This is a genomic window from [Clostridium] clostridioforme AGR2157 (assembly GCF_000424325.1).
GTDB classification, from domain to species: Bacteria; Bacillota; Clostridia; order Lachnospirales; family Lachnospiraceae; genus Enterocloster; species Enterocloster clostridioformis_A.
Map to the genome: position 1 here is coordinate 57672 of NZ_AUJR01000011.1, position 51523 is coordinate 109194.

The window sequence follows — 51523 nt, forward strand, 5'->3', positions numbered from 1 at the left end:
CTTTTTCCTAAGGCCAGGATTCTCAGGATGGATTTGGATACCACCTCCAAAAAAGGCGGTCATCAGGAGATACTTTCCTCCTTTGCCCGGGGAGAGGCGGATATACTCATAGGCACCCAGATGATTGTCAAGGGCCATGATTTTTCAAAGGTGACCCTGGTGGGGGCTCTGGCAGCGGATCTATCCCTCTATGCCTCGGATTACAGGTGCGGGGAACAGACTTTTGCCCTTTTGACCCAGGCAGCCGGGCGGGCGGGAAGAGGGCAGCTGGCTGGAAATGTGGTGATACAGACCTATCAGCCGGATCATTACAGCATACGCACGGCGGCCACCCAGGATTATGAGAGCTTTTACAGCCAGGAGATGGCCTACAGAAGACTGCTGGGATATCCTCCGGCAGTGGCCCTGCTGACCGTACAGATGGCGTGTCCGGCAGAAGGGACCCTGGCCCGTACAGCGGATCTGGCAGCAGGGTGGGTGCAGCAGTGGGCGGATCGCATGGAGCAGGAAAAAGTACAGGGATACAAGTCCTTCCGGCTCATAGGACCGGTCAATGCAGCGGTATACAAAGTTAATGATATTTATAGAAAAATTTTATATATAAAGCATGAAAATTATGATATACTGATACAGATTAGGAAAATGACGGAAGAGGGCCTGAAGGGGTTAGAAGGCCGTGATGGACTGACTGTGCAGTACGATTTAACATGATGAAGGAGATTGAAAAGAGATGGCAGTTCGGCAGATAAGAATTATGGGAGACGAAATTTTGACAAAGAAGTGTAAGCCCGTGAAGGCGATGAATGAGCGCACCATGGAGCTGATTGAAGATATGTTTGATACCATGTACCGGGCCAATGGCTGCGGCCTGGCCGCCCCCCAGGTGGGAGTGCTAAAGCAGATTGTAACCATTGATGTGGATGACGGGAACCAGTATGTCCTGATTAACCCTGAAATTACAGCCACCGACGGCAGCCAGACAGGCTACGAGGGATGCTTAAGCCTGCCGGGCAAGTCCGGCATCGTTACCCGCCCAAACTACGTAAAGGTGAAGGCGCTTAATGAAAATATGGAGCCCTATGAGCTGGAAGGCGAGGGGCTGCTGGCCAGGGCCATCTGTCATGAATGCGCCCACCTGGAAGGCCAGATGTATGTGGAGCTGGCGGAAGGTGAACTGGTGGATACAGCTGCCGACGAGGAAGAAATCACAGAATAGGAGTGTAATTTATGCGCATTGTATTTATGGGAACACCGGATTTCTCCGTGCCTGCGCTTAAGGCGCTGGTGGAAGCCGGTCATCAGGTAATTGCAGTGGTCACCCAGCCCGATAAGCCCAGGGGCAGGGGGAAGGAAGTCCAGATGACACCTGTGAAAATACAGGCCATGGAATACGGCATTCCGGTGTATCAGCCGGCGAAGGTGCGGGAAGCCTCCTTTGTGGAGGTCCTTCAGGGACTGGAGGCGGATGTATACGTGGTCATAGCCTTTGGCCAGCTTCTTCCGAAAGCAGTGCTGGAGCTTCCAAAGTACGGCTGCATCAACATCCATGCGTCCCTGCTTCCGAAGTACCGGGGCGCTGCACCCATTCAGTGGTGTGTCATAGACGGCGAAAGGGAGACAGGCATCACCACCATGATGATGGACGTGGGCCTGGATTCAGGGGACATGCTGGAAAAGGCGGTAATCCCCATAGAGGAAAAGGAGACAGGCGGCAGCCTGCATGACAAGCTTTCCCTGGCAGGCGGAGATTTGATTTTATCCACCCTTAAGAAGCTGGAGGAAGGCACGCTGGTTCGTACGCCACAGACAGATGAGGGCACCTGCTATGCCAGGATGCTGACAAAGTCCCTTGGGGACATTGACTGGAATCAGAGCGCGGTGTCCATAGAACGCCTGATTCGCGGATTAAATCCATGGCCCAGTGCATATACCCTGTGGAATGGGAAGACAATAAAGATATGGTCGGCAGATGTGATTACAGGCCGGGAGACGGCAGTTCTTCTGTCCGAATCAGGTGTTCCCTCAGAAACAGGGATTACTCCCGGCACTGTGGTGTGTTCGGATAAGCACGGCCTTGTGGTCTGCACTGGCGACGGCCTGCTGTCCATCAGGGAGCTTCAGATGGAAGGAAAGAAACGCATGGATACTCCAGCATTTCTCCGCGGATATCCCATCCCGGAGGGGGATGTGTTTGTAAAGAAAGAGAGTGATTGATGATGTTTTACCCTATGTTTTATTTTGACCCAACCTATGTGCTGATATTGATTGGCGTAGTCATATCCATGGCAGCCTCCGCCAAGCTTAACTCCACGTATCAGCGCTACAGCGCTGTCAGGAGCATGTGTGGCATGACGGGTGCGGATGCAGCCAAAAGGCTCCTTGCAAATCAGGGAATCTATGACGTGACCGTGCGCCGCGTACCGGGCAACCTGACAGACCATTACGACCCCAGGAGCAAGACCGTGAACCTGTCCGACGCAGTGTATAATTCCACATCCATTGCAGCCATCGGAGTGGCGGCGCACGAGTGCGGCCATGCCATGCAGGACGCCAATGATTATTCCCCCTTAAGGATACGTGCAGCCCTGGTGCCGGCGGCTAATCTGGGATCCCAGCTGTGCTGGCCTCTGATTATCATTGGACTTTTACTGGGAGGAAGCTCTGTCCTGTTGAATCTGGGCATCCTTCTGTTTTGCCTGGCAGTGCTGTTCCAGCTGGTGACCCTGCCTGTGGAGTATGATGCCTCCCACAGGGCAGTGACCCTTTTAGATTCCACCGGCATCCTGGCGGGACAGGAAGTGGGACAGACCAGAAAGGTACTGAACGCGGCAGCCCTTACCTACGTGGCGGCAGCGGCTGCTTCCATCCTTCAGCTTCTCCGCCTGCTGATATTATTCGGCAACCGCAGGAATGATTAAGGTGCCGGGTACAGAAGATTTTATGGGAATTCATATTCAGACAGGCCCTGAGAGGAGAAGATTCAGATGGCAAAGACCTTAGACAGAGGGCTGGAAAACCGGGAGATTGTCCTGGACATATTGACAGAGGTGCTGGAACAGGGGGCTTTTGTCCACCTTGTACTGAACCGGGCCCTGCAGAAGTACCAGTACCTGGGCAAGGCGGACCGTTCCTTCATCACACGCGCCGTGGAAGGAACACTGGAATACCTGATACAGATTGACGAGGTTATAAACCGGTATTCCAAAACAAGGATAAACAAGATGAAGCCGTTCATCCGCAGTCTTCTGCGGATGAGTGTGTATCAGATATTATATATGGACCGCGTGCCTGATTCCGCTGTCTGCAATGAGGCGGTGAAGCTGGCGGTGAAGCGTCATTTTTCCGGGCTTAAGGGTTTTGTGAACGGCGTGCTGCGGACCGTTTCCAGGGAAAAGGAGAATCTGACCTTTGACACTCCCTCCCTGCGATACAGTATTCCCCAATGGATGTACGCCATGTGGGAAAAGGAGTTTGGGAAAGAGAAGGCGGAGAAGATTGCCGCCTCTTTTCTTGAGGATAAGCCCGCCTGGGTCAGGTGCAACCTGCACCGGGCAGACAGGGAGAGTATCCTGGCCTCCCTTAAGGCACAGGGGACATTGGTTAGGGAGCTGCCTTTCATGGAGTCCATGATAGCCATTGACGGGTACGATTATCTGGAGGGGCTGGATGCTTTCAGGAAGGGCTGGATACAGGTGCAGGATGTGACCTCTGCCCTTGTGGGGGAGATTGCGTCCCCGGAGAAAGGCAGTTATATCATAGATGTGTGCGCTGCCCCCGGAGGAAAGAGCCTCCATCTGGCGGATAAGCTGGAGGGCACCGGGATGGTGGAGGCCAGAGACCTTACATACCAGAAGACAGCTTTGATTGAGGAAAATATGGCCCGCTGTAGCGTGACCAACATGAAGACCCTGGTGTGGGACGCCCTGGAACCGGATCCGGCAGCCATCAGAAAGGCGGACATTGTCATCGCGGACCTGCCCTGTTCCGGGCTGGGAATCATAGGGAGAAAACCGGACATCAAGTACAATATGACGCCTGAGAAGCTTGAGGAGCTGGCAGGGCTTCAGCGGGAGATTCTGTCTGTTGTCTGGCAGTATGTGAAGCCGGGCGGCCTTCTCTGTTACAGCACCTGTACCATTGACAGGCTGGAAAACCAGGACAATGCCGCCTGGTTAAGGGAGCAGTTCCCGCTTGTACCGGTAGATTTGACGGACCGGTTCGGCGGACTGCCCCAGGAGCCCTCATTAAAGGACGGATGGATTCAGTTCCTGCCGGGAGTGCATCCCTATGACGGATTTTTCATCAGCGTATTCAGACGTGCGGACGGTGAATCAGGCCCGGATGGGATTTAGAGCGTGTTTTGGAAGGAGTTTTTATGCTGGATTTATTGGACTGCAACGGAAAGAAAGATATAAAATCCATGACACTGGAAGAAGTGACAGCACAGATGGCGGCCCTGGGAGAGAAATCTTTCAGGGCAAAACAGCTTTATGACTGGATGCATGTGAAGCTGGCAGAAGGATTTGACGATATGAGCAGCCTGTCTAAGGATTTGAGGCAGAAGCTTAAGGAGAATTACAGCCTTACCTGTCTGAAGATGGTGGATGAGCGCATTTCCCAGGTGGACGGCACCAGGAAGTATTTGTTCGGCCTGGAGGACGGCCATGTGATTGAGAGCGTGTGGATGCAGTACCACCACGGCAATTCTGTTTGCATCTCCTCCCAGGTGGGCTGCCGCATGGGCTGCCGGTTCTGCGCTTCCACCCTGGAAGGCCTGGAACGGAACCTGCGTCCTTCAGAGATGCTGGAACAGATATACAGGATTCAGTCCATTACAGGGGAACGTGTTTCCAATGTGGTGGTCATGGGTTCAGGAGAGCCTATGGATAACTATGACAATGTCATCCGCTTCCTGCGGCTTATTTCCCATGACAAGGGACTGAATATCAGCCAGCGGAGTCTTACCATCTCCACCTGCGGAATTGTTCCGGGCATCCGGAAATTTGCACAGGAGGGCCTGGCAGTGACCCTGGCGCTTTCCCTTCATGCGCCCAATGACGAGGTGAGGAAAACCCTTATGCCCATAGCGGGCACCTATAAACTGCAGGATGTGCTGGAGGCCTGCCATTACTATTATGAGAAGACAGGCCGCCGTCTTACCTTTGAGTACAGCCTGGTGCGGGGGGTCAACGACAATCTGGATGAGGCCAGGGCTTTGGCAAAGCTTATAAAGGACCAGCACGGCCATGTGAACCTGATTCCGGTAAACCCCATCAAAGAGCGGGATTACGTCCAGTCCGGCCAGAAGGCCATACAGGATTTCAAAAATCTTCTTGAAAAAAACGGTATAAATGTTACTATTAGAAGAGAAATGGGCCGGGATATAGGCGGAGCCTGCGGCCAGCTGCGCAGAAGCTATAAGGAAGCTTCGGCGGCACCCCAATGCACGGAAGGAGAGGGATGACCATGGAAGCATATGCTTTGACAGACATTGGCCGGGTCAGGACCATGAATCAGGACTATATTTATTCCTCACCGGAAAAGGTGGGCTCCCTGCCCAACCTGTTTCTGGTGGCAGACGGCATGGGCGGCCACAGGGCCGGCGATTATGCCTCACGGTTCGCGGTGGAGAACCTGGTGATATACATAAACAGGGCAGGGGACGGCTCTCCTGTAATGCAGCTGAAAAAGGGCATCGAGGCAGTTAATGGGATGCTGTATGAAGAATCATTAAAAAGGGAAGAACTGAAAGGGATGGGATGCACCCTGGTGGCCGGCGTGGTGGAGGACAACATCCTCTATGTGGCCAATGTGGGCGACAGCCGTCTCTATCTCATAAACGGTGATTCCATACGGCAGGTCACCAGGGACCACTCCTATGTGGAAGAGATGGTGGCCATCGGACAGATGAGAAGGGGAAGCGCGGATTATAACAGGCGCAAGAACATCATCACCAGGGCCCTGGGAATCGGCAGGGAAGTGGAGCCGGATTTCTTTGAGGTGGATCTGGAGGACGGGGATTATATCCTGCTCTGTTCCGACGGTCTCAGCAACATGCTGGAGGACCAGTCCATGTATGAAATCATCACAGGAGAGGGAAACCTTAAGGAAAAGGCAGCCCTTCTTATAGAGGAAGCCAACCGTCAGGGAGGCATTGACAACATTGCGGTGGTACTTGTAAATCCGTCAGGAAGGGAGGCAGGCGTATGTTAACTCCCGGAACATATCTCCAGAACCGGTATGAGATTCTGGAACGGATTGGCTCAGGCGGCATGTCCGTGGTGTATAAGGCACGGTGCCATACTCTGGACCGCCTGGTTGCCATCAAGGTATTAAAAGAGGAATTTGCCTTTGACGAGAATTTTGTAAGCAAGTTTAAGATGGAGGCCCAGTCAGCGGCACGCCTGTCCCATCCCAATATCGTAAGTGTTTATGATGTTGTGGATGAGGATATGTACCATTATATTGTCATGGAGCTGATTGAGGGCATTACCCTTAAAAATTATATAGAGAACAAGGGCTATCTGGAGAGCAAGGAAGCCATTGGAATCGCGCTTCAGGTGGGACAGGGCATTGCGGCTGCCCATGAACAGCACATCATACACCGTGACATCAAGCCTCAGAACATGATTATATCCAGGGACGGCAAGGTGAAGGTGGCTGACTTTGGTATTGCCAGGGCCGTGTCTTCCCAGACCATGAACGCTACGGCAGTGGGCTCTGTCCATTATATTTCGCCGGAGCAGGCCAGGGGCGGCTACTGCGACGAGCGCAGCGACATTTATTCCTTTGGCATTACTATGTATGAGATGGTAACCGGGCGTGTGCCCTTTGAGGGGGATAACACGGTTACAGTGGCCCTGGCCCATCTGGAGGAACCGGTGACACCGCCCAGCCAGTACGTGCCGGACATGTCCCACGCACTGGAGCAGATTATATTAAAATGTACCCAAAAACGTCCGGACCGCCGCTATTCCTGCGTGACGGATGTGATTGAGGACCTGCGGGCTGCCCTGATGGACCCGGACGCAGACATTTATGCCCGCAAGGACGGGGAAGAGGATGAGTTTGGCAAGACCAGGCCCATCACAAGGGAAGAGCTGAACAGCATCCAGGAAGGCAGGAAGAACTATCCTGAGGAGACGCTTGAGGAACCGGAGGAGGAACAGCCGGAGCATCCGGACAGGAACCGGTCCAGGGAACAGCGCAAAAAAGAAGGACGCATCCATACCAGGAAAAGGAATGAGGGGGATGATGTAAGTACCCAGTTTGAGCGCATCATCACGGCCTTTGGCATCGTGGCAGCCATCATTATCGTGGCAGTGGTGCTGTTTGTATTTTCACGGCTCACCGGGCTTTTCAGGCAGAGCAGCAATAAGCCTGCCACAGAGACCGTTGCCATGACCACCGAAGGTTCCACCACCGTGGTGGATATCAACACGGAGGACCAGATAAATATGCCCAGCGTCCTGGGACTGCCCCAGGATATGGCCAGGGAAAAACTGAAGGAGAGCAGCCTGGTGATGGAGGTCACAGGCAGCGAGTATTCTGATAACTATACGGAAGGCCAGGTCATGGGCCAGGATATCCTGGCAGGCACTGTGGTGAAGAAGTGGAGTACCGTGGGAGTGACCATCAGCAAGGGCAGCGATAAGGTGGACTTAAATGCCATGGACCTGACCCAGATGACAGGCGAGGATGCCAGGCTTCTGCTGGAGAAGAAGGGGCTGGCTGTAGAGGTCAGGGAGGAGAACAGCGATACCGTCATAAAGGGCAATGTGATTCGTTTCAGCCCTCAGGTGGTGAAGGTGGGCGAGAGCGTCAGCCTCTATGTGAGCAAGGGCTCACAGAACGTGGCGGGCCGGGTTCCCAATCTTCAGGGACAGACTTCCACATCCGCGGACGCCCTTCTGGCAGGGGCAGGTCTCGTAACAGGCAATGTAACCGTGGAAGCCAGCGAGACGGTGGAGGAAGGCCTGATTATCAGTCAGTCAGAGCTTCCGGGAACCATACTTCCTCCAGGCACGGCAGTGGATTATGTGGTCAGCGGGGAGCCTGCACAGACCCAGGCATCAGATGAACGGTATTATATCGGTTCCATTGATGAGGCATGTTCCCTGAGCAACTATATAGGACCGGCCTCCCAGACCAGCAGCGTGCGTGTGCTGATTCGTCTGAACCAGACCAATAATGAGGGTGCTTCTGTTTATACGACCCTTATGAGTCCAAGGCTGGTTGTGGGCGCCCAGACCGTGCCCGTGGTATTCTCCAGAATCAAGGGAGCGTACGGCGTGGACAGCGGTATGGTGGAAGTGGTGGATGCAGATAATTTAACAGTAATCAAGTCCTATCCGGTGGCATTTTTTCCGGTAGGATAAGAGGAGTATATGACAGGTAAGATAATCAAAGGAATTGCAGGCTTTTATTATGTCAATGACGGCAGGAACCATGTGTACCAGTGCAAGGCAAAGGGCGTGTTCCGCAACCGTAAAATCAAACCCCTTGTAGGGGATAATGTGGAGTTCTCTGTTTTGGATGAGGAGGAGAAGGAAGGCAATATTGACGCCATCCTTCCCCGTTCCAATGTCCTCATACGTCCGGCTGTGGCAAATGTGGACCAGGCCCTGGTTGTGTTTGCCATCACCCATCCGGAACCCAATCTGAATCTTTTGGACCGCTTTCTGGTGATGATGGGAATTCAGGGCGTACCGGTCACCATCTGTTTTAACAAGATTGATCTGGGGGAGGCCGGGCTTGTGGATAAGTACCGCACCATCTATGAGAGGGCAGGGTATGAGGTCCACTTTGTCAGCACCTACGACGATACAGGAGTGGAAGGAGTGAGAAAATTTCTCAGAGGAAAAACCTCAGTGCTGGCAGGTCCGTCGGGCGTCGGAAAATCCGCACTGACTAACTGCATCCAGCCCCAGGCTGCCATGGAGACAGGGGATATCAGCCACAAGATTGAGAGGGGACGCCATACCACGCGTCATTCTGAATTGTTTTATGTGGAAGAGGATACCTACATGATGGATACACCGGGATTCAGTTCCATGTTTATTGATTGTCTGGAGTCCGGAGAATTGAAGGATTATTTCCCGGAGTTCGGGCCATATGAGGATGAGTGCAAATTCCTGGGATGCGTCCATGTGGGAGAGCGTGTCTGCGGTGTGAAGGAAGCCCTTAAACGGGGGGAGCTGAGCCGCAGCCGGTATGACAATTACATCCTCATGTATGAGGACCTGAAAAATAAAAGGAGGTACTAGATATGTATTACAAATTAGCGCCGTCTATTCTTGCGGCTGATTTTACCCGCCTGGGGGAACAGGTGAAGGAGGTGTACGGGGCAGGTGCCGAGTATCTCCATTTGGACGTGATGGACGGGGCCTTTGTGCCCAGCATCTCCTTCGGCATGCCGGTAATCAAGAGCCTGCGCCCATGCATCAGGGCTGTTTTTGACGTGCATATGATGGTGGAGGAGCCGGGACGCTATGTGGAGGATATGAGGGACTGCGGGGCGGATATCATAACAGTCCAGGCCGAGGCCTGCACTCATCTGGACCGTGTGGTAAACCAGATTAAGGAAGCTGGACTGAAGGCCGGCGTGGCCTTAAATCCCGCCACACCGGTGCGTTCCCTGGAGTGCATCCTTGGGCAGCTGGATATGGTGCTTATCATGACCGTGAATCCCGGTTTCGGAGGTCAGAAGTTTATCCCTTATACCCTTAACAAGGTACGCGAACTCAGGAACATGCTGAATGAGCAGGGACTAAAGACGGACATCCAGGTGGACGGCGGCGTAAACGCGGGAAATGTCCGGGAAATCATAGAGGCGGGCGCCAATATATTTGTGGCTGGTTCCGCTGTTTTTGGCCGGGACCCGTCTGCCAGAACCAGAGAATTCATGGATATTTTAAAGGAATATGAGAAATGAAGCGTTGTCTGATTATAACCGGCGGAAAACTGGACCTGTCCTTCGCCGGTTCTTTTTTGGGACAGGAAACATTTGATAAAATCATTGCGGTGGATGCGGGGCTGGAGGCCGTGAAGGCCCTGGGACTGGAACCGGATATGATAGTAGGTGATTTTGACACGGTGAAGCCGGAGGTGCTGGCATTTTACAGGAGGATGGAACACATTGTATGGGATGCCCGCCAGCCGGAAAAGGATGAGACAGACACGGAGCTGGCCCTCTTAAAGGCCCAGGCCACGGGATGCTCCGAGGTGGTGGTGCTGGGGGCCACCGGCGGACGCATGGACCATATGCTGGGAAATATCCATCTGCTGTTTCCCTGCCTGCAAAAGAGAATGGAGGCCTATATCCTAGACAGCCAGAACCGTATCTACCTCATTGACGGGGAACGGACGTTTAAGAGGAATGAGACCTGGGGAAAATATATTTCCTTCCTTCCGCTTACCGAGGAGGTCAGGGGCATTACCCTCACCGGCTTTAAGTATCCTCTCCATGAAATGGACATTGAGATAGGGACAAGTCTCTGCATCAGCAATGAGCTTGCGGAGGAGGAAGGTACCATTACCTTTACGGACGGGGTGCTCATTGTGGTGGAATCACACGACTGACAACTCTGATAGAAACATTTGTTTTTGATAAAACTGGACTGGCCAAAACTTCTCAAACTGGATATTTAAAACATTCCACCTTAGTGATACCATAGGTGACATGAATGAATGCAGTTGATGCAGAGAGAAATATACAATATGAGGAGAGAGTTTGTATGAAGACATCCAGTGCAGTGACAGCAGGCCATAGGGGCCTGGAGGACGGCCGTATCTACAAGTTGGCCCTGACCGGCCTGTTTGCGGCATTATCCTATGTGGTTTTTACATTTTTACAGATTAAGATTACCCTTCCCGGAGGCGACGCCACTTCCATCCATCTGGGCAACGCGGTCTGTGTCCTGGGAGCCCTGATATTAGGGGGCTTTTACGGCGGACTGGGCGGGGCCCTGGGAATGACAATTGGGGATTTATTTGACCCCATCTATGTGGTATACGCGCCAAAGACCTTCCTGCTAAAGCTCTGTATCGGCCTGATAACCGGTCTGGTGGCCCACAAAATCGGCAGAATCAATGAGAGCTCTGATAAGGGCCATGTGTTGTGCTTCGTGGTGGCGGCCTCTGTCTGCGGTCTGCTGTTCAACGTGATATTTGACCCGCTGGTGGGATATTATTACAAGCTGGCGATTCTGGGCAAACCGGCAGCAGAGCTGGTACTGGCCTGGAACGTTGCCTCCACCTCCATCAATGCTGTGACGTCTGCCATTGCGGCGGTGGCCATCTACATGCCCCTTCGCAGTACACTTATAAGGGCCGGGCTCTTTGACCGGCTCAGATGACAGGAGATTTGACATGAGTGTTTACCGACAGAAAAAGATTGCCATGATTAATGATTTATCCGGATACGGCCGCTGTTCCCTGACAGTGGCTATTCCCATTTTATCTGCCATGAGGGTCCAGTGCTGCCCCATACCCACCTCCATTTTATCCAACCACACAGGATTCCCTGTCTATTTCTTTGACGACTATACGGAGAAGATGGGGGAGTTCATTCACAAGTGGAAGGAGCTGGAGCTGACCTTTGACGGCATTGTCAGCGGTTTTTTGGGTTCCGAGGCACAAATTGAGATTGTGATGGATGTCATACGGCAGTTCGGGCAGGAATACACAAAGGTAATCATAGACCCCATTATGGGGGACCACGGGGAGACCTATGCCACCTATACACCTGCCATGTGCAGCCGCATGAAGGAGCTGGTATCCATGGGTGATATCGTAACTCCTAACCTGACAGAGGCGTGTATCCTGACCGGCCGGACCTACCGCAGGGATGGATGGAGCAGGAAAGAGCTGGGCAAGCTGGCCGGGGAAATCCAGGCCATGGGACCGGAATGCGTGGTCATTACAGGTGTGAACCAGGGCGGCTTCATCATGAATGTGGTGGCTGAGGGAGAGAGGATGGCTTTCCCCAGAACCAGGCGGGTGGGCCATGAGCGGCCGGGAACAGGGGATGTATTTTCCTCCGTTGTGTCGGCTGCTGCCGTAAGGGGATGGAGCCTGGACAGCGCTGTGCGTCTGGCTGCCTCATTTGTAAAGGTCTGCATCGCCAGGTCGGAGGAGCTTGACATCCCCATTGCCAATGGCGTGTGCTTTGAGGAACTGATGGATGTGCTGGTCCGCGCGGCGGACAGCAGACATGAGGCGGGAAAGCTGGCGGAACGCGCAGACAGTCCGGACAGTCAGGGCCGGCCGGGAAATGTTGAAAAACGTTGACAGCTTCAGCCTTAAATAGTATGATGTTAAGGCAATGTTAAAATATAGGATGCGATAGAGGCGCGGTAAGCATTAGTATCTGTGTGATAATGGATGCCATCCACAGGGTGGCGGACAGCGGGGATTTTTGTCCCGGAGGCCGGCAGGCCGGAGAACACAGGGAAAGGGATTACTGCCGAAACAGATTCTGTCTGCCGGCGGAATGTGTTGGGATGCAGTCAAACAGGCTGCATACTCTCACTTTTAAAGTGGTGGCGCTATTGGCTGGATTTTCTTAAGCAGATACATGATTATGGAAAGCAATGGCCTGGGGTCATTGCTTTTTCTGTACAGTGCCGGAACGTGTCTGACAGTGCCCCATGGGCCGCCATGGTATCGCGCTCCAGAACCAATAGGGGGAATTAAGAAAATGACAGAATTTTTAAACTGGTTAAACGGTGAAATCATATGGGGGCCTCCTCTGATTGCGCTCATCATCATTACGGGTATCTACGTGACGGTCCGATCCAGATTCTTCCAGGTATGCCACCTGGGGTACATCTTTAAGAGGACCCTTGGATGCATCCTGAGAAAGGACCATGCCACCGATGAAAACGACAAGGGACTTTTAAGCCCTTATGAAGCGATTGCAACGGCTGTAGGCGGTTCTGTGGGCTTTGGCAATATCGCCGGAGTGGCGACAGCCGTCACCACAGGCGGACCTGGAGCAGTGCTCTGGATGTGGCTGACAGCCTTCATGGGCATGCTGATTAAGCAGGTGGAGGTTACGCTGGCCGTGTATTACCGCCGTACGGACGAGGAGGGAAATCCATACGGAGGACCTACCTATTACATGGAGTACGGTCTTGGGGAGGAGCGCCACTGGGGTAAGAAATGGCTTCCTCTGGCCTTTGTGTTCGGCCTTGGCATATTCTCCACCTTCTTTATCAGCGCATCCAACTTTACCACGTCAGAAGTGCTGGCCCAGTCCTTTGGCATTCCCCAGGAACTGGCATCCCTGCTGCTGGTGGTGTTTATCTATGCCCTGATCTGGAGAGGCGTTAAGAATTTGAGCAAGATATTTGTGAAGCTGGTGCCGGTTATGAGTCTGGGGTACCTGATTTTCGGCCTGCTAATCATTGTGCTGAACATCGGCAACCTGATTCCCACCATTGGCTCCATCTTTACCCAGGCCTTTACGGGTACAGCTGCCATGGGCGGATTTGCCGGAGTCACGGTGTCCAAGGCCATTGCTACCGGAATGCAGAGAAGCGTTTATTCCAATGAGGCCGGCTGGGGTACAAGCCCCATGGTCCACGCCTCCAGCAAGACACGCCATCCCGTGGAGCAGGGACTCTGGGGCTCCTTTGAGGTATTTGTGGACACCTTCATTGTGTGTACCATTACGGCGCTCAGCGTGTTGATTACCGGTGAATGGACCTCCGGGGCAACCAATGCAGCCCTTGCCCTCAACGTGTTCCAGCACAATCTGGGATTTTTCGGCACCGTGTTTATGACGGCCGCCATGGTGATTTTCTCCGTAACCACTTCCGGAGGCTGGTATGTGTACTATGAGGCGACCCTGCGTCATTTGGCCATGAACCATCCCACGGTGAAGAAATGGCTGCTGCGCATGTTTAAGTATTTTTATGCCCTTCCTCCCTTTTTACTTACCCTTTACCTGATTCATGTAGGTGATTTGAGCATATGGACCCTGGTGGACATCACCAGCGGTATCCCAACTTTCATCAATGTGTTCGTCGTGCTTATCCTGTCAGGCACATATTTCAGGCTTCTGAAGGATTACAAGGCCCGCTATATGAATATCGGAACACTGGAAGATAGGGATATGCCGCTGTTCTATGAGGATAAAAAGAAGCTGGAGAAGGCGGAATAAGGAGAGGGACGACATGAGGACAATATACCTGAATGGAGCCGTATACACAGGGGAGCTTCCCCTGTGCCAGGCCTTTGTGGTGGAGGATGGAAGGTTCGTCTGCGCAGGCACCGACGAGGACGCCCTGGCCATGAAGGAATCAGGAGATGAAGTAAAGGACTTAAAGGGAAGGTTTGTGTGCGCGGGCTTTAATGATTCCCACATGCACCTTTTGAACTATGGAAATGCCTTACGCGCAGCGGATTTGTCACAGCACACCCAGTCCCTGGCCGGGATGAAGGAATATATGAAGGAATTTATCCGGGAACAATCCCCAAAGCCCGGCGCCTGGGTAAGGGGCAGGGGATGGAATCACGATTACTTTGAGGATGAAAAGCGGTTTCCCAACCGCCATGATCTGGATATGATATCTACAGATTACCCCATCTGCCTCACAAGAACCTGCGGCCATGCCTGTGTGGTGAATACCATGGCCCTTCATCTGGCAGGCATCACAGGAAACACGCCCCAGGTGGAAGGCGGGCTCTATGAGGTGGACGAAAGCGGGGAGCCCAACGGAGTATTCCGGGAAAATGCAATGGACCTGATCTACGGATGCCTGCCTGAGCCCGCCAAAGAGGACATAAAGGAAATGATACTGGCAGCGTCCAAGGCTCTCAACCGTTATGGAGTCACTTCATCCCAGACAGACGATTTGCTGGCTTTTAACAATGTGCCCTATGAACGGGTGCTGGAAGCATACCGGGAACTGGACGCAGAGGGAAGAATGACAGTCAGGGTTTATGAACAGTCCCAGTTTACGACTCTGGATGTGCTGAAGGGATTCGTGGAAAAAGGATATAACACGGGCTGGGGAAATCATTGGTTTAAGATTGGTCCGCTTAAAATGCTGGGAGACGGTTCCCTGGGAGCCAGGAGCGCCTATCTCAGCCAGCCCTATGCAGACGATGCCTCCACCCGGGGAATCCCCATTTTCACCAGACAGCAGTTCGAGGACATGGTGGGATATGCAAATTCCCAGGGAATGCAGGTGGCCATCCATGCCATAGGGGACGGAATTCTGGATGATATCCTGGCAGCCTACGAAAAGGCCCTTTCCCAGTGTCCCAGAAAGGACCACCGGCACGGCATTGTCCACTGCCAGATTACTAGGCCGGACCAGCTTGATAAATTTGCGAAACTGTCCCTGCACGCATACTTCCAGTCTATTTTCCTGGATTATGACATCCACATCGTGGAGGAACGAATCGGAAAGGAGAGGGCGGCGTCCAGCTATCATTTCAGGACCCTTTATGAAACCACCCATGCCTCCAACGGTTCCGACTGCCCGGTAGAGCTGCCGGATGTGATGAAGGGAATACAGTGCGCGGTCACCAGGACAACGGTGAAGGACCATGTGGGCCCATACCTTCCGGAACAGGCACTGGATATAAAGCAGGCCCTGGATTCCTTTACCGTGGAGGGCGCCCACGCATCCTTTGAGGAAGAAGTGAAGGGGCGGATTGCGCCAGGGATGCTGGCAGATTTTGTGATACTGGGGGCCAATCCCTTTGAGACCTTTCCTGAGGAGCTGGCCGGCATTCCGGTGGAAGCCACTTACGTGGCCGGCGTATGCCGGTACAGCAGGGAGGCGGAAGGAAAACAGCAGTAGGAAAACAGCAGCAGGAAAAACAGAAAAAGGGCTTTTATTTCCTGGTAAAATGTTATATACTCTTTAACAGTACAGGAATACCTGTCCAGAATTGGAAGGTATTATATCAAGGAAATCCAGGAGGAATACCATGTTAGATTTAAGATTCGTAAGAGAGAACCCGGACATTGTAAAGCAGAACATTAAGAATAAATTTCAGGACAGCAAGCTGCCGCTGGTGGACGAAGTGATTTCACTGGACACAGAGGCAAGGGCCACACAGAAGGAAGCCGATGATTTAAGGGCCAGCCGCAATAAGCTGTCCAAGCAGATTGGCATGCTGATGGGCCAGGGGAAGAAGGATGAGGCAGAGACCGTGAAGCAGGAGGTCAACGCCAATTCCGCGCGTCTGGCGGAGCTTGAGGAAAAGGAAGGACAGCTTTCTGAGAAGATTACCAAAATCATGATGACCATTCCCAACATCATCGACCCAACCGTGCCCATCGGCAGGGACGACAGTGAGAACGTGGAAGTGGAGCGGTTCGGTGAGCCCGTGGTGCCGGATTTTGAGATTCCTTACCACACAGATATTATGGAGCGGTTTAACGGCATTGATCTGGACGCGGCCAGAAGAGTGGCGGGAAACGGTTTCTATTACCTGATGGGCGATATTGCCAGACTTCATTCCGCAGTGATTTCCTATGCAAGGGATTTCATGATTAACCGCGGATTTACCTACTGTGTACCTCCTTTTATGATCCGCAGCAATGTGGTCACAGGCGTCATGAGCTTTGCCGAGATGGATGCCATGATGTATAAGATTGATGGAGAGGACCTGTACCTGATTGGTACCAGCGAGCACTCCATGATTGGTAAATTCATCGACACCATCACTCCGGAGCAGCAGCTTCCCCTTACTCTGACCAGCTATTCCCCCTGCTTCCGCAAGGAGAAGGGCGCCCACGGAATCGAGGAGAGAGGCGTTTACCGTATACATCAGTTTGAGAAGCAGGAGATGATTGTGGTCTGCAAGCCTGAGGAAAGCCCCATGTGGTATGACAAGCTGTGGCAGAACACCGTGGATCTGTTCCGCTCCTTAGATGTTCCTGTCCGCACTCTGGAGTGCTGCTCCGGCGATCTGGCTGACCTTAAGGTGAAGTCAGTGGACGTGGAGGCATGGTCCCCAAGACAGAAGAAGTATTTTGAGGTGGGAAGCTGCTCCAACCTGGGAGATGCCCAGGCCCGCCGTCTGAGAATCCGCGTACAGGGAGAGGACGGAGGAAAGTATCTGGCCCACACCCTGAACAATACCGTGGTGGCGCCTCCGCGTATGCTGATTGCTTTCCTGGAGAACAACCTTCAGGCGGACGGCAGTGTGAAGATACCGGAAGTGCTGCGTCCTTACATGGGCGGCATGGAAGTGATGGTTCCCAAGAACTGAACGTATGAAACAATGTATAAAATTGTATTTTAAGACATGCTCCAGGACGTAATGGAATGTTTCATGTGCCGGTCTGCATCTTGCGGTGCAGGCCGGTTTTTTAAAAAGAGAAAGGAGAAACCTATGATTACATTTAACCATTTTAATTTTAATGTACTGGATTTGGAGAAGAGCCTTGCTTTTTATAAAGAGGCGCTTAACCTGGAACCGGTGAGGGAGAAGAATGCTTCGGACGGCTCCTTCAAGCTGGTGTACCTGGGAGACGGAGTGACGGACTTTACCCTGGAGCTGACCTGGCTGCGGGACAGGAAGGAAGCCTATGACCTGGGAGAGTGCGAATTCCACCTGGCATTCCATGTGGATGATTTTGACGGCACCCATAAGCACCATGAGGAGATGGGCTGCATCTGCTACGAGAATCCGGGCATGGGAATTTATTTCATCAAGGACCCGGACGGTTACTGGCTGGAAATCGTGCCTGCTGATAAGTAGGGAATATATTAGGAAAGGCAGGTGTTTTTTTGAAAGAACTGGGTATACTGCTCATGGGAGTGTCGCTGATTTTCTTGTTTGTGATGGTGGTGGTGCTTGTCCTCTACATCCTGGCTTACTGGATGATATTCAGAAAGGCAGGGGAAGCCGGATGGAAGGCCCTGATACCAATTTACGGCACCTATACAGAGTATAAGCTTTTCTGGAATGACAGGATGTTTGTCCTGTGGATAATCATGGCATTGATTGCCGTGGCGTTCCGGTTCATGTCCGGTCCTGGCGCCATGGTGTCCCAACTGGCTTACTTCGGCGTTTCGGTCATGCATATTCTGATATCGGTTAAGATGTCCTATTCCTTTGGACATGGGGTTGGGTACGCGCTGGGGCTTATTTTCCTTCCCCCCATATTTTTGTTAATTCTGGCCTTTGATGACTCTGTCTACATAGGCCCGGAGGGAAAACAGGAAACAGACAGGAGAATGTATCTGTAGGGCGTGGTATGGAAGGATACGGTACATGCGCCGGGGAATGGATATGGATAAAAAAATAAAGGGGGCTGTCGGGAAATAGACAGCCCCCTCTTTCATGAATTTAAGGCAGCGCCCCATAATCATCCTATTTAAATTCGCTGTACTTCTCTTCGCAGTACTGGCAGCGGTAAACCTCTGCCTTCTCATCTGCCAGGTAGAAGATATGGGGAAGCTCCTGCTCAATGGATGTGATGCAGCGGGGGTTCTTGCACTGAATCACATTGGTGATTTTCTTGGGAAGCTTTAATGCGCGCTTTTCAGCAATCTTATCCCCGCGGATAATGTTCACCGTGATGTTGTGGTCAATGTAGCCCAATACCTTTAAGTCAACCGTATCCAGTCCGCCCTCGATTTTAATGATGTCCTTGCGTCCCATCTTGTTGCTGCGGGCGTTTTTGATGATGGCTACCTGGCATTCCAGCTTGTCCAGGCCCAGGTGATAGTAGATGTCCAGGCTCTTTCCTGCCTCAATGTGGTCCAGGACAATGCCTTCTTGTAATCCGCTGATGTTTAACATGGTTTCTGCACCTCCAGTAATCTCATGATTAATGCCATACGCACGTATACGCCGTACTGTGCCTGCTTGAAGTAGGCAGCCCTTGGGTCGTCATCCACTTCCACGGAGATTTCATTAACCCTGGGAAGAGGATGGAGCACATACATGTCTTCCTTGGCAAGTTTCATTTTCTTCTTATCCAAAATATAACAGTCTTTCAAACGGATGTAATCTTCCTCGTTGAAGAAGCGTTCCTTCTGCACACGTGTCATGTAGAGAATGTCTAACTGGCCCAGAGCGTCGTCCAGGTTGCCGACTTCCTCAAAGGGAACATTATTTGCAGTGAGCACGTCGTCGCGAATGTTGTCCGGGATGCGCAGCTCAGGCGGGGATATCAGTATGAACTTGACGTTGGGGTAGCGGACCATGGCGTTGATTAAGGAATGTACGGTACGGCCGAATTTCAGGTCTCCGCAGAAGCCGACGGTCAGGTTGTCCAGACGTCCCTTCATGGAACGGATGGTCATAAGATCAGTTAAGGTCTGGGTGGGATGCTGATGGCCTCCGTCTCCGGCGTTGATGACCGGAATCTGGGCCTTCTGGGCAGCTACGAATGCAGCGCCTTCCTTTGGATGCCTCATGGCACAGATGTCAGCATAACAGGAAATCATGCGGATGGTGTCGGCCACGCTTTCACCTTTTGCGGCAGAACTGGAATTGGCGGATGAAAAACCTAATACACTGCCGCCCAGATTCAGCATGGCAGCCTCAAAGCTTAAACGTGTCCGTGTACTTGGCTCATAGAAAAGGGTGGCCAGCTTCTTGCCGTCGCATACATGGGCGTATCCTGGAAGATTCTGTTCAATGTCCCTTGCAAGGGCCAGAAGGTCATCAATTTCTTCCACAGAGAAGTCTAAGGGATTCAATAAATGTCTCATGGGAGTCTCCTTTGCGCATTATATTGTAAAATATTGAATTTGGGAAATAGTTCACACTCTACCAGTGCGATAGCCGGACCAGCCAGATATGGCACTGATTTGTGCCTCGTCATATTCTTACATAGAATGCGGTATAAGTCAAGTAAAAATTACAGGCTTTTAAGAAAATGATTGCTTTTTATTTGCCGGGTCTTCCAAGGACCTGTGCAATGTAGGCGCTGGGAGTCATGCCTGTTTTTTTCTTGAACAGCTGGGAAAAATACTGGGGGTTATTTCCCAGTCCCACTTCCTGGGCCACGTCCTGTATCTTATCCAGACCCTTGGAGGCCAGCAGCTCCTTGGCTGTTTTAATCCGCATGTCCGCCAGGTAGGTGGAAAATTTGGTACCGGTCTCCTTCAGGAATTTTTTGCTGACATAGTCCACATTCATGAAGAGATAGTTTTTTGAAATATATTTAAGGGTCAGGTTGTCATCCTGCAGGTTCTGGCTCACATAGTCAAATATCTGCCGGGTCATGGTGCTTACGGTCTGCCCGCTGTCAGGCTCCCTCAGTATGTCCTCCACCCGTTCAATGGCAAGGTTTTTTAAGTCCGTTAAGCTCTGTTCATTTTCAATCCGGACCAGGAGTTCGGTCAGCCAGGCGGAGGAGAGGGAGGGACTGTTCAGGGTGAGCTTCATGAACAGGTTGCTGGCAATCTGTTTTAAAAAGGTGATGTCATTTATATCCTTTATGAGATCGGTCAGCTTCTGCACGGAATCCGGCTGCCGGTCCAGGATAGACTGGCACAGCTGCTCCAATTCATTGATATGGGTGTTGTAATTGCAGGTGTAGAGCAGATGAAAATTATTGATATAATAAATCATCCCATAACGCCTTATTTTCTTGAGAACCACAACCAGAAGCTGTTCCAGGTTGGAATACAGTGTGGATTCGGTTTCCAGGGTTACGGCCTGGCCCGGATAGTGCCTCTGGCAGATGAAACGCTCCAGATCCTGGTAGTTTGCGGCAAAGTCCTTAAAGAACAGAAGCAGTGTGTTATTGACGTATACGCCGTGGATGATGACGGAGGAAATATTTTCGCTGCAATACAGCCTTAAATCATCCAGAAACTCCTCCAGGTGCTCAAAGGGCAGAAAATACACATAGAACAGCCTGCAGACCGTGAATTTAAAGTCGATATAGGACTCATAGGAACGGATGATGTCCGGAAAATCTCGGTTCTGGCATATGCTGTCATTGATGATGCTGAAAATGACATTGTGATTCATGCTGTTGATTGCCATGAAGCGGTCGGATACAATCCGTTCCATGAGTTTCTGCTGGTAGCAGTCCTTCTTGCACTGCTCGATACAGTCAATGATCTGCAGTTCATTACAGGGCTTTAGAAGATAGTATTTAACCCCGTTTTTCATGGCTTCCTTGGCATACTCAAATTCCCCGTAGCCGGAGAGGATGATGAACTGTACGTTCAGGTCCGTGCCGGAAATCCTGCGAATCAGTTCCAGGCCGTCCATGCCGGGCATCCGGATATCGGTCAGCACGATATCCGGCGTCTCGTCCATTATCATGTCATATGTTTCCATTCCGTTTTTGCACAGGCCCACCACCTCGATGTCGTATTCCTTCCAATTGATGATGGTGGATATGGTTTCGCGGATGATGCGTTCATCGTCCGCAATGATTAATTTAAGCATAGTCATCTTCCTCTGTTTTGTATGGTATAGTGATGATTGCAATGGCTTTCTCATCCTTGTTCTTAAAGGACAGTCCATAGGCTTCCCCAAAAAGCATCTGGATGCGCTGGTGGATATTGACCAGGCCGATGCCAAAGCCGTGGGCATTCTTGGTGCCGTCCTGAAGCTTTTCAAGAAGGCCGTCCTCGAATACAGAGCCTTCATTTGACACCTCCACTATCAGCAGGTCCCCTTCCTTCATGGTCCGTATGCTGATTTCACAAGTATCCATCATTTCCTCCATGCCGTAGCGTATGGCATTTTCCAGAAGGGGCTGGATGGTAAGGGGCAGGATAAGGGCTTTGCCCAGCTCTTTAGGACACTCCACATGGAACAGAAGCCGGTCCTCAAAGCGTATTTTCTGAATGGTCATGTAGCTTCCGGCCAGGCCAATCTCGTAATCCAGGGCCACAAGAGGCTTTTTGTTGCTGAGGGTAGCCCGAAGCAGGGTTCCCAGGGATTCCACCATGGAGGAAATCTGCTGGTCCTTTAAGGCCTTGGCCCGCCAGTTGATGGTTTCCAGGGTATTGTATAAAAAATGTGGATTGATTTGGGATTCCAGCGCCTTAAGCTTTGCGTCGCGGCTTAAAATCTGATTCACATAATTGTTCCGGACCAGGTACTGGATACGGCCGGCCATGGTGTCAAAATGCTGGTGCAGCCTGCTGATTTCATCGGTCCGTTTACTGTAGTCCACCTCCACCTCAGGCATCTTAAGCTCCGTGCTGCTGAAAAACTCCATCTTCTGTATTAAAAGGTCGAAGTCCTTTAAAATGTAGCGGGTCAGGCGCCTGGAACATGCCAGGGCAGCGATGAAGCCCACAATGAGCATGGCCAGGATAAGTCGGTAGGCCATGCCTGTGGAATTGGCAATCTGGTCATAGGGGACCAGGTTTATGTAGGTCCAGTTGTAATAGGGAATGGTGTTTTTAACTGCAAAATAGCTGTGTCCGTTCTGGTGTACGATGCTGTAGGGCTGGCCGGTCTGTTTCATGAAACCATTGGCGGTTTCCGGGTCAATCCCGTCAGAGGTGTATATGAGCTGGTCCCCGTCAAAGAGAATATAGCCGGAGTCGCCGTAGGTGGTTACCGCGCGGTTGGCATCCCTTACAATCCGGTCCAGATCCACAAAGACCAGCAGGTCGCCCAGATGGTCCAGCTCCAGGTTGTATACCTTCCTGACGCTACGGCTGAGTATATACAGACCATGGTCATAGTCAATGGTCCAGGTAATGGCTCCTTCCCGCTCCCTGGCCTTGTCCACCGCGTCCTGTACCGTGTCCGTATCCGCATTGTTGATGACCACGAAATTAGTCAGGTTTTGGAAATAGCGGTTATTTAACGCAATAGCGGATACGCCGTTATTTTTGTAGGCCTGCTGGTAATTGTTGATGGCTGCGCTGATTCGGGGGGTGTTGCCGGACCATATAAGAGGATCCTCCGTATTGTCAATGCGGTTTAAGGAATCCTGAATCACGGAGGAGGAGATGATGACAGAGGAAAGGGTCTCGATGCTTTTTAAGTTGCCGGAAATGGTCCCGGAGGAAAAGGACAGATTTCCGGCAATGGCCTTGTAGAGCTGTTCATTGTATGCGTTGGAGGAAATACGCAGCCCCATGAGCGCTATGAGAAGAATCAGCACCACATTGGACAATACAACGGCCAGCAGTTTATTTTTCATGGAGAGATTTTCAAAATCACGTTTTATCCGTTTCAGGTAACTCATAAGTTACTCCTGTTTTCAGTGGGAATTTCCTGTCTTAGTTTAATATATACCATATCTTTCAACAGGACAAGGGAAAGTTGCATCCGCATAAACTGTATGAAAAAGTCGGAAAAATAACCATGGACATCGGTTTTATTGATTGGTTTGAAAGCAAAAAGCAGGTATAATCAATTCATCAAAAGCAACTTAAGAACGAGGGAGGTTTTAATCATGAAAAAGAAATGCGCACTGGTACTCACAGCTGCCCTGGCAGCAGCAAGCCTGACAGCATGCGGCGGCTCCGGTACCGCAGTTACCAAGGCAGCCGGTTCACAGGCAGAAGGAGCATCCGGGGAAAAGGCCGCAGCCGGGGACGGCTCGGAGATGGTGGTTGCCTGGTGGGGCAATCAGGTAAGGAATGAGCGTACACAGGCCATCCTGGAGCTGTATTCAGAACAGAATCCAGGAGTTACATTTGACGGACAGTTTTCAGAGTGGGCAGATTACTGGAACAAGCTGGCGACTGCCGCCGCCGGACATTCCATGCCGGACATCGTCCAGATGGATTACAAATATATCCAGCAGTATGTAAACAATGATTTGCTGGTGGACTTGACACCTTATATTGAAAACGGCACCATCGACGTGACAAACTGCAATGAAGATGTACTGAGCTCCGGTAAGGTAGGGGACGGACTCTATGCAATCTGCAACGGCATCAATGCGCCTGCGCTGCTGTACAACAAGACAGCCCTGGATGAGGCAGGAATCACGGTAAAAGACAACATGACCATGGATGAGTTCATTACCCTCTGCAGGGAAATCAGGGAAAAGACAGGATATAAGACCAATATTGCATATAACAACGGCGAGAACTTTATCGAGTATTTCCTGCGCGCCAATGATGTAGTTATGTTCGAGGACGGAAAACTGGGCGGAACAGCAGAGGACTATGTATCCTATTTCAAACTCTATGAGGATGGCATAAGGGAGGGATGGGTTGTGGATCCTTCCATTTTTGCAGAGAGGACCATCGGCTCAGTAGAGCAGGACCCAATGGTATATGGTTCCAATCCTGAAACCATGTCCTGGTGTGCGTTTAACTATACCAACCAGCTCACAGCCATCAGAAGCGCTGCACCTGAGGGCGTGGAGATTGCCATAACCACCTGGCCTTCAGCAGACCCTGTCAAGTCCGATTATCTGAAGCCAAGCCAGTTCTTTGCCATCACAAAGGACAGCGCAAATCCGGACGAGGCGGCAAAGATCCTGAACTTCATCACCAACTCAGTGGAATGCAATGAAATACTTCTGGGAGAGAGAGGTATTCCTCTGTCAGCATTCGTAGCTGATTCCATTGCGCCTAAGATGGATGAGACCAGCCAGGAAGTGATAAAGTTCATCAATGAAGTTGTATCCGACAATTCTTCCCAGATCAACCCGCCTGCTGCTGACGGCTCAAGCGAGGTAAACGATCTTCTGAATAAGCTGGAGGAACAGGTATGTTACGGCCAGATGACGGCTGAGGATGCCGGACAGCAGCTGTTTACAGAAGGGTCAAAGCTCATGGAGTCCAAGAAAAATTAGCAAATTAAAAAAGATCGGCTGTTGGAGGTCGCTCTTTTCATAAGGCGAGGAGGAGAGGCTATGAAGGCATTAAAGCAGCGGCTCAGCAAGGAAAGTGTGGCAGGTGTCCTGTTTACACTGCCATTTACCATTGGATTCCTGCTGTTTATGATTGTACCAATGGGGATCTCATTGTATTATTCGTTCTGTGACTATGACATACTTTCACCGCCTGTTTTTACAGGACTTAAGAATTTTATTTCCATGTTCCAGGACGAGACGTTTTTTAAAACGCTGAAGGTAACTTTTTTCTTTGCATTTGTGTCTGTTCCGCTCAAACTTCTGTTTGCTTTGATTGTGGCCATGCTTTTGCTGGAAAATTCCAAAATGTCCGGTTTTTACAGAGCGGCCTATTACCTTCCTTCCATCATCGGCGGTTCCGTGGCAGTCTCCATCCTGTGGAAGAGGATGTTTGCCATGGACGGCGTGGTGAATAAGCTTCTGGGAATGGTGGGAATCCAGACCAGCTTTTCATGGCTGGGAGACACCAGAACAGCCATATGGGTTCTCATATTACTGGTGGTCTGGCAGTTTGGTTCATCCATGCTTATTTTCCTCTCATCCTTAAAACAGGTTCCACAGTCCCTGTATGAGGCGGCAGAGGTGGACGGCGCCAGCGCACCCGGAAAATTCTTTAAGATTACATTGCCTCTGCTGACCCCCACCATATTTTTTAACCTGGTCATGCAGATGATTAACGGCTTCCTGGCCTTTACCCAGTGCTACATCATCACCCAGGGAAAACCCATGAATTCGACCCTGCTCTATACCGTGTACATGTATAAGCAGTCCTTTGAATTCTACAACACAGGATATGGCGCGGCCCTTGCATGGGTCATGCTGGCTGTGATTGGTCTGGTAACCCTGTTCCTGTTTGCAACGAAACGGTTCTGGGTATATGAAGGAGGGCTTTAATCATGAAAGAGAAGCGAGTGGTTAAAAAAGCAGTATACCATGTGATTGTTTTCGTCATTGGCATTATCATGATTTATCCCCTGATATGGATGGTCATGAGTTCTTTTAAGGAGAACAGCACCATATTCTCCACAGCGGGCAGCCTGATTCCGGAGAAATTCATAGTCAGCAATTATTCCACGGGATGGAAGGGGTTTGGAAAGATTTCCTTTGCCACATTCTTTAAAAACTCCATCTTCATCTCAGTAGTGGCCACTCTGGGAACCGTGGCATCATCCGCCCTGGTGGCCTACGGGTTTGCCAGATTCAAGTTCAGAGGCCGTGGAATCCTGTTTGCAGCCATGCTGCTCTCCATGATGCTTCCCGCCCAGGTACTCATGATTCCCCAGTATCTGTGGTATCAGAAGCTGGGCTGGGTGGGGTCCTACATGCCGTTAACTGTTCCGTATTACTTTGCCATACAGGGATTTTTCGTGTACCTGATATCCAACTTCATCAGCGGTATTCCTACGGAATTGGATGAAGCGGCCAAGATTGACGGATGTTCCTATGCAGGCATTTTTACACGCATCATGCTGCCTCTTATAAAGCCGGCACTGGTCACGGCCTGCATATTCTCCTTCATGTGGAGATGGGATGATTTCCTTTCAGCCCTGCTGTATGTCAGCAAGTCCAGCATGTACCCTGTCAGCCTTGCGCTTAAGCTTTTCTGCGACCCCGGCTCGTCATCGGATTATGGCGCAATGTTCGCCATGGCTACCTTGTCCATCCTGCCGTCAATCCTTATATTCCTGTTCTTCCAGAAATATCTGGTTGAGGGCGTCAGTACCTCCGGCCTGAAAGGATGATGAAAATGGAACATGAAATGAAGATAATAGACGGACACGTCCATCTGGTACAGTACATAGCCGGGACAGGGGCAGGGGGAGAGCTGCGCTTTGCCGGAAACGGCATGGCGGAATATGCGTCAGGGGAACGGTTCCGAATGCTTCCGGATGAATTCAGCCAGGGTGTGGTGACTGCTGAGGACATTCTCAGAAAGATGGATGGAAACGGAGTGGAGAAAGCAGTGCTGCTCCAGGGAAATTACTTTGGTTTCCAGAATCTCTATTCCATGGAAGCGGTGAAAAAATATCCGGACCGGTTCCGGGCCGCTGCCTCCTATGACCCTTTTTGCAGAGGTAAGGAACAGATACGAAAACACCTGTTTGAAGATTTGGGGTTCCCAATCGTGAAGTTTGAGGTGAGCACCGGTTCCGGGCTCATGGCCAGTCATTTCACGCTGCCGTTAGACGGGGACATTATGAAGGCTGAATATGATTATGCGGATGAGCATGGTCTCGTGTTTGTCATTGATATCGGCAAATACGGCAGTGAGAGCTGGCAGACAGACCGGCTGTTGCGTGTGATAAAGGAGCATCCATCCATGAAGTTTGTGGTCTGCCATCTGCTGGCCGTGTCCATGAGGGACGAGGATAAGCTGGTGGAAGGACTCAAGACGCTGGCCCTGCCCAATGTGTGGTTTGATTTGGCCGCCCTGCCCCATAACTGCGGCCCTGATGCCTACCCCTATCCCAATGCGGTGCGGTATCTGAAGCATGGAATTGAGATAGCAGGGGCAGACCGACTCATTTTCGGAACGGATATACCCTCTGTGCTGAAGGAGGACAGTTATCAGCACTTGATTCAGTACATCACCTGCAGCGATGTATGTTCCAGGGAAGAAAAGGAACTAATCATGTACAGAAATGCAGAGCAGGTGTATTTCAGGTAAACATAAAAAGGAGGAAGCTATGAAGTATAGTGATAATAAAGTTAAGGATATCCAGATTGCATATATAGGCGGCGGTTCCAGGGGATGGGCCTGGACCTTTATGACAGACCTTGCCCTGGAGGACCAGATTAGCGGAACCATACGGCTGTACGATATTGATGGCGACGCGGCAAAGAACAATGAGGTGATTGGTAACCGCCTGATGCAGAGGGACGACGCCAAAGGAGACTGGAAGTTTGAGACCAGCTTAAGCCTTAAGGATGCTTTGACTGGATGTGATTTCGTTGTCATCTCCATCCTGCCCGGCACCTTTGACGAGATGGAATCGGATGTTCACCTTCCGGAGCGCCTGGGAATCTACCAGTCTGTAGGTGATACGGCAGGACCAGGCGGAATGGTCCGCGCCCTGCGCACCATTCCCATGTTCGTGGAGATTGCTGAGGCCATAAAAGAGTATGCGCCAAAGGCATGGGTGATTAATTATACCAATCCCATGTCACTGTGCGTAAAGACACTGTATCAGGTGTTCCCGGAAATCAAGGCATTCGGCTGCTGCCATGAGGTCTTTGGCACCCAGAAGGTCCTTAAGGGAATCTGCGAGGAGAGCTGCGGGGAAAAGGAGATTGACTGGCATGACATCCATGTCAATGTGCTGGGCATCAACCATTTCACATGGTTTTCCAGCGCTTCCTATAAGGGAATTGACTTGTTCCCTGTTTACCAGGACTATATTGACGCACATTTTGACCAGGGATATGAGGTGGAAGGCGAAAACTGGATGAATTCTTCCTTCAAGTGTGCCAACCGGGTCAAGATGGATCTGTTTAAGAGGTATGGCCTGATTGCGGCGGCAGGCGACAGGCATCTGGCTGAATTCATGCCGGGAAATGAGTATCTGAATGATCCGGAGACAGTCGCATCCTGGAAATTTGGTCTGACTACGGTGCAGTGGAGAAAGAATGACCTGAAGGAGAGGCTGGAGAGGAGCCGCAGGCTGGCAGCCGGCGAAGAGGAAGTCAAGCTGGATCCCACTGGTGAAGAGGGGATCCTTTTAATCAAAGCACTCTGCGGCCTTACAAGGGTTGTCAGCAATGTGAATATTCCGAATACGGCCTGCCAGATTACCAACCTGCCCGCAGATGCCCTGGTGGAGACCAACGCGGTCTTTGAAAAGGATCACATCTATCCGGTGGTTGCGGGAGCCGTGCCGGAAAATGTAAAGGAACTTCTGATGCCCCATCTGGAGAACCATGAGCTGATTATGGAAGCAGCCCTCCATCCGGATAAGGAAAAGGTGGTCAGGGCATTTATGAACGATCCCCTTGTAAAGGGAAAGAACTGCCGGGAGGAGGATGTCAGGCTTCTGGTGGATGACATGATAAAGAACACGCTTACGTATCTTCCAAAAGGATGGGAATAGACGAAAATGAAGTACGATGGCGAATTACTCAAATTCACAGACGCATTTATTATCAATCTTGCGCCGGTACCCCAGAAAGAACCGTTTTACGATGCAACCGGAGGACCGTTTACCCATTCCAAGATAAGCAAATATGTGAAGCTCTATACGGAGGACGGCATCAGGGGCGTGTGCCCCTGCTCGTCCATCATGGAAAAGACCATTCTTCCCCTTATTATGACCGGTGAGAAAAGGAGCTTCGCTCAGTGGATGCACAAGGTATACTGGTCATGCCGAAATTCCGGTTTTGACGGGGAGACGGCAGGGGAGGTGGGAAAGCTTGAGTACCTTCTCACCGATATTCTGGCAAAGCGTGCAGGCATGCCCTTCCACCGGTTCCTGGGAGCTTTAAAGGACAGTGTTACCGTATATGGAAGCGGAGGGAGCACACACCTGAGCGGCGCCGCTCTGGCCGGGGAAATGGAACATTTCATGGACTGCGGGCATAAGACAGTAAAGATGAAGGTGGGAACAGATTTTGCCACCAAGATTGACTATGACGTGGAGCGGGTCAGGCTGGTGCGGGAGACCATTGGAAATATGATATTGCATGGTTTGAAGAACCGATTCACGGATTTGATTTTAAGGGCTATGGTGAATTGACAGAGAGCTGTCCCATTCCCGTGGCTGCCGGCGAGTCGGTGCGTAACCACTATATGTTCACACCCTACCTGGATGCGGGCGTCCGCCATTTCCAGCCGGTCCCTTCCTCCTTTGCAGGCATAAGGGAATAGATGCAGGTGCGGGATATGGCGGTTCAAAACAACATACGTTTTTCCTCAGGCGGCCTGCCCCTTCTTGCCTGTCCGCTCATTGCTACGGCAGGGGATGATGCCATGGAGGAATTCCTGGAGGTCTGCAACCAGCCTGTGCTGGACTGCATGGAAGTGACCGTGGAACGCAGGGGCGGGAGGTTTTATCTGCCGGACATCCCCGGACTTCCCTTCAGGTTGGACATGAAATGGCTGAAGAAAAACGGCTATCTGCTGTCCTATGAACGCTACTCCTGAACCGTACTGTGAAATATAAAGAACCCACCATGACCGGGCCCCGCTTAAAAACCAGCGGGGCCCGGTCTTTTACTGCGCTCCGGCCTGATTTACTTTACAATTACCTGTTTTCGTGTTACATTTGCTACTGAAAACTGATAGGGTGTAAGGAATTATTAAAGGAAGATTAAAGAAAAACAGAAGAACAAATCACGTTCTCTGTGCTATACTGAACAAAATCAGTAACAGTCTGTCCATAGAGGCTGTTATCCGGATTGGAGCGCTTTTACGCCCCGGAAAGGAGGCTGGATTTGGCAGAGGAACAGTTGGCCGTGTCGTCGGTCCCTGAGAAACAGGATGCAGGAGAAAAAGACACAGGAAAAGAAAACAGGCCCGTGGTCATACGGGTAAAGAATTTATATAAGATATACCGGGTAGGCGATATCAAGGTCCGGGCCCTGGACGGACTGGATTTTGACATATATAAGGGAGAATTCGTTGCCATTGTAGGAGCCTCCGGTTCCGGCAAATCCACTCTTCTCAACATGCTGGCCGGATTGGAGAAGCCCACCAAGGGGGAGATTGAGATTGGCAGGGTCCATATAGAGAAGATGACGGAGCGCCAGCTGGTGAGCTTCCGCCGCGAAAAGGTGGGATTTATCTTCCAGGCATACAACCTGTTAAATACCATGAATGCCCTGGAGAATGTAGCCCTTCCCCTTTCCTTTCGGGGCGTTTCCAGGAAACAGCGGCTTAAGGAAGCCAGGAAATACATGGATCTGGTAGGTGTGGGAGGACAGGCCAGGCATATGCCCAACCAGATGTCCGGCGGACAGCAGCAGCGTGTGGGAATTGCCAGGGCCCTGGTGGTAAAACCTCAGATTATATTTGCCGATGAGCCCACGGGAAACCTGGATTCCAAGACCACCATGGAGGTGCTGCGCCTGATGCAGAAGATTGTCAGGGAGCAGAACCAGACCCTGGTCATGGTTACCCACGACAACAATCTGGCCTCCTATGCGGACCGGAGAATCCGAATTATGGACGGCCGGATTGTGGGAATCGAGACAGGCGGCAGGGAAGCGTTATATGGGAATGCAGAGAAAAAGGAGTGCAATGATAATGAGAGCAAATAAATGGTGCAAAGGCCTGACGGCGTTCCTGGCAGCCTGTATGCTGGCCGGGATTTATTCGTCCAGTGCGGCGGCCAGCGATTACAGACTGGGCTATAACACCAATGCCAGTGAAAATGATTATGTATTTACTACAAAATCACCCAAAGGGACCATAGGAAAATCCATGTCCATCCCATTCCGTATCAGGGCCACGGATGAGGACATGGAGAACCTGCGCATCAGTCTCCTGGAGACCAATGATTTCCAGCAGATAGAGGAGCGGGGAAACGGGGATTACTCCGTTGACTATTATCCGTTTGAAATCATGGAAACCACCTTTGTGGCCAAGAGCGTGGGAACCATCAAGAAGGGCAATGTAAAGAGCGTGTCCCTGTCAGCCAGGGTGCGGCGTGATGCCCTTCAGGGATACTACAGCATCCCTGTACTGCTTGAATGGGACGGCGGTTCTGATACGGATTATATCAATGTATGGATTTCCACCTCATCCACATCCGGAGCAGACGACGAGGAGGACAAAAAGGAAGGCAATTACTTTGTGGTGGGTGAGAATCAGCCCACACCGCGGGGCGTCTATCCCAATGTCATGGATTACACCGTGAATTTCCGCAACAAGAGGGAGACCACGGCACAGGATGTGACGGTCAGCATGCAGCTCTCAGAGGACGATGCCAAGTTCCCCTTTGAAATCAATGACGGTAACTATGACCGCACCTTTGAGCGCGTGCAGCCCGGGGAAACCGTGTCCGCCCCCTACAGCATGGCAATCCGCAAGGATTCCTACACAGGCTATTATCCAATCAAATACACCATCACCTTCCGTCTGAGCTCTGAGGGAGACCTGCACACGGAGGAGGGAACCTTTTACGTACATATCGTGTCCAAGGATAAAGAGGACGACCTGGGAGATTTTAACGCCAACGACAGGACCAGGGCCAGGTTGATTGTGGAGAGCTATCACACGGTTCCGGAGGAAATCTACGCAGGGGACGAGTTTGAGCTTATTCTTAACATGAAGAATGCATCCACCTCGGTTCCTGCCAGCAACATCCTCTTTAACCTGGAGTCGGAGAAGGTATCGGACAGCGCCGTGTTTACCACGGAGTCAGGCACCTCCTCTCTGGTGGTGGACAATATGGCTCCCGGACAGACCACTGAGGTGAGGGCCAGATTCACGGCTAGGGCAGGCGTGGACCAGCGCTCCTACGCCATCACGGTAAAGGAGAAGTACGACAGCCCTGAATTCAAGAACGCAGAGGAAAGTATTGTAGTGGACATCCCTGTAAAGCAGTACGCCCGGTTAAGCACCAGCACCATTGACGTTATGCCGGACAGCATGACCGTGGGCTCTGAGTCCAATGTCATGTTTGGAATCAATAACACGGGAAAGGTCATTCTTTACAACGTGACCGTGACCTTTGAGGCGGATTCCATCAAGACCACGGACGCCTATGTGGGAAACATTAAGCCGGGTGAAACAGGCAACGTGGATACCATGCTGACAGGCGTGGCTCCCACCCAGGATGAGGGAACCGTGCGCATCCGCATTGATTACGAGGATGAAAACGGCGTTCCCGCTGAACCGGTGGAAAAGGAGCTGACCCTCATGGTCATGGAGGAGATGGAACAGAACTGGGATGATACGGGAGCGGCCATGGATGCAGGCAGCATGGACGCAGAGGCAGCCCCGTCCTTCTGGGGTAAATACAAGTTCCTGATGATTGCCGGTGTGGTGGCAGCGGCCGGTATTGCAGCCGCAGTTGTCATCCGAATCAGGAAGAAACGCAAGGCAGCAAGGGAAGAGGATGTGGACGATGAGATTTCCTGATCTCGTAATCATGAGCATTAACAACTTAAGACGCAGGAAGCTGAGAACAGTCCTGACTGTGCTGGGAGTTATCATCGGTACGGCGTCCATTGTGGTCATGGTATCTCTGGGAATCGGACTGGACCAGATGTTCATGGAACAGATTTCCTCCTGGGGAAGCCTGACCACCATCAACGTGTATTCCGGTTCATCCTATGGGGGCGCAGTGATGGTTGGAGGGGGCGGGAGCAGCAGCAAATCCTCGGATCCCACCTACATCACAGACGATGTCATAGAACAGTTTAGCCGTCTGTCCCATGTGTCCGGGGTATCCCCGGTTCTGGAAATCAATGTGGTTATGCGTCAGGGAGCCTACGAGGCCCAGTATCTGTCCCTCATGGGCGTAAGCCAGTCCTTTCTGGAACAGATTCCCTTAGGCGAGGGCAGGCTGCCGGAGCCGGGAGAGATGGGCTTGGTGGTGGGCAACACGGTCCAGCAGAATTTTTATAATTCCAAGACAGGCCGCGGATACTGGGACACAGGCGAGATGCCGGATGTGGACTTTATGAATAAGCCTCTCTTTGTTATTTTCGACGTGGACGCTTATTTCCAGACCAGGAATGGTTCCGTCAGCTCATCAGAGGACGGGCAGACGCCTGTAAAACCGCCGAAAAAGTACATGATGAATGCTACCGGCATGGTGGAAGGCGGTCCGGATGACTGGAATTCCTATTCCTATAACGTATACACGGACATCGACGGACTGAAAGCCCAGCTGCGCAAGGTGTTTAAAAAGGGAACCGTCATACCGGGACAGCCCACCAATAAAAAGGGAAAGCCCCTTAACTATCTGACCTATAACCGGGCACAGATATTTGTGGACGATATGGAATATGTCCAGGAGGTTCAGAAGCAGATAGCGGACATGGGATTCCAGGTCAGCAGCCAGGCGGACTGGATGGAGAGCACGAAACAGCAGTCCAGCATGATACAGGCTGTTCTCGGCGGTATCGGAGCCGTTTCCCTGTTCGTGGCAGCCATCGGCATTGCCAACACCATGATGATGTCCATTTATGAGAGGACAAAGGAAATCGGAGTCATGAAGGTGCTGGGCTGCGATATGGGAAATATCCGTAACATGTTCCTCATTGAATCCGGCTTTATCGGCTTCATGGGAGGCATTGTTGGAATTCTGCTCAGTTACAGTATCTCGGTGGTTATCAACCGGTTTGTTAATCTGGAGGAAATGAACGGCCTGACAGGCAACCTGTCCAGAATACCGCCCTGGCTTTCCGTGGCCGCCGTAATCTTTGCCATCTTTGTGGGCATGGCCGCAGGATTCATGCCGGCTATGCGTGCCATGAAGCTGAGTCCCCTGGCAGCCATCCGGAATGAATAGGGGGAATATGCCGGTATTGGAGACAGCTTTCTTGAACTCTCTTGATTAGTAAAACTTCTAAAGAGGGGTTGCAATATTAGAAAAAAAGATATATATTAATAGTAGGGCGTGTGACTGGCGGATAGTGGAGCAACCACAGGGAGCACGCAGTACCATGAACTATTTTGAGCCGACCGCCTGGGCATGCATATTTTTTGCGTGTCCGGGAGCCGGCTCTTTTAAGTTTCAGAAACCTATTAAGCCGAATGGAGGAATCAGTATGAATCAGATGTCACTGGAACAGGAACTGAAAAGCAATGCTTATCCCGGACGGGGAATCGTCATCGGGCGCTCTGAAGATGGAACAAAGGCAGTAACCGCCTATTTTATCATGGGCAGAAGCGCCAACAGCCGCAACCGTGTGTTTGTGGAGGATGGGGAAGGAATCCGTACCCAGGCATTCGACCCCGCCAGGCTGGAGGACCCAAGCCTGATTATATATGCCCCTGTACGGGTCCTTGGAAACAAGACCATTGTGACCAACGGAGACCAGACCGATACCATCTACGATGGAATGGACCACCAGATGACCTTTGAGCAGTCCTTAAGATGCAGAAAATTCGAGCCTGATGCGCCTAACTACACACCCCGAATCTCCGGCATCATGCACATTGAAAACGGCAATTATAACTATGCCATGTCCATTTTAAAGAGCGACAGCACAAATCCGGATTCCTGCCTGCGCTTCACCTATGCCTACGAGTCACCGGCGGCGGGAGAGGGACGTTTCATCCACACCTACATGCATGACGGCAATCCTCTTCCCAGCTTTGAGGGAGAGCCTAAGAAGGTGGGCATAAGCGGGGACATCGATGCCTTTACGGATTTGGTCTGGAACAGCCTTAATGAGGACAACAAGGTGTCACTGTTCGTGCGTTTTATCGATATTGCCGCCGGCACATATGAGACAAGAATCGTAAATAAAAACAAATAAGGAGAGAGGTATCATTATGAAAGAACTGGCACTTAAATACGGTTGTAACCCAAATCAGAAGCCTTCCAGAATCTTCATGGAAGGGGACAGGGAGCTTCCAATCACAGTACTGAGCGGCAGACCTGGCTACATCAATTTCATGGACGCGTTAAACGGCTGGCAGCTGGTAAAAGAGCTGAAGGCAGCCACAGGACTCCCGGCAGCCGCCTCTTTCAAGCATGTATCTCCTGCCGGGGCAGCCGTGGGCCTGCCTCTTGACGAGACGCTGAGGAAGATTTACTGGGTGGATGACATGGGTGAACTCTCACCTCTGGCCAGCGCATATGCAAGGGCAAGGGGAGCAGACCGCATGTCCTCCTTCGGGGACTTTATCTCTCTGTCCGATGTGTGCGACGCTGACACGGCCAGAATCATTAAGCGCGAGGTGTCTGACGGCGTCATCGCTCCGGGATATGAGCCGGAAGCCCTGGAAATCCTTAAGTCCAAGAAAAACGGTAATTACAATGTCATCCAGATTGACCCGGATTATGAGCCGGAGGCCCTGGAGCGCAAGCAAGTGTTTGGCATTACCTTTGAGCAGGGGCATAACAACCTGGAGATCAACAGGGACCTTTTGGAGGATATTGTCACTGAGAACACGGAACTTCCGGATACTGCCAAGATTGACCTGATGATTTCCCTCATCACCCTGAAATACACACAGTCCAACTCCGTATGCTATGTAAAAGGCGGACAGGCCATTGGCATCGGCGCGGGACAGCAGTCCAGGGTTCACTGTACGCGTCTGGCAGGCAGCAAGGCGGACAACTGGTATCTGCGCCAGGCTCCCCAGGTAATGAACCTTCCTTTTGTGGACAGCATCAAGAGGGCTGACAGGGACAATGCCATTGATGTCTATATGGGAGATGATTACATGGATGTACTGGCTGACGGAAGATGGGAAAAGACCTTCAAGGTAAAGCCTCCTGTATTCACCGCTGAGGAAAAGAGGGCCTGGCTGGACACCATGACAGACGTGGCCCTGGGCTCCGACGCCTTCTTCCCCTTTGGGGACAACATAGACAGGGCCAGCAAGAGCGGCGTGAAATACGTGGCGCAGCCCGGCGGTTCCGTCCGTGACGACCAGGTCATCGAGACCTGCAACCAGTATGGAATGGTGATGGCATTTACGGGAATCCGTCTGTTCCACCACTAATCGTTTTATAAAGTGAAAAGACTTCGCCGGCGGCAAATCCCATAAAAGGGAAAGCCCCATGGTTCTGACCGTGTTGGGATATGCCTTCTGCGGGGATATGATGCGGGTAATCCATACCCAAAACAACATATGCCGGAATTGCCTGTGCCGCCATCGACAGACAGCGGTGGCTGTTTTGTATGGAAGCATTTAACTCTTGAATCATTAAATCCTTTATGTTAGGATAAGTTTATTAAAAATTATTAACAAAATTCTAACAAAAAGGCGACAATGGTGACAAAAGAAAATAAGATAAAGATTATAAAATATATATGGTATATAGTGGGAACCGTGAGTCTGTTAATGGCCCCAGTGGTGTCATACTTTATGTTTGAGTACGTCACGGGGAACCTGGACACGGTTCCTTATTATATGGCTGCTCTGAACATAGGATGGATTTATGTGCTGTATCTGGCTTTATTTGCCGTCATGGGGAGGACCAGAATCGCTGTGCCCGCGGCCTCCTGTGTCCTCTATGTCATTTCCCTGGCAGAGACCTTTGTGGTGGCCTTCAGGGGACGCCCCATCATGCTGTGGGATGTGATGGCATTCAGGACAGCCATGACCGTATCCGGCAACTATGAATTTTTCATCACCCATCAGATGAAAACGGCTTTTGTCCTGCTTCTGCTCATGAACGTGTTCCTGTGGTTCACGCCGCGCCGGGTCAGGGGCTGGAGGCTTCGCCTGGCAGTGGGAGGGGGAATCGCTGCGTCCATAGCGGGCTATGGGGCCTGGTTCTTCGCCTGTCTGGTCCCTTCCTGGGGGCTTGGCATCAACATGTGGGCCATCAACGGGACATACCAGGAATACGGCTATGTGCTGTCCACTGCGGTCTCCTTTCAGTATGTGGTAAAGAAGCCGCCCCAGGGCTACAGCAGCGCCAGGCTTAAGGAGATATATAACCGCCTGGAGGAGGAAAGTATATATACGGAACCGGGAAATGGCCAGTCCTATCCGGGGAGCCCGGAAAAACGGCCGGAGGACGGGCAGCCTGTGACACCGGTCAATCTGATATGCATTATGAACGAGAGCCTGTCAGAGCTTAAGACGGCAGGTGATTTTACCACCAATACAGAATATTTCCCCTTCATGGACAGCCTGGAGGAAAATACGGTCAAGGGAAGCCTTTGCATGCCCGTGTTCGGTTCCATGACAAGCAATTCCGAGTTTGAGTTCCTTACAGGGGACTCCATGGCCCTGCTGCCTGCCAACTCCATTGCCTACCAGTTCAATGTAAAGCCAGGTACCTGTTCCATGGTCAGCACCCTGAAGGACCAGGGGTATTACAGCGTGGCAATGCACCCTTATCCCGGAGAAAACTGGAACCGGGTGGAATGCTATCAGAATATGGGATTTGATGAGTTCCTGGACCAGGATAACTACGAGGGCAGCGAGGAACTGCGCAACTATGTAAGCGATCAGGCGGATTACCAGAAGCTGATTCAGGTGGTGGAAGCCAAGGAAAATCCTGAGGACAAGCTGTTTATATTCAATGTGACCATGCAGAACCACGGCGGATATGTGGGGACCTACGATAATTTTGAACAGGAGGTATGGCTTACCGGCGAGTACGAGGGAAAATATCCAAAAACGGACCAGTACCTGTCCCTCATGAAGCGGTCGGACCAGGCATTCCAGTACCTGGTGGAGTATTTCAGCCGGATGGACGAGCCAACCATGATTGTCATGTTCGGGGATCACCAGCCCAGCGTGGAGGATGAATTTTACGATGACATAGCCGGCATGCCCAGTTCTGAGGTTCCGGTGCAGGACCATCTCATGTGGTACGAGACCCCCTTCATTATATGGACCAATTACAGCATGCCTTCCGAGGACATGGGGCGTCTTGGGGCGGTCTATTTGTCCTCCGAGGTCCTGTGGAGGGCCAATCTTGAAATGACGCCCTATAACCGGTTCCTGCTTGCCATGAAGGAGGATCTTCCGGTGGTCCATTTCCTGGGCTGCTATGACAGGGAGGGAACCTATTATTGCTGGGCCAAGGCAGAGTCGGAGCGTTGTCCGTATCAGGACACGATACTGGATTATGAGGCCCTTGTGTACAACCACAGCCTGGACCGGAAGAAGCTAAAGGAGCTGTTCGTCATAGCTTCGGAAAATAGTACCAGCCAATAAAAACTTGTAAAAGCACTTGGCAAGCTGCCCTCGCATAGAATAAGATTAAGAATATGCAGGGTGGCTTTCTTTGAAGACTTTTCCGAAACCATTATCAGCAGGAGAGGAAAAAGAGTATCTGGAACGCTGCAAAGAGGGCGACCAGTCTGCCAGAGATATGCTGATTGAGCATAATATGCGTCTGGTAGCCCATGTGGTAAAAAAGTATCAGGGCTCTGATTACGACATTGAGGACCTGCTGTCCGTGGGAACCATAGGCCTTATTAAGGCAGTGAATACATTTAACGTAGATAAAGGCTCACGACTGGCCACCTATGCAGCCAGATGCGTGGAAAATGAGATACTGATGCTTCTGCGAGCCAGCAGGAAGTATTCCAAGGAAGTGTCCCTTTTTGAGCCCATCGGAGTAGACAAGGACGGCGAGACCGTCAGTCTGGTGGATGTGATAGAGATGGACAATAAAGAGACGCTGGATATCATGATTTTAAAACAGGACGTAAAGGAGCTTTATGAGGCCTTTGAGTCCTGTCTGACGGAGACGGAGAAGACGGTTCTGGGGATGCGCTACGGGCTGTACCGTGGGAAGGAGCATACCCAGCGGGAGATTGCCGGCAAGCTGGGCATCTCCCGTTCTTATGTGAGCCGGATTGAGAAAAAGGCCATAGAGAAGATACGGGCAGAGTTTGCAAAACACGGTTAAGGGGTGTCATCCAAAAAATATTATAAAAAGATAGAAGAATTGTGCATTGTTTTATGACAGCTTTCCATTTATACTAGTCATAACAGGCGGAACGGTCAGACAGCTTAACCTGTTCCGCCTTTTTGCAGCAATCAATTGTTCGTAAGGAGGAGATACCATGGCTATTTTAGTGACTGGTGGCGCCGGCTATATCGGAAGCCATACCTGTGTGGAACTGCTGACAGCGGGTTATGATGTGGTTGTAGTAGACAACCTTTATAACTCCAGCGAGAAGGCACTGGAGAGAGTGGAGAAGATAACAGGCAAAAAGGTGAAATTCTACGAGGCGGACCTTTTGGACCAGCCGGCCCTTAAGGAAGTGTTTGACAAGGAGAAAATTGATTCGGTCATCCATTTTGCAGGCCTTAAGGCAGTGGGAGAATCCGTGCGCAAGCCTCTGGAGTATTATCACAATAATATCACAGGCACCCTGATTCTCTGCGATGAGATGCGCAGCCATGGTGTCAGGAATATCGTATTCAGTTCCTCCGCTACCGTGTACGGAGACCCGGCTGAAATCCCTATCACTGAGAACTGCCCCAAGGGAGAGATTACCAATCCTTACGGACGGACCAAGGGCATGCTGGAGCAGATTCTGACGGATTTACATACAGCGGACCCGGAGTGGAACGTAGTGCTGCTGCGCTACTTCAATCCCATCGGCGCCCATGAGAGCGGACTGATTGGGGAGGATCCCAAGGGAATCCCCAACAACCTGGTTCCCTATATTGCCCAGGTGGCAGTGGGGAAGCTGGACCATCTGAATGTATTTGGCGATGATTATGACACGCCGGACGGTACCGGGGTCAGAGATTACATCCATGTGGTGGACCTGGCAAAGGGCCATGTAAAGGCAGTGCAGAAGCTGCAGGATAAAGAGGGTGTCAGCATCTACAACCTGGGAACCGGAGTGGGCTACAGTGTGCTGGATGTGCTCCATGCATATGAGAAAGCCTGCGGCAAGACGCTGAAATACGAGATTCAGCCCCGCCGGGAAGGTGACGTGGCAACCTGCTATTCCGATTCAGCCAAGGCAAGGCGTGAGCTGGGCTGGGTGGCGGAGAAGGGAATCGAGGAGATGTGTGCTGATTCCTGGAAATGGCAGTCCATGAATCCCAACGGGTACAGGGATTAAAGATAAATCCCGGACAGAATGATGTTTCATTGATTTTTCCCATATTTAAGAGGCCTGCGGCCGGATTCGCGTCATATGATATGGCGGGGACGGCTGCAGGTCTCTTTGCGATATGATAAATAAAAAGGAACAAATGTTCTGATTTTCAATTGCGTTTACCTCTGTTCTGTGCTATACTATCAGAACAAACATATGTTCCGGATGGTGATATCATGTTGATACAGGAGAATTTAAGCGTTCAGGAAAAGTTAAAGATACTTACGGATGCAGCCAAGTATGATGTGGCCTGCACATCCAGCGGGGTAAGGAGAAAGGGAAAGGCAGGCAGCATAGGAAACACTTCAGAGGCCGGAATCTGCCACAGTTTTTCAGCGGACGGCAGATGCATTTCCCTTCTCAAGATTCTGTTTACCAATCAGTGTATCTATGATTGTAAATATTGTGTGAACCGCTGTTCCAATGATGTGGTGCGGACTGCCTTTACGCCGGATGAGGTGTGTAAGCTCACCATTGAATTTTACCGCAGGAATTACATTGAGGGCCTGTTCCTGAGTTCGGGCATTCTGTATAACGCCAATCACACCATGGAACTGATTTACGAGACCCTGCATAAGCTCAGGAACCAGTGGCATTTTAACGGATACATCCATGTGAAGACCATACCGGGGGCTGACCCTGAGCTGGTGGAGCGGATGGGCTTTTTAGCTGACCGTATGAGCATCAATCTGGAGCTTCCCACGGCCGAGGGACTTAAGAACCTGGCTCCCGGTAAGACCAGGGATAAGATATTAAAGCCCATGCGTCAGGTGCAGCAGGGGATTGCGGTGTCCAGCCACCTCCTGGGATATGACAGGGAATTTAAGAAGCCCTATGCGACGGAGCGGGCCGGTTTTGCAGGCGGCGCCGCTCTGATTCGTCCGGAGCTGGTGCAGTCAGGTGCCTTTTTGTTGGGAAACCATGGTTTATCCGGCAGCGGTCAGGATTGTCCGGGGGATGGGCAGAATGACAGGCAGAGGGCTGGGGGAGGAAGAAGGCACCTTCCCGACTCTCAGTATGCCAAAACTCCCTTTGTGCCTGCGGGTCAGAGTACCCAGATGATTGTGGGGGCCACCCCGGAGAATGATTACCAGATGATGGCTGTCACACAGGCTCTGTATGAGAATTACGGCCTTAAGAGGGTCTTTTATTCCGCCTATGTGCCGGTCAACGACGACAGCTGCCTGCCTTCCGTGACAGCCAGACCTCCTCTGTTAAGGGAACACAGGCTATATCAGGCGGACTGGCTGCTCCGGTTCTATGGATTTAAGGCAGAGGAGCTGCTGTCAGAGGAACAGCCGAATTTCAATGTATTCCTTGATCCCAAGTGCGACTGGGCACTGCGCCATCTGGAGCAGTTCCCGGTGGAAATCTACAGGGCTTCCTACGGGGATCTTCTCAGGGTCCCCGGCATCGGGGTAAAGTCGGCCCAGAGGATTGTGAATGCCAGAAAGCAGGGCGGAATTCAGTTCGAGGACTTAAAGAAAATGGGGGTGGTCCTGAAACGTGCCAGATATTTCATCACCTGCAAAGGTCGCATGATGGAAGGAGCCAGGCTGGACCAGGACTATATCACAGCCTGTCTTGTGGGGGATGAGCGGCGCAAAGCCTGGGACATTGAGAACAGGGACAGCTTTCGTCAGCTAACCCTGTTTGATGACATGCATCTGGAGATGCCGGTGACAGGCGATGACTATTATGCTTCGGTGACGGGAAGCTTGTAAGGATACAGGAGGTGGGCGATATGACGGTTTATATGTGCGAACCCTGGCTTGAGGGGATTCTCTGCGGCGTATATGATGCCTGGGCGGACCCGGCCGGTCATGGGAATGTCCGGCTGGCCGTAAAGGGAGAATATGAGGAATTGGAGCTTTTTGCGGAGTACAGGGATTTACAGATTTGCCCGGAGAAGGCGGAGAAAGTCATCCGTTCTGTGTGCGCTAAGCTCTCCCAGGAGGTATACAGGAAGGTGTACACTGCCTCTCTGAGCCAGGACAGGAACCGGGCAGATAAGATATACAGGTTTCTGATACAGGCCTTTCGCCACGGCCCGTCGGTGCTGGACATGCTTCAGCTTCCGGCCTGCTATGACTTATTCGGGCTGTGCCGGAATGTGTACAATGAGAATCATCTCCTGACAGAGTTTCTGCGCTTTTCAGAGACTCCTGGAGGCATACTGGTGTCACGTATCGGTCCGAAGAACGATATCATGACCCTTTTGGCCCCTCACTTTGCAGACCGGCTTCCGGAGGAAAACTGGGTCATTTATGATGAGAACCATAAAAGGGCGGCAGTCCATCCGGCAGGCTGTTCCTGGTTTCTGGTAAACCAGCCCCTTGAACCGGAACAGGAGGGCAGCGACCGGGGGTGGAGCCACTGGCTTAAGGAGAGGACAGACGAGGAGACTTATGAGGACATGTGGCGTATGTTCTGCGATACCATTGCCATCAGGGAACGCCATAATCCGGTATGCCAGAGAGCCCATCTGCCCCTGCGTTTCCGGCCTTATATGACGGAGTTCCAAAAGTAGGATGGAGCAGTGGGAAGCAGTCCCTGATAGTCCCATGGAAAACAGTCATGGAAAACAGTCCATATTGCCCCTTGTAATTTTGCGTCCCCTTTAGTATAGTAATTATATCTTTCATTCAAGAGGATAGGGTTCTTCCTATCCTGTCTTATATTTAAATCCGGTACGGTATCGTGCCAAAGTTCCACTGATTCATGAAAGTATATTATAGTTAAGAGAACAAGGTGAAAGGGGCGGATGGATGTTTACACAAATCAACAGCGGAGGTATATGGGCTGTGGAAGGAGTCCTGGTTTCGGTGGAGGCAGATGTGGCTGACGGACTTCCGGGATTTTCCATATCCGGACAGCTGGCGTCAGAGGTAAGGGAGTCTCAGGAACGGGTCAGGACAGCCCTTAAGAATTCGGGATTTCGTCTCCCGGCTAAAAAGATAACTGTAAACCTGTCTCCGGCAGGCATACGAAAGGGGGGCACTGCCTATGATCTTCCCATTGCGGTTGCCATATTGGGCGCGTTTCAGATTGTGGGTACGGATGTGCTGAAGGACAGCATGGTAATTGGAGAGCTGGGTCTGGACGGCAGGGTGAAACCTGTAAGCGGGGTGCTTTCCCTGGCAGCCATGGCCAGGGAGAATGGTATCAGAAGATGTTTCCTGCCATTGGAAAATGTGGAGGAGGGCCTGGTGATGGAGGGCGTAGACATGGTGGGAGTGGAGTCTCTGAGCCATATGGCAGGTATTCTTAAGGGCGCGGTTTCCATGGAGCCGTGCCGTGCGCCGCTTCACCGTCCGGAGGACTGTCGTCAGAAGGAAGGGGGACTGGATTATAGGGAGGTCAACGGGCAGGCCATATTGCGGAGGGCAGCGGAGGTGGCGGCAGCAGGCATGCACGGACTGCTTCTGACCGGCAGCGCCGGAACCGGTAAGACCATGATTGCCAGAAGAATCCCCACCATCCTGCCTGCCCTGACACGGGAGGAGGACATAGAGATATCCAGAATCTACAGTATCTGCGGACTCCTGCCGGCAGGGCGTCCCCTTCTGTCTGAGCGGCCTTTCAGGAGCCCTCACCACACCATAACAGCCAGGGCGCTGGCAGGAGGAGGTGTTCCTCCCAGGCCCGGAGAACTGTCTCTGGCTTCGGGCGGCGTACTTTTTTTGGATGAGCTGCCCCATTTTGGCCGTTCCGCGGTGGAAATACTGAGACAGCCTTTGGAGGAACGGAAAATCACGGTGACAAGGGTGTCTGGAAATTATGAATTTCCGGCAGATTTCATGATGGTAGCTGCCATGAACCTGTGTCCATGCGGATTTTATCCGGACAGGAACCGCTGTAATTGTTCGGAGAATCAGATTAAACGATATCTGGGGCATATATCCAGGCCCATACTGGAACGGTTTGATATCTGCGCGCAGGCGTCTCCTGTAACCTTTGGGGAATTGAACCCGGCTCAGGGAGAAAATGAGGATTCGGCATCCATACGGCAGCGGGTGGAGTATGCCAGAAAACGTCAGGAACGCCGGTTTTCGGGCACCAAGATACGTTTTAACAGCCGCATGGGCATGAAAGAGGTAGAACGGCATTGCGGCCTGGGACCTGAGGAGAAGGCTTTTGCCCAACGGATTTACGAATCAGGAGGCTTCAGTGCCAGAAGGTACCATAAGGCGCTGAAGGTTGCCAGGACCATTGCCGACCTGGAGGACAGCAGGGATATAAAAAAGGAACATCTGGCTGAAGCATTGGGATACGGGGGACTGGAGGAAAAGATATGGGGATAGGGAACGGTATGGAACAGAATTCAAACAGGAACGCAGATTCCGGCCCGGGGATGGCGCGGGTCCAAAAACTTGAAAAAGAATATCTGTACTGGCTCACCCGTATTCCGGGCTTTGGGGCAGTGACCATACGGCGCATATGGGAGATGGCGGGAAGCTTTGAGAAGGCATATTATATAGAAGGAATGGAATTAAAGAAACTGGGAATCTTACAAAGCGAGGAAAAATGCCGTACGTATGACCGGTGGAAGGAACGGTTTTCCTGCATGGTCCGGGAATATGACCATTTACAGGAGAAGGGAATCCGTTTCATAACGCCCATTGACAGGGAATATCCGAAACGGCTTCTGCATATTTATGACTATCCCATGGGACTTTATGTAAAGGGAGAGCTGCCGGATGAGGAATGTCCCACCGCAGCCATCATAGGGGCCAGGAACTGTACGGAGTACGGGAGGCAGGCCGCCGGATTCATGGGTAGGGAGCTGGCAAAAGCCGGTGTACAGATTGTCAGCGGTCTGGCGCTTGGCATAGACGGGGCCGGACACGAGGGAGCCCTGAAGGGAAAGGGCAGGACATATGGGGTTCTTGGGTGCGGAGTGAACATCTGTTATCCCAGGAGCAATTATTATCTGTATGAAGCCATTCCGGCCCAGGGAGGCATTCTCTCCGAGTTTGGGCCGGATGAGGAACCTCTGGCCAGGAATTTTCCCATGCGCAACCGTATCATAAGCGGCCTTTCCGACGTAATTTTGATAATGGAGGCCCGAAAGAAAAGTGGTTCCCTCATAACAGCCAGCCTGGGGCTGGAACAGGGGAAAGAGATATTTGCACTGCCGGGCCGGATTACGGACGCCCTGAGTGCAGGGTGCAACGAGCTCATACAGTCAGGTGCAGGGATATTGACCAGCCCTGAGGATGTGCTGGACTATATGGGCATTTTCCACGAAAAAAAGTGTATTAACCGTGAAAAAGACGAGAAGGGACTTGCCAAGATTGAAAAAATGGTGTATAGTTGCCTAGATTCCGAACCCAGACATCTGGAACAGATTATGGTACAGACAGGACTTTCGGCGGGACGCTGTATGAGCGCCCTTCTGGAGCTGGAATTGGAAGGATTTGCGGTGAGAACATCAGGGCAGAACTACATGAAAACAATCACATAAGTGTCAGTATTTTGGATATCCTCCGGCATTCGCCGGTGTGTGTCTCCATTTTGTGAAAATAAATGATCAGCGAGTAAGGAGTTTTACAATGGCGAATTATCTGGTAATTGTGGAGTCACCAGCAAAAGTGAAAACCATCAAGAAGTTTCTGGGCGCCAACTATGAGGTGGATGCATCGGGAGGCCATGTCAGGGATCTTCCGAAGAGTCAGTTGGGATTTGATGCGGAACATGACTATGAGCCCAAGTACATTACAATCAGAGGAAAGGGGGACGTTCTGGCCAAGCTGCGCAAGGAAGTGAAGAAGGCAGACAAGATTTATCTGGCAACGGACCCTGACCGAGAGGGAGAGGCCATCTCATGGCACCTGATGAAGGCTCTTAAGCTGGATGAACTTAGGAGCAAGGGTGTTTACCGCATCAGTTTTAATGAAATTACGAAAAACGCGGTAAAGGCCTCCTTCAAGGCCCCCAGGGAGCTTGACATGAACCTGGTGAATGCCCAGCAGACCAGAAGGATGCTGGACCGTATGGTGGGTTACCGGATTAGTCCTCTTTTGTGGGCAAAGGTCAAGAGAGGATTAAGCGCAGGTCGTGTACAGTCCGTTGCTCTGCGGATGATTTGCGACCGTGAGGACGAAATCAATGCATTCATTCCCGAGGAATACTGGAATCTGGAGGCGGACCTTCTCCTGAAGGGGAATAAGAAGCCTCTTGCGGCAAAGTATTATGGGACCAGGGATTCCAAGGGCGGTAAGGCAGTCATCCGCAACAAGGAGGAACTGGATCAGATTCTGAGCCAGTTAGAGGGATGCAGTTACGAGGTGGAGGAAGTAAAGAGAGGGGAGCGGGTGAAGAAGGCTCCCATCCCGTTTACAACCAGTACCCTTCAGCAGGAAGCCTCCAAGGTACTTAACTTTTCCACACAAAAGACCATGCGTCTGGCCCAGCAGCTCTATGAAGGCGTGGAGGTAAAAGGCAAGGGAACACTGGGTCTTATCACCTACCTGCGTACGGATTCCACCAGAATCGCAGACGAGGCGGACACAGCGGCCAGGGCATTTGTAAAGGAGCATTACGGCGAGAAATATGTTGCTCAGGGAAGCCAGGCTAAGAAGGAGGGCGTTAAGATACAGGATGCCCACGAGGCCATCCGTCCCACTGACATAACATTGACTCCTGCCATTGTAAAAGAATCACTGCAAAGAGACCTGTTCCGGCTGTACCAGTTAATCTGGAAGCGATTTACAGCCAGCCGTATGGCGCCGGCCGTATATGAGACCACCTCCGTAAAGATTGGGGCGGGCAGCCACCTGTTCACCACATCGGCTTCCAAGCTGGATTTTGAAGGCTTTATGTCTGTCTATGTGGAAGCGGACGATGAGGAAGAGAAAAATCAGGTTCTTGGCAACCTGGAAAAGGGAACCATCCTTAAGCTGGAACGTCTGGACCCAAGCCAGCATTTCACCCAGCCTCCGGCTCATTATACGGAGGCATCCCTGGTAAAGGCGCTGGAGGAGCAGGGCATAGGCCGTCCAAGTACCTATGCGCCCACAATAACCACCATCATTGCCAGAAGATATGTGGTAAAGGAGAATAAGAACCTCTATGTGACGGAGCTGGGGGATGTGGTAAACCGCATCATGAAGAACTCCTTCCCAAGCATCGTAGACCCTAACTTTACAGCCAATATGGAATCCCTGCTGGATAAAGTGGCAGACGGTACCGTTGCCTGGAAAACCGTTGTCAGCAATTTCTATCCTGACCTGGATGAGGCGGTTAAGACAGCTGAGAAGGAGCTGGAATCCGTAAAGATTGCGGATGAGGTATCCGATGTGGCCTGCGACCTGTGTGGACGCCAAATGGTGATTAAGTACGGTCCTCACGGCAAGTTCCTGGCATGCCCCGGATTTCCGGAGTGCAAGAATACCAAGCCCTACCTTGAAAAAATCGGGATTCCATGTCCAAAGTGCGGTAAGGAGCTGGTGCGCAGGAAGACAAAGAAGGGACGTCTCTACTATGGATGCGAGGCCAGTCCTGACTGTGACTTCATGTCCTGGCAGAAACCTTCCACCCAGAAATGCCCTGTCTGCGGTTCTTATATGGTAGAGAAGGGAAATAAGCTTTTGTGTGCCGGTGAGACCTGCGGTTACCGCATGGATAAGACTGAAAAATAGAAAAATTTGTAAAAACAAAAGAGGAAAAATATCAAAATATTAAAATAATCGAAAACTTCAAAAAACTCTTGTTATTGCTTAAAAATTGTGTTAAAATTCTATTATTAGTAGAGTATTTTTGGGTGATATACAATTTGGATAAGGAGGCTTTCGGAGATGAGTGTTCAATTGTTGGACAAAACAAGAAAAATCAACAAACTCTTGCATAACAATAATTCACATAAAGTTGTTTTCAATGACATCTGTAAAGTTTTAAGTGAGATATTGTTATCCAATATCCTGGTAATCAGCAAGAAGGGCAAGGTTCTGGGGGTGAGCATCTGTTCTGGGGTTGATGAGATAGAGGAACTTATCGAAGACCAGGTCGGAGGTTACGTGGATAAGATGCTGAACGAACGTCTTTTAAGCGTTTTGTCCACCAAGGAGAACGTGAATCTTGCCACCCTTGGCTTTGCTGAGGAGAACGTAAAGAAGTATCAGGCCATCATCACTCCCATAGATATAGCAGGAGAGAGGCTGGGCACTCTTTTCATTTACAAGTCGGATTCCCAGTATGATATTGACGATATCATACTAAGCGAATACGGAACCACCGTGGTAGGCCTGGAGATGATGCGTTCTGTTAATGAGGAGAATGCTGAGGAGACCAGAAAGGTGCAGATTGTAAAATCAGCCATCAGCACCTTATCCTTCTCTGAACTGGAAGCCATCATCCACATATTCGAGGAATTGGACGGAAACGAAGGCATCCTGGTAGCCAGTAAGATTGCCGACCGCGTGGGTATTACCCGCTCCGTGATTGTCAATGCGCTCCGTAAGTTTGAGAGCGCCGGTGTCATTGAATCCCGATCCTCAGGCATGAAGGGAACCTATATCAAGGTCCTGAATGACGTGGTGTTTGATGAACTGAAGACAATCAAGGCATCCAACTCAAATTTAAAGTAGATATCAGACAGCCGGATAAAAAGCAGATGACGGATAGCCGGGTAATAAAGAGTCAGATAAATATATATGGCAGTTTGCAGGAAAACTTACTAAAAGTGCTTGCAAGCTGCCATATTTTGTGATATATTTGAAAGGCTGACAAAAAACACGTCTGTGGATTCTGCGGGACGGTGCCTGGCCAGTAGTTTGGCAGGTCTTCCGGGAAGTGTCAGAAGCAGGCGGAAGAGCCTGAACTCCCATACGCGACGGAGCAGGCTAAAAACCAAATGGAGGTAAATAACATGAGCGTAATTTCTATGAAGCAGTTATTGGAAGCTGGTGTACATTTCGGTCACCAGACAAGGAGATGGAACCCTAAGATGGCTCCATACATCTATACCGAGAGAAACGGTATCTATATCATTGACTTACAGAAGTCCGTAGGCAAGGTAGATGAGGCTTACAAGGCTGTATCTGACATTGCTGCAGACGGCGGTACCATCCTGTTCGTAGGTACCAAGAAGCAGGCTCAGGAAGCCATCAAGGCTGAGGCAGAGCGCTGCGGAATGTACTTTGTAAATGAGAGATGGCTGGGCGGCATGCTGACCAACTTCAAGACCATCCGGAGCCGTATTGACAGACTGAAAGAAATCGAGACCATGTCTCAGGACGGAACATTCGATGTTCTTCCTAAGAAGGAAGTAATCGCCCTGAAGAAGGAGTGGGACAAGTTAGAGAGAAACCTTGGCGGAATCAAGGACATGAAGAGACTGCCGGATGCAATCTTCATCGTTGACCCGAAGAAGGAGCACATCTGCGTACAGGAAGCTCACACACTGGGTATACCGTTAATCGGTATTGTTGATACTAACTGTGATCCGGAAGAACTGGATTATGTAATTCCTGGCAATGATGATGCCATCAGAGCCGTTAAGCTGATTGTTTCCAAGATGGCTGATGCTGTTATCGAAGCAAAGCAGGGCGAAGTTTTAGAGGGCGCAATGGAAATCGAGATTCCTGCCCAGGCTTTCGAGACAGAGGCTGTTGAGGCTTAATTAAAACTTTAAAATTGGAGGAAGATGAAATGGCAGCAGTAACCGCAGCAATGGTAAAAGAGTTAAGAGAGATGACCGGTGCCGGAATGATGGACTGTAAGAAAGCTCTTGCAGCTACTGACGGAGATATGGATAAGGCAGTAGAGTTCTTAAGGGAAAAGGGACTTGCCGGAGCAGCCAAGAAGGCCGGACGTATTGCAGCAGAAGGCATCGTAGCAACAGCAATAGCTGCTGATGAGAAGAAGGCTGTTATCGTAGAGGTTAACGCTGAGACTGACTTTGTTGCCAAGAACGAGAAGTTCCAGACATATGTTGCAGATGTTGCAGCACAGGCGCTTACCACTTCCGCTAAGGATTTAGATGCATTCATGGAGGAGAGATGGGCTAAGGACGAGACATTGTCCGTAAAGGAGGCACTTGCTTCCCAGATTGCCATTATTGGCGAGAACATGAACATCCGTCGTTTTGAGCAGGTTGAGGAGGCAAATGGCTTTGTCGCATCCTACATCCATGCAGGCGGAAAGATTGGTGTTCTGGTAGACGTAGAGACAGATGTTGTCAACGATGACATTAAGGATATGGCTAAGAACGTGGCTATGCAGGCAGCAGCCTTAAAGCCAATGTTTACCAGCAGAGACGAAGTGAGCGCTGAATACATCGCAAAAGAGACAGAAATCCTTACAGCTGCAGCAAAGAATGAGAAGCCGGATGCCAACGACAAGATCATTGAGGGCATGGTAAAGGGCCGTATCAACAAAGAACTGAAAGAAACCTGTCTGTTAGATCAGGTTTATGTAAAGGCAGAAGACGGCAAGCAGAGCGTTTCCCAGTATGTTGCAACTGTAGCCAAGGCTAACGGCGCTTCCATCAAGGTAAAGAAGTTCGTACGTTTCGAGACCGGCGAAGGTCTGGAGAAGAAGAACGAGGACTTTGCTGCTGAGGTAGCTAAGCAGATGGGGGCTATGTAGTCTGTCAACGTCCCAATTAAAATCGACCAAATGTCCGTAAAGTTGGACATAAAAAAGGTTAAAAAAGGATAGTTCATTATAAAAAGAGGTTCCAAGATACAATTCAAAGTATCTTGGGGCCTTTTTTTGTCGGAAAATCCAGAAAAATGAAAATGAGACCCAAAGAGAGATAAAAAATGAAAAACCGAGTTTTAGGGATTCCGTGTCTGTCTCTGCCCCAGAAATTTATTTTTTATGTAAAGTGCGGTATTCTAAAACGAAAGGAATGAAAGGATTATGAGTACAGCGCTTATGGCAAGAAGAAAAAGAGACCCTAAAACAGTGGCAATCGCTAAGGCGATCCTGGAGAAGTATGACTGCAAAAATGTAGAAGATATGCAGGACGCAATCAAAGATATCTTCGGTCCCATGTTTGAAGCGATGCTTCAGGGGGAAATGGATTCC

47 protein-coding genes, 1 pseudogene and 2 riboswitches (1 of these 50 running past the window's edge) are annotated in these 51523 nt (G+C 51.0%); of the genes and pseudogenes, 43 read left to right on the forward strand and 5 right to left on the reverse strand.

Going from position 1 to position 51523, the window contains the following annotated elements; translation table 11 throughout:
• The 18 genes from priA to G614_RS0106860 all read left to right on the forward strand — a co-directional run.
• Nucleotides 1-711 carry the 3' portion of a replication restart helicase PriA gene (gene priA, locus G614_RS0106765; RefSeq protein ID WP_027641349.1) on the forward strand. 1599 nt of this gene lie to the left of the window's left edge, so the window shows 711 of its 2310 coding nt (coding positions 1600-2310); its start codon lies beyond the left edge, outside the window; it ends in the stop codon at nucleotides 709-711.
• Nucleotides 712-730: 19 nt separating this feature from the next.
• Nucleotides 731-1216 carry a peptide deformylase gene (gene def, locus G614_RS0106770; protein ID WP_027641350.1) on the forward strand — a complete coding sequence of 162 codons (486 nt, stop codon included), beginning with the start codon at nucleotides 731-733 and terminating at the stop codon, nucleotides 1214-1216.
• Between the two features lie 11 nt (nucleotides 1217-1227).
• Nucleotides 1228-2214 (forward strand): methionyl-tRNA formyltransferase, encoded by a 987-nt coding sequence (gene fmt, locus G614_RS0106775; protein ID WP_027641351.1) that lies wholly within the window; start codon nucleotides 1228-1230, stop codon nucleotides 2212-2214.
• The gene (locus tag G614_RS0106780; RefSeq protein WP_002564532.1) at nucleotides 2214-2918 is read left to right on the forward strand and encodes a zinc metallopeptidase; all 705 of its coding nucleotides are present in this window, start codon (nucleotides 2214-2216) and stop codon (nucleotides 2916-2918) included. Before fmt ends, G614_RS0106780 begins: the two co-directional genes overlap by 1 nt.
• 66 nt (nucleotides 2919-2984) lie before the next feature.
• Nucleotides 2985-4352, forward strand: coding sequence for a 16S rRNA (cytosine(967)-C(5))-methyltransferase RsmB (rsmB, locus tag G614_RS0106785; RefSeq protein ID WP_027641352.1), 1368 nt, complete (start codon nucleotides 2985-2987; stop codon nucleotides 4350-4352).
• 23 nt (nucleotides 4353-4375) lie between these two features.
• Entirely contained in the window at nucleotides 4376-5464 is a 1089-nt protein-coding gene (gene rlmN / locus G614_RS0106790; protein WP_027641353.1) for a 23S rRNA (adenine(2503)-C(2))-methyltransferase RlmN, read from the forward strand.
• Between the two features lie 2 nt (nucleotides 5465-5466).
• Nucleotides 5467-6213 (forward strand): Stp1/IreP family PP2C-type Ser/Thr phosphatase, encoded by a 747-nt coding sequence (locus G614_RS0106795; RefSeq protein ID WP_027641354.1) that lies wholly within the window; start codon nucleotides 5467-5469, stop codon nucleotides 6211-6213.
• Nucleotides 6207-8378, forward strand: a complete 2172-nt coding sequence (pknB, locus tag G614_RS0106800) for a Stk1 family PASTA domain-containing Ser/Thr kinase (protein WP_027641355.1) — start codon at nucleotides 6207-6209, stop codon at nucleotides 8376-8378. Before G614_RS0106795 ends, pknB begins: the two co-directional genes overlap by 7 nt.
• A gap of 9 nt (nucleotides 8379-8387) precedes the next feature.
• Nucleotides 8388-9266, forward strand: coding sequence for a ribosome small subunit-dependent GTPase A (rsgA, locus tag G614_RS0106805; protein WP_027641356.1), 879 nt, complete (start codon nucleotides 8388-8390; stop codon nucleotides 9264-9266).
• Between the two features lie 2 nt (nucleotides 9267-9268).
• Entirely contained in the window at nucleotides 9269-9934 is a 666-nt protein-coding gene (rpe, locus tag G614_RS0106810) for a ribulose-phosphate 3-epimerase (protein ID WP_027641357.1), read from the forward strand.
• Nucleotides 9931-10581: a thiamine diphosphokinase gene (locus G614_RS0106815; RefSeq protein ID WP_027641358.1), complete on the forward strand. Its 651-nt coding sequence runs from the start codon at nucleotides 9931-9933 to the stop codon at nucleotides 10579-10581. Before rpe ends, G614_RS0106815 begins: the two co-directional genes overlap by 4 nt.
• A 155-nt stretch (nucleotides 10582-10736) precedes the next feature.
• On the forward strand, nucleotides 10737-11357 hold the full coding sequence (locus G614_RS0106820) for an ECF transporter S component (protein ID WP_027641359.1): 621 nt from the start codon (nucleotides 10737-10739) through the stop codon (nucleotides 11355-11357).
• 13 nt (nucleotides 11358-11370) lie between these two features.
• Entirely contained in the window at nucleotides 11371-12291 is a 921-nt protein-coding gene (locus G614_RS0106825; protein ID WP_027641360.1) for a pyridoxamine kinase, read from the forward strand.
• A gap of 47 nt (nucleotides 12292-12338) precedes the next feature.
• Nucleotides 12339-12559, forward strand: a riboswitch (Lysine riboswitch).
• A gap of 141 nt (nucleotides 12560-12700) precedes the next feature.
• A complete protein-coding gene (locus G614_RS0106835) occupies nucleotides 12701-14167 on the forward strand; it encodes an alanine/glycine:cation symporter family protein (RefSeq protein ID WP_027641362.1) in 1467 nt (488 codons plus the stop codon).
• Between the two features lie 13 nt (nucleotides 14168-14180).
• Nucleotides 14181-15818, forward strand: a complete 1638-nt coding sequence (locus tag G614_RS0106840; protein ID WP_027641363.1) for an amidohydrolase — start codon at nucleotides 14181-14183, stop codon at nucleotides 15816-15818.
• A 130-nt stretch (nucleotides 15819-15948) separates the two neighbouring features.
• Nucleotides 15949-17238, forward strand: a complete 1290-nt coding sequence (gene serS, locus G614_RS0106850) for a serine--tRNA ligase (RefSeq protein ID WP_027641364.1) — start codon at nucleotides 15949-15951, stop codon at nucleotides 17236-17238.
• Between the two features lie 123 nt (nucleotides 17239-17361).
• Nucleotides 17362-17730 (forward strand): VOC family protein, encoded by a 369-nt coding sequence (locus tag G614_RS0106855; protein ID WP_002564519.1) that lies wholly within the window; start codon nucleotides 17362-17364, stop codon nucleotides 17728-17730.
• Between the two features lie 29 nt (nucleotides 17731-17759).
• A complete protein-coding gene (locus G614_RS0106860) occupies nucleotides 17760-18221 on the forward strand; it encodes a DUF5684 domain-containing protein (RefSeq protein ID WP_027641365.1) in 462 nt (153 codons plus the stop codon).
• A 124-nt stretch (nucleotides 18222-18345) separates the two neighbouring features.
• Here G614_RS0106860 and G614_RS0106865 read toward each other — a convergent pair whose 3' ends face one another.
• The 4 genes from G614_RS0106865 to G614_RS0106880 form a co-directional block, all read right to left on the reverse strand.
• Entirely contained in the window at nucleotides 18346-18777 is a 432-nt protein-coding gene (locus G614_RS0106865; RefSeq protein ID WP_002583406.1) for an aspartate carbamoyltransferase regulatory subunit, read from the reverse strand.
• Nucleotides 18771-19694, reverse strand: a complete 924-nt coding sequence (pyrB, locus tag G614_RS0106870; protein WP_002583405.1) for an aspartate carbamoyltransferase — start codon at nucleotides 19692-19694, stop codon at nucleotides 18771-18773. Before pyrB ends, G614_RS0106865 begins: the two co-directional genes overlap by 7 nt.
• Nucleotides 19695-19872: 178 nt before the next feature.
• A complete protein-coding gene (locus tag G614_RS0106875; RefSeq protein ID WP_027641366.1) occupies nucleotides 19873-21390 on the reverse strand; it encodes a response regulator transcription factor in 1518 nt (505 codons plus the stop codon).
• The gene (locus tag G614_RS0106880) at nucleotides 21383-23155 is read right to left on the reverse strand and encodes a sensor histidine kinase (RefSeq protein ID WP_027641367.1); all 1773 of its coding nucleotides are present in this window, start codon (nucleotides 23153-23155) and stop codon (nucleotides 21383-21385) included. Before G614_RS0106880 ends, G614_RS0106875 begins: the two co-directional genes overlap by 8 nt.
• A 210-nt stretch (nucleotides 23156-23365) precedes the next feature.
• Between G614_RS0106880 and G614_RS0106885 the strand changes: the two genes are divergently transcribed.
• The 13 genes from G614_RS0106885 to G614_RS0106935 all read left to right on the forward strand — a co-directional run bounded on the left by G614_RS0106885 (nucleotide 23366) and on the right by G614_RS0106935 (nucleotide 36404).
• On the forward strand, nucleotides 23366-24721 hold the full coding sequence (locus tag G614_RS0106885) for an ABC transporter substrate-binding protein (RefSeq protein ID WP_027641368.1): 1356 nt from the start codon (nucleotides 23366-23368) through the stop codon (nucleotides 24719-24721).
• Nucleotides 24722-24781: 60 nt separating this feature from the next.
• On the forward strand, nucleotides 24782-25675 hold the full coding sequence (locus G614_RS0106890; RefSeq protein ID WP_027641369.1) for a carbohydrate ABC transporter permease: 894 nt from the start codon (nucleotides 24782-24784) through the stop codon (nucleotides 25673-25675).
• Between the two features lie 2 nt (nucleotides 25676-25677).
• On the forward strand, nucleotides 25678-26523 hold the full coding sequence (locus tag G614_RS0106895) for a carbohydrate ABC transporter permease (RefSeq protein WP_027641370.1): 846 nt from the start codon (nucleotides 25678-25680) through the stop codon (nucleotides 26521-26523).
• Nucleotides 26520-27449, forward strand: a complete 930-nt coding sequence (locus tag G614_RS0106900) for an amidohydrolase family protein (RefSeq protein WP_027641371.1) — start codon at nucleotides 26520-26522, stop codon at nucleotides 27447-27449. The genes G614_RS0106895 and G614_RS0106900 overlap by 4 nt, the downstream gene beginning before the upstream one ends.
• 19 nt (nucleotides 27450-27468) lie before the next feature.
• A complete protein-coding gene (locus tag G614_RS0106905; protein ID WP_027641372.1) occupies nucleotides 27469-28869 on the forward strand; it encodes a glucosidase in 1401 nt (466 codons plus the stop codon).
• A 6-nt stretch (nucleotides 28870-28875) separates the two neighbouring features.
• Nucleotides 28876-29511 carry a hypothetical protein gene (locus tag G614_RS32505; RefSeq protein WP_242828014.1) on the forward strand — a complete coding sequence of 212 codons (636 nt, stop codon included), beginning with the start codon at nucleotides 28876-28878 and terminating at the stop codon, nucleotides 29509-29511.
• Nucleotides 29475-29642, forward strand: a complete 168-nt coding sequence (locus G614_RS34290; RefSeq protein ID WP_242828017.1) for a hypothetical protein — start codon at nucleotides 29475-29477, stop codon at nucleotides 29640-29642. Before G614_RS32505 ends, G614_RS34290 begins: the two co-directional genes overlap by 37 nt.
• Nucleotides 29643-29657: 15 nt before the next feature.
• Nucleotides 29658-29918: a hypothetical protein gene (locus tag G614_RS32515; protein WP_242828015.1), complete on the forward strand. Its 261-nt coding sequence runs from the start codon at nucleotides 29658-29660 to the stop codon at nucleotides 29916-29918.
• 290 nt (nucleotides 29919-30208) lie between these two features.
• Nucleotides 30209-31033 (forward strand): ABC transporter ATP-binding protein, encoded by an 825-nt coding sequence (locus tag G614_RS26970; RefSeq protein WP_080664483.1) that lies wholly within the window; start codon nucleotides 30209-30211, stop codon nucleotides 31031-31033.
• The gene (locus tag G614_RS0106920; RefSeq protein ID WP_027641373.1) at nucleotides 31020-32858 is read left to right on the forward strand and encodes a CARDB domain-containing protein; all 1839 of its coding nucleotides are present in this window, start codon (nucleotides 31020-31022) and stop codon (nucleotides 32856-32858) included. The genes G614_RS26970 and G614_RS0106920 overlap by 14 nt, the downstream gene beginning before the upstream one ends.
• On the forward strand, nucleotides 32845-34236 hold the full coding sequence (locus G614_RS0106925) for an ABC transporter permease (RefSeq protein WP_027641374.1): 1392 nt from the start codon (nucleotides 32845-32847) through the stop codon (nucleotides 34234-34236). The genes G614_RS0106920 and G614_RS0106925 overlap by 14 nt, the downstream gene beginning before the upstream one ends.
• 100 nt (nucleotides 34237-34336) lie before the next feature.
• A riboswitch (ZMP/ZTP riboswitch) is annotated at nucleotides 34337-34426 on the forward strand.
• Nucleotides 34427-34495: 69 nt separating this feature from the next.
• Nucleotides 34496-35209 carry an IMP cyclohydrolase gene (locus tag G614_RS0106930; RefSeq protein WP_027641375.1) on the forward strand — a complete coding sequence of 238 codons (714 nt, stop codon included), beginning with the start codon at nucleotides 34496-34498 and terminating at the stop codon, nucleotides 35207-35209.
• A 16-nt stretch (nucleotides 35210-35225) separates the two neighbouring features.
• Nucleotides 35226-36404 (forward strand): phosphoribosylaminoimidazolecarboxamide formyltransferase, encoded by a 1179-nt coding sequence (locus tag G614_RS0106935; protein WP_027641376.1) that lies wholly within the window; start codon nucleotides 35226-35228, stop codon nucleotides 36402-36404.
• On the opposite strand, the gene G614_RS31140 is transcribed toward G614_RS0106935, so the two are convergent.
• Complete coding sequence (locus G614_RS31140; RefSeq protein ID WP_155245028.1) at nucleotides 36376-36609, reverse strand: hypothetical protein; 234 nt, start codon at nucleotides 36607-36609, stop codon at nucleotides 36376-36378. The two genes, G614_RS0106935 and G614_RS31140, sit on opposite strands and share 29 nt — an antisense overlap.
• Nucleotides 36610-36674: 65 nt before the next feature.
• Between G614_RS31140 and G614_RS0106940 the strand changes: the two genes are divergently transcribed.
• The 12 genes and pseudogenes from G614_RS0106940 to G614_RS32520 form a co-directional block, all read left to right on the forward strand.
• Nucleotides 36675-38579: an LTA synthase family protein gene (locus G614_RS0106940; protein WP_027641377.1), complete on the forward strand. Its 1905-nt coding sequence runs from the start codon at nucleotides 36675-36677 to the stop codon at nucleotides 38577-38579.
• A 70-nt stretch (nucleotides 38580-38649) separates the two neighbouring features.
• On the forward strand, nucleotides 38650-39279 hold the full coding sequence (sigK, locus tag G614_RS0106945; RefSeq protein WP_027641378.1) for an RNA polymerase sporulation sigma factor SigK: 630 nt from the start codon (nucleotides 38650-38652) through the stop codon (nucleotides 39277-39279).
• 157 nt (nucleotides 39280-39436) lie between these two features.
• A complete protein-coding gene (gene galE, locus G614_RS0106950) occupies nucleotides 39437-40453 on the forward strand; it encodes a UDP-glucose 4-epimerase GalE (protein WP_027641379.1) in 1017 nt (338 codons plus the stop codon).
• A gap of 212 nt (nucleotides 40454-40665) precedes the next feature.
• The gene (locus tag G614_RS0106955; protein WP_027641380.1) at nucleotides 40666-42213 is read left to right on the forward strand and encodes a putative DNA modification/repair radical SAM protein; all 1548 of its coding nucleotides are present in this window, start codon (nucleotides 40666-40668) and stop codon (nucleotides 42211-42213) included.
• Nucleotides 42214-42233: 20 nt separating this feature from the next.
• Nucleotides 42234-43019 (forward strand): TIGR03915 family putative DNA repair protein, encoded by a 786-nt coding sequence (locus G614_RS0106960; protein WP_027641381.1) that lies wholly within the window; start codon nucleotides 42234-42236, stop codon nucleotides 43017-43019.
• Nucleotides 43020-43257: 238 nt separating this feature from the next.
• A complete protein-coding gene (locus G614_RS0106965) occupies nucleotides 43258-44793 on the forward strand; it encodes a YifB family Mg chelatase-like AAA ATPase (RefSeq protein WP_027641382.1) in 1536 nt (511 codons plus the stop codon).
• A complete protein-coding gene (gene dprA / locus G614_RS0106970) occupies nucleotides 44784-45956 on the forward strand; it encodes a DNA-processing protein DprA (protein WP_027641383.1) in 1173 nt (390 codons plus the stop codon). Before G614_RS0106965 ends, dprA begins: the two co-directional genes overlap by 10 nt.
• Nucleotides 45957-46044: 88 nt before the next feature.
• Nucleotides 46045-48132, forward strand: coding sequence for a type I DNA topoisomerase (gene topA / locus G614_RS0106975; protein WP_027641384.1), 2088 nt, complete (start codon nucleotides 46045-46047; stop codon nucleotides 48130-48132).
• A gap of 156 nt (nucleotides 48133-48288) precedes the next feature.
• Nucleotides 48289-49077, forward strand: coding sequence for a GTP-sensing pleiotropic transcriptional regulator CodY (gene codY, locus G614_RS0106980; protein ID WP_027641385.1), 789 nt, complete (start codon nucleotides 48289-48291; stop codon nucleotides 49075-49077).
• A 281-nt stretch (nucleotides 49078-49358) separates the two neighbouring features.
• The gene (rpsB, locus tag G614_RS0106985) at nucleotides 49359-50111 is read left to right on the forward strand and encodes a 30S ribosomal protein S2 (RefSeq protein ID WP_027641386.1); all 753 of its coding nucleotides are present in this window, start codon (nucleotides 49359-49361) and stop codon (nucleotides 50109-50111) included.
• A gap of 29 nt (nucleotides 50112-50140) precedes the next feature.
• On the forward strand, nucleotides 50141-51079 hold the full coding sequence (tsf, locus tag G614_RS0106990; protein ID WP_027641387.1) for a translation elongation factor Ts: 939 nt from the start codon (nucleotides 50141-50143) through the stop codon (nucleotides 51077-51079).
• A 291-nt stretch (nucleotides 51080-51370) separates the two neighbouring features.
• Nucleotides 51371-51523, forward strand: a pseudogene (locus G614_RS32520) (IS256 family transposase); the annotation flags it as partial.

Bases quoted from the DNA above. Each gene is read 5' to 3' on its own strand.
- G614_RS0106890 (WP_027641369.1), top strand. From the start codon at position 24,782: ATGAAGGCATTAAAGCAGCGGCTCAGCAAGGAAAGTGTGGCAGGTGTC.
- G614_RS0106920 (WP_027641373.1), top strand. From the start codon at position 31,020: ATGAGAGCAAATAAATGGTGCAAAGGCCTGACGGCGTTCCTGGCAGCC.
- dprA (WP_027641383.1), top strand. From the start codon at position 44,784: ATGGGGATAGGGAACGGTATGGAACAGAATTCAAACAGGAACGCAGAT.
- codY (WP_027641385.1), top strand. From the start codon at position 48,289: ATGAGTGTTCAATTGTTGGACAAAACAAGAAAAATCAACAAACTCTTG.
- rpe (WP_027641357.1), top strand. From the start codon at position 9,269: ATGTATTACAAATTAGCGCCGTCTATTCTTGCGGCTGATTTTACCCGC.
- G614_RS0106955 (WP_027641380.1), top strand. From the start codon at position 40,666: ATGTTGATACAGGAGAATTTAAGCGTTCAGGAAAAGTTAAAGATACTT.
- G614_RS0106940 (WP_027641377.1), top strand. From the start codon at position 36,675: ATGGTGACAAAAGAAAATAAGATAAAGATTATAAAATATATATGGTAT.
- fmt (WP_027641351.1), top strand. From the start codon at position 1,228: ATGCGCATTGTATTTATGGGAACACCGGATTTCTCCGTGCCTGCGCTT.
- G614_RS0106780 (WP_002564532.1), top strand. From the start codon at position 2,214: ATGATGTTTTACCCTATGTTTTATTTTGACCCAACCTATGTGCTGATA.
- G614_RS0106825 (WP_027641360.1), top strand. From the start codon at position 11,371: ATGAGTGTTTACCGACAGAAAAAGATTGCCATGATTAATGATTTATCC.
- G614_RS0106905 (WP_027641372.1), top strand. From the start codon at position 27,469: ATGAAGTATAGTGATAATAAAGTTAAGGATATCCAGATTGCATATATA.
- G614_RS0106900 (WP_027641371.1), top strand. From the start codon at position 26,520: ATGATGAAAATGGAACATGAAATGAAGATAATAGACGGACACGTCCAT.
- def (WP_027641350.1), top strand. From the start codon at position 731: ATGGCAGTTCGGCAGATAAGAATTATGGGAGACGAAATTTTGACAAAG.
- G614_RS0106935 (WP_027641376.1), top strand. From the start codon at position 35,226: ATGAAAGAACTGGCACTTAAATACGGTTGTAACCCAAATCAGAAGCCT.
- G614_RS31140 (WP_155245028.1), bottom strand. From the start codon at position 36,609: ATGATTCAAGAGTTAAATGCTTCCATACAAAACAGCCACCGCTGTCTG.
- G614_RS0106855 (WP_002564519.1), top strand. From the start codon at position 17,362: ATGATTACATTTAACCATTTTAATTTTAATGTACTGGATTTGGAGAAG.
- G614_RS0106835 (WP_027641362.1), top strand. From the start codon at position 12,701: ATGACAGAATTTTTAAACTGGTTAAACGGTGAAATCATATGGGGGCCT.
- tsf (WP_027641387.1), top strand. From the start codon at position 50,141: ATGGCAGCAGTAACCGCAGCAATGGTAAAAGAGTTAAGAGAGATGACC.
- G614_RS0106895 (WP_027641370.1), top strand. From the start codon at position 25,678: ATGAAAGAGAAGCGAGTGGTTAAAAAAGCAGTATACCATGTGATTGTT.
- galE (WP_027641379.1), top strand. From the start codon at position 39,437: ATGGCTATTTTAGTGACTGGTGGCGCCGGCTATATCGGAAGCCATACC.
- G614_RS0106840 (WP_027641363.1), top strand. From the start codon at position 14,181: ATGAGGACAATATACCTGAATGGAGCCGTATACACAGGGGAGCTTCCC.
- serS (WP_027641364.1), top strand. From the start codon at position 15,949: ATGTTAGATTTAAGATTCGTAAGAGAGAACCCGGACATTGTAAAGCAG.
- G614_RS0106960 (WP_027641381.1), top strand. From the start codon at position 42,234: ATGACGGTTTATATGTGCGAACCCTGGCTTGAGGGGATTCTCTGCGGC.
- G614_RS0106820 (WP_027641359.1), top strand. From the start codon at position 10,737: ATGAAGACATCCAGTGCAGTGACAGCAGGCCATAGGGGCCTGGAGGAC.
- G614_RS0106880 (WP_027641367.1), bottom strand. From the start codon at position 23,155: ATGAGTTACCTGAAACGGATAAAACGTGATTTTGAAAATCTCTCCATG.
- G614_RS0106815 (WP_027641358.1), top strand. From the start codon at position 9,931: ATGAAGCGTTGTCTGATTATAACCGGCGGAAAACTGGACCTGTCCTTC.
- G614_RS0106965 (WP_027641382.1), top strand. From the start codon at position 43,258: ATGTTTACACAAATCAACAGCGGAGGTATATGGGCTGTGGAAGGAGTC.
- G614_RS0106795 (WP_027641354.1), top strand. From the start codon at position 5,467: ATGGAAGCATATGCTTTGACAGACATTGGCCGGGTCAGGACCATGAAT.
- G614_RS32515 (WP_242828015.1), top strand. From the start codon at position 29,658: ATGGCGGTTCAAAACAACATACGTTTTTCCTCAGGCGGCCTGCCCCTT.
- rsmB (WP_027641352.1), top strand. From the start codon at position 2,985: ATGGCAAAGACCTTAGACAGAGGGCTGGAAAACCGGGAGATTGTCCTG.
- G614_RS0106885 (WP_027641368.1), top strand. From the start codon at position 23,366: ATGAAAAAGAAATGCGCACTGGTACTCACAGCTGCCCTGGCAGCAGCA.
- rpsB (WP_027641386.1), top strand. From the start codon at position 49,359: ATGAGCGTAATTTCTATGAAGCAGTTATTGGAAGCTGGTGTACATTTC.
- rsgA (WP_027641356.1), top strand. From the start codon at position 8,388: ATGACAGGTAAGATAATCAAAGGAATTGCAGGCTTTTATTATGTCAAT.
- G614_RS0106875 (WP_027641366.1), bottom strand. From the start codon at position 21,390: ATGCTTAAATTAATCATTGCGGACGATGAACGCATCATCCGCGAAACC.
- G614_RS32505 (WP_242828014.1), top strand. From the start codon at position 28,876: ATGAAGTACGATGGCGAATTACTCAAATTCACAGACGCATTTATTATC.
- topA (WP_027641384.1), top strand. From the start codon at position 46,045: ATGGCGAATTATCTGGTAATTGTGGAGTCACCAGCAAAAGTGAAAACC.
- rlmN (WP_027641353.1), top strand. From the start codon at position 4,376: ATGCTGGATTTATTGGACTGCAACGGAAAGAAAGATATAAAATCCATG.
- G614_RS0106930 (WP_027641375.1), top strand. From the start codon at position 34,496: ATGAATCAGATGTCACTGGAACAGGAACTGAAAAGCAATGCTTATCCC.
- pknB (WP_027641355.1), top strand. From the start codon at position 6,207: ATGTTAACTCCCGGAACATATCTCCAGAACCGGTATGAGATTCTGGAA.
- G614_RS0106865 (WP_002583406.1), bottom strand. From the start codon at position 18,777: ATGTTAAACATCAGCGGATTACAAGAAGGCATTGTCCTGGACCACATT.
- pyrB (WP_002583405.1), bottom strand. From the start codon at position 19,694: ATGAGACATTTATTGAATCCCTTAGACTTCTCTGTGGAAGAAATTGAT.
- G614_RS0106925 (WP_027641374.1), top strand. From the start codon at position 32,845: ATGAGATTTCCTGATCTCGTAATCATGAGCATTAACAACTTAAGACGC.